Annotated in this window: 56 protein-coding genes and 5 pseudogenes (2 of these 61 running past the window's edge); 12 read left to right on the forward strand and 49 right to left on the reverse strand. The window is 38.9% G+C overall.

Annotation, left to right across the window (positions count from 1 at the left end; all coding sequences use genetic code 11):
• Positions 1-314, reverse strand: the 5' end (the start) of a protein-coding gene (gene istA, locus BV455_RS18910) for an IS21 family transposase (RefSeq protein WP_218687560.1). Its footprint begins 1,216 nt before the window's first position; the window shows 314 of its 1,530 coding nt (coding positions 1-314); the start codon lies at positions 312-314; its stop codon lies beyond the left edge, outside the window.
• Between the two features lie 203 nt (positions 315-517).
• Here istA and BV455_RS18915 point away from each other — a divergent pair, with 203 nt between their 5' ends.
• Positions 518-988 carry a transposase family protein gene (locus tag BV455_RS18915; RefSeq protein ID WP_081162459.1) on the forward strand — a complete coding sequence of 157 codons (471 nt, stop codon included), beginning with the start codon at positions 518-520 and terminating at the stop codon, positions 986-988.
• Between the two features lie 37 nt (positions 989-1,025).
• A complete protein-coding gene (locus BV455_RS18920; protein WP_245005363.1) occupies positions 1,026-2,078 on the forward strand; it encodes a transposase in 1,053 nt (350 codons plus the stop codon).
• 1,480 nt (positions 2,079-3,558) lie between these two features.
• On the opposite strand, the gene BV455_RS18925 is transcribed toward BV455_RS18920, so the two are convergent.
• The 10 genes and pseudogenes from BV455_RS18925 to BV455_RS18970 form a co-directional block, all read right to left on the reverse strand.
• Entirely contained in the window at positions 3,559-4,794 is a 1,236-nt protein-coding gene (locus tag BV455_RS18925; RefSeq protein WP_218687209.1) for an IS256 family transposase, read from the reverse strand.
• Positions 4,795-4,891: 97 nt separating this feature from the next.
• Complete coding sequence (locus BV455_RS18930) at positions 4,892-5,092, reverse strand: hypothetical protein (RefSeq protein ID WP_218687561.1); 201 nt, start codon at positions 5,090-5,092, stop codon at positions 4,892-4,894.
• A 341-nt stretch (positions 5,093-5,433) separates the two neighbouring features.
• Entirely contained in the window at positions 5,434-6,312 is an 879-nt protein-coding gene (locus tag BV455_RS18935; protein WP_183363814.1) for an IS982 family transposase, read from the reverse strand.
• A 255-nt stretch (positions 6,313-6,567) separates the two neighbouring features.
• A complete protein-coding gene (locus BV455_RS20530) occupies positions 6,568-6,777 on the reverse strand; it encodes a hypothetical protein (protein WP_235605643.1) in 210 nt (69 codons plus the stop codon).
• Between the two features lie 259 nt (positions 6,778-7,036).
• Positions 7,037-7,294: a hypothetical protein gene (locus BV455_RS18945; RefSeq protein WP_061580333.1), complete on the reverse strand. Its 258-nt coding sequence runs from the start codon at positions 7,292-7,294 to the stop codon at positions 7,037-7,039.
• Between the two features lie 124 nt (positions 7,295-7,418).
• Entirely contained in the window at positions 7,419-7,856 is a 438-nt protein-coding gene (locus BV455_RS18950; protein WP_235605644.1) for a hypothetical protein, read from the reverse strand.
• A 33-nt stretch (positions 7,857-7,889) separates the two neighbouring features.
• Positions 7,890-8,297 (reverse strand): annotated as a pseudogene (locus tag BV455_RS20840) (transposase); the annotation flags it as partial.
• 167 nt (positions 8,298-8,464) lie between these two features.
• Positions 8,465-8,728: a hypothetical protein gene (locus BV455_RS18960; RefSeq protein ID WP_042412481.1), complete on the reverse strand. Its 264-nt coding sequence runs from the start codon at positions 8,726-8,728 to the stop codon at positions 8,465-8,467.
• A gap of 21 nt (positions 8,729-8,749) precedes the next feature.
• Positions 8,750-9,814 carry an anti-sigma factor gene (locus BV455_RS18965; RefSeq protein ID WP_218687562.1) on the reverse strand — a complete coding sequence of 355 codons (1,065 nt, stop codon included), beginning with the start codon at positions 9,812-9,814 and terminating at the stop codon, positions 8,750-8,752.
• Positions 9,811-10,413 (reverse strand): sigma-70 family RNA polymerase sigma factor, encoded by a 603-nt coding sequence (locus BV455_RS18970; protein ID WP_342393766.1) that lies wholly within the window; start codon positions 10,411-10,413, stop codon positions 9,811-9,813. The genes BV455_RS18965 and BV455_RS18970 overlap by 4 nt, the downstream gene beginning before the upstream one ends.
• Before the next feature lie 211 nt (positions 10,414-10,624).
• Here BV455_RS18970 and BV455_RS18975 point away from each other — a divergent pair, with 211 nt between their 5' ends.
• Complete coding sequence (locus tag BV455_RS18975; protein WP_061580270.1) at positions 10,625-11,113, forward strand: DUF6803 family protein; 489 nt, start codon at positions 10,625-10,627, stop codon at positions 11,111-11,113.
• Between the two features lie 146 nt (positions 11,114-11,259).
• Here BV455_RS18975 and BV455_RS18980 read toward each other — a convergent pair whose 3' ends face one another.
• Positions 11,260-11,529: a hypothetical protein gene (locus tag BV455_RS18980; RefSeq protein ID WP_245005302.1), complete on the reverse strand. Its 270-nt coding sequence runs from the start codon at positions 11,527-11,529 to the stop codon at positions 11,260-11,262.
• Between the two features lie 69 nt (positions 11,530-11,598).
• Complete coding sequence (locus BV455_RS18985; protein ID WP_183363814.1) at positions 11,599-12,477, reverse strand: IS982 family transposase; 879 nt, start codon at positions 12,475-12,477, stop codon at positions 11,599-11,601.
• Between the two features lie 162 nt (positions 12,478-12,639).
• Between BV455_RS18985 and BV455_RS18990 the strand changes: the two genes are divergently transcribed.
• The 3 genes from BV455_RS18990 to BV455_RS19000 all read left to right on the forward strand — a co-directional run bounded on the left by BV455_RS18990 (position 12,640) and on the right by BV455_RS19000 (position 16,134).
• Positions 12,640-12,990, forward strand: coding sequence for a hypothetical protein (locus BV455_RS18990; protein WP_245005303.1), 351 nt, complete (start codon positions 12,640-12,642; stop codon positions 12,988-12,990).
• 449 nt (positions 12,991-13,439) lie between these two features.
• A complete protein-coding gene (locus BV455_RS18995) occupies positions 13,440-14,657 on the forward strand; it encodes an IS110 family RNA-guided transposase (protein ID WP_015373744.1) in 1,218 nt (405 codons plus the stop codon).
• A 382-nt stretch (positions 14,658-15,039) separates the two neighbouring features.
• Positions 15,040-16,134, forward strand: a complete 1,095-nt coding sequence (locus BV455_RS19000; protein WP_015373743.1) for an L-dopachrome tautomerase-related protein — start codon at positions 15,040-15,042, stop codon at positions 16,132-16,134.
• Positions 16,135-16,530: 396 nt separating this feature from the next.
• On the opposite strand, the gene BV455_RS19005 is transcribed toward BV455_RS19000, so the two are convergent.
• Complete coding sequence (locus BV455_RS19005) at positions 16,531-16,773, reverse strand: hypothetical protein (protein ID WP_245005304.1); 243 nt, start codon at positions 16,771-16,773, stop codon at positions 16,531-16,533.
• Between the two features lie 189 nt (positions 16,774-16,962).
• A pseudogene (locus tag BV455_RS20540) lies at positions 16,963-17,185 on the reverse strand (DUF6262 family protein); the annotation flags it as partial.
• Positions 17,186-17,404: 219 nt separating this feature from the next.
• Between BV455_RS20540 and BV455_RS19010 the strand changes: the two are divergent.
• Positions 17,405-18,991 carry a multicopper oxidase family protein gene (locus BV455_RS19010; RefSeq protein WP_061579872.1) on the forward strand — a complete coding sequence of 529 codons (1,587 nt, stop codon included), beginning with the start codon at positions 17,405-17,407 and terminating at the stop codon, positions 18,989-18,991.
• A 127-nt stretch (positions 18,992-19,118) separates the two neighbouring features.
• Here BV455_RS19010 and BV455_RS19015 read toward each other — a convergent pair whose 3' ends face one another.
• The 21 genes and pseudogenes from BV455_RS19015 to BV455_RS19115 form a co-directional block, all read right to left on the reverse strand.
• Entirely contained in the window at positions 19,119-20,687 is a 1,569-nt protein-coding gene (locus BV455_RS19015; RefSeq protein ID WP_218687463.1) for an IS1182 family transposase, read from the reverse strand.
• Between the two features lie 138 nt (positions 20,688-20,825).
• Positions 20,826-21,029, reverse strand: coding sequence for a copper chaperone CopZ (gene copZ, locus BV455_RS19020; RefSeq protein WP_042412033.1), 204 nt, complete (start codon positions 21,027-21,029; stop codon positions 20,826-20,828).
• 20 nt (positions 21,030-21,049) lie between these two features.
• Positions 21,050-23,446: a heavy metal translocating P-type ATPase gene (locus tag BV455_RS19025; RefSeq protein ID WP_218687563.1), complete on the reverse strand. Its 2,397-nt coding sequence runs from the start codon at positions 23,444-23,446 to the stop codon at positions 21,050-21,052.
• Between the two features lie 21 nt (positions 23,447-23,467).
• Positions 23,468-23,743 (reverse strand): metal-sensing transcriptional repressor, encoded by a 276-nt coding sequence (locus tag BV455_RS19030; RefSeq protein ID WP_042412041.1) that lies wholly within the window; start codon positions 23,741-23,743, stop codon positions 23,468-23,470.
• Between the two features lie 408 nt (positions 23,744-24,151).
• Positions 24,152-24,328: an SHOCT domain-containing protein gene (locus BV455_RS19035; protein WP_244380828.1), complete on the reverse strand. Its 177-nt coding sequence runs from the start codon at positions 24,326-24,328 to the stop codon at positions 24,152-24,154.
• Positions 24,329-24,369: 41 nt separating this feature from the next.
• A pseudogene (locus tag BV455_RS20845) lies at positions 24,370-25,188 on the reverse strand (F510_1955 family glycosylhydrolase); the annotation flags it as partial.
• Between the two features lie 143 nt (positions 25,189-25,331).
• On the reverse strand, positions 25,332-25,913 hold the full coding sequence (locus BV455_RS19045) for a TVP38/TMEM64 family protein (protein WP_218687564.1): 582 nt from the start codon (positions 25,911-25,913) through the stop codon (positions 25,332-25,334).
• 12 nt (positions 25,914-25,925) lie between these two features.
• A complete protein-coding gene (locus BV455_RS19050; protein WP_081162796.1) occupies positions 25,926-26,597 on the reverse strand; it encodes a response regulator transcription factor in 672 nt (223 codons plus the stop codon).
• Between the two features lie 2 nt (positions 26,598-26,599).
• Positions 26,600-27,970, reverse strand: a complete 1,371-nt coding sequence (locus BV455_RS19055) for a sensor histidine kinase (RefSeq protein ID WP_061579866.1) — start codon at positions 27,968-27,970, stop codon at positions 26,600-26,602.
• A gap of 515 nt (positions 27,971-28,485) precedes the next feature.
• Positions 28,486-29,517, reverse strand: a complete 1,032-nt coding sequence (locus BV455_RS19060; RefSeq protein ID WP_061579865.1) for a C45 family autoproteolytic acyltransferase/hydrolase — start codon at positions 29,515-29,517, stop codon at positions 28,486-28,488.
• A 1-nt stretch (position 29,518) separates the two neighbouring features.
• Positions 29,519-30,295, reverse strand: coding sequence for a MerR family transcriptional regulator (locus BV455_RS19065; protein ID WP_061579864.1), 777 nt, complete (start codon positions 30,293-30,295; stop codon positions 29,519-29,521).
• Between the two features lie 165 nt (positions 30,296-30,460).
• Positions 30,461-31,390, reverse strand: coding sequence for a hypothetical protein (locus BV455_RS19070; protein ID WP_061579863.1), 930 nt, complete (start codon positions 31,388-31,390; stop codon positions 30,461-30,463).
• 193 nt (positions 31,391-31,583) lie between these two features.
• A complete protein-coding gene (locus tag BV455_RS19075; RefSeq protein WP_218687565.1) occupies positions 31,584-32,060 on the reverse strand; it encodes a GNAT family N-acetyltransferase in 477 nt (158 codons plus the stop codon).
• A gap of 557 nt (positions 32,061-32,617) precedes the next feature.
• Complete coding sequence (locus BV455_RS19080; RefSeq protein WP_245005305.1) at positions 32,618-33,727, reverse strand: pyridoxal phosphate-dependent decarboxylase family protein; 1,110 nt, start codon at positions 33,725-33,727, stop codon at positions 32,618-32,620.
• A gap of 56 nt (positions 33,728-33,783) precedes the next feature.
• Positions 33,784-34,105: pseudogene (locus BV455_RS20850) on the reverse strand (GNAT family N-acetyltransferase); the annotation flags it as partial.
• A 260-nt stretch (positions 34,106-34,365) separates the two neighbouring features.
• Complete coding sequence (locus BV455_RS19090; RefSeq protein ID WP_218687566.1) at positions 34,366-35,070, reverse strand: SAM-dependent methyltransferase; 705 nt, start codon at positions 35,068-35,070, stop codon at positions 34,366-34,368.
• A gap of 408 nt (positions 35,071-35,478) precedes the next feature.
• A complete protein-coding gene (locus BV455_RS19095; protein ID WP_218687567.1) occupies positions 35,479-36,003 on the reverse strand; it encodes a GNAT family N-acetyltransferase in 525 nt (174 codons plus the stop codon).
• A 636-nt stretch (positions 36,004-36,639) separates the two neighbouring features.
• Positions 36,640-38,127: a sodium:solute symporter family protein gene (locus BV455_RS19100; RefSeq protein ID WP_218687568.1), complete on the reverse strand. Its 1,488-nt coding sequence runs from the start codon at positions 38,125-38,127 to the stop codon at positions 36,640-36,642.
• On the reverse strand, positions 38,124-38,324 hold the full coding sequence (locus BV455_RS19105; RefSeq protein WP_218687569.1) for a DUF3311 domain-containing protein: 201 nt from the start codon (positions 38,322-38,324) through the stop codon (positions 38,124-38,126). The genes BV455_RS19100 and BV455_RS19105 overlap by 4 nt, the downstream gene beginning before the upstream one ends.
• A gap of 30 nt (positions 38,325-38,354) precedes the next feature.
• Entirely contained in the window at positions 38,355-39,596 is a 1,242-nt protein-coding gene (locus BV455_RS19110) for a Zn-dependent hydrolase (RefSeq protein ID WP_218688073.1), read from the reverse strand.
• A gap of 194 nt (positions 39,597-39,790) precedes the next feature.
• On the reverse strand, positions 39,791-41,419 hold the full coding sequence (locus BV455_RS19115; RefSeq protein ID WP_218687570.1) for an amidohydrolase: 1,629 nt from the start codon (positions 41,417-41,419) through the stop codon (positions 39,791-39,793).
• A 775-nt stretch (positions 41,420-42,194) separates the two neighbouring features.
• Here BV455_RS19115 and BV455_RS19120 point away from each other — a divergent pair.
• Positions 42,195-42,356 carry a hypothetical protein gene (locus BV455_RS19120; protein WP_218687571.1) on the forward strand — a complete coding sequence of 54 codons (162 nt, stop codon included), beginning with the start codon at positions 42,195-42,197 and terminating at the stop codon, positions 42,354-42,356.
• 410 nt (positions 42,357-42,766) lie between these two features.
• Here the strand turns inward: BV455_RS19120 and BV455_RS19125 are convergent, their stop codons facing one another.
• The gene (locus tag BV455_RS19125; RefSeq protein WP_218687572.1) at positions 42,767-43,708 is read right to left on the reverse strand and encodes a cation diffusion facilitator family transporter; all 942 of its coding nucleotides are present in this window, start codon (positions 43,706-43,708) and stop codon (positions 42,767-42,769) included.
• 64 nt (positions 43,709-43,772) lie between these two features.
• Complete coding sequence (locus tag BV455_RS19130; protein ID WP_081162448.1) at positions 43,773-44,495, reverse strand: ZIP family metal transporter; 723 nt, start codon at positions 44,493-44,495, stop codon at positions 43,773-43,775.
• A 209-nt stretch (positions 44,496-44,704) separates the two neighbouring features.
• Here BV455_RS19130 and BV455_RS19135 point away from each other — a divergent pair, with 209 nt between their 5' ends.
• Entirely contained in the window at positions 44,705-45,865 is a 1,161-nt protein-coding gene (locus BV455_RS19135; protein WP_061580061.1) for an iron-containing alcohol dehydrogenase, read from the forward strand.
• A gap of 288 nt (positions 45,866-46,153) precedes the next feature.
• Here BV455_RS19135 and chrA read toward each other — a convergent pair whose 3' ends face one another.
• From chrA to BV455_RS19155, 4 genes are all read right to left on the reverse strand, one after another.
• Positions 46,154-47,356 (reverse strand): chromate efflux transporter, encoded by a 1,203-nt coding sequence (gene chrA, locus BV455_RS19140; RefSeq protein ID WP_218687573.1) that lies wholly within the window; start codon positions 47,354-47,356, stop codon positions 46,154-46,156.
• 102 nt (positions 47,357-47,458) lie between these two features.
• A complete protein-coding gene (locus BV455_RS19145) occupies positions 47,459-47,767 on the reverse strand; it encodes a PadR family transcriptional regulator (protein WP_175244587.1) in 309 nt (102 codons plus the stop codon).
• Positions 47,768-48,163: 396 nt separating this feature from the next.
• Entirely contained in the window at positions 48,164-48,868 is a 705-nt protein-coding gene (locus tag BV455_RS19150; RefSeq protein ID WP_190977469.1) for a DUF2278 family protein, read from the reverse strand.
• 21 nt (positions 48,869-48,889) lie between these two features.
• Positions 48,890-49,090 carry a hypothetical protein gene (locus tag BV455_RS19155; RefSeq protein ID WP_061580058.1) on the reverse strand — a complete coding sequence of 67 codons (201 nt, stop codon included), beginning with the start codon at positions 49,088-49,090 and terminating at the stop codon, positions 48,890-48,892.
• Positions 49,091-49,362: 272 nt separating this feature from the next.
• Here BV455_RS19155 and BV455_RS19160 point away from each other — a divergent pair, with 272 nt between their 5' ends.
• Entirely contained in the window at positions 49,363-49,986 is a 624-nt protein-coding gene (locus BV455_RS19160; protein ID WP_061580057.1) for a LysE family translocator, read from the forward strand.
• A 450-nt stretch (positions 49,987-50,436) separates the two neighbouring features.
• On the opposite strand, the gene BV455_RS19165 is transcribed toward BV455_RS19160, so the two are convergent.
• The 3 genes and pseudogenes from BV455_RS19165 to BV455_RS20855 form a co-directional block, all read right to left on the reverse strand.
• Entirely contained in the window at positions 50,437-52,149 is a 1,713-nt protein-coding gene (locus BV455_RS19165) for a methyl-accepting chemotaxis protein (RefSeq protein ID WP_190977470.1), read from the reverse strand.
• Positions 52,150-52,152: 3 nt separating this feature from the next.
• On the reverse strand, positions 52,153-53,325 hold the full coding sequence (locus BV455_RS19170) for an ATP-grasp domain-containing protein (RefSeq protein ID WP_061578701.1): 1,173 nt from the start codon (positions 53,323-53,325) through the stop codon (positions 52,153-52,155).
• A 292-nt stretch (positions 53,326-53,617) separates the two neighbouring features.
• Positions 53,618-53,960: pseudogene (locus tag BV455_RS20855) on the reverse strand (IS21 family transposase); the annotation flags it as partial.
• Between the two features lie 326 nt (positions 53,961-54,286).
• Here BV455_RS20855 and BV455_RS19175 point away from each other — a divergent pair.
• Both BV455_RS19175 and BV455_RS19180 read left to right on the forward strand, forming a co-directional pair.
• Positions 54,287-54,475, forward strand: a complete 189-nt coding sequence (locus BV455_RS19175; protein WP_218687574.1) for a hypothetical protein — start codon at positions 54,287-54,289, stop codon at positions 54,473-54,475.
• On the forward strand, positions 54,475-55,299 hold the full coding sequence (locus BV455_RS19180; protein ID WP_026078482.1) for a serine/threonine protein kinase: 825 nt from the start codon (positions 54,475-54,477) through the stop codon (positions 55,297-55,299). The genes BV455_RS19175 and BV455_RS19180 overlap by 1 nt, the downstream gene beginning before the upstream one ends.
• Positions 55,300-55,605: 306 nt before the next feature.
• Here the strand turns inward: BV455_RS19180 and lhgO are convergent, their stop codons facing one another.
• The 4 genes from lhgO to BV455_RS19200 form a co-directional block, all read right to left on the reverse strand.
• Positions 55,606-56,808 (reverse strand): L-2-hydroxyglutarate oxidase, encoded by a 1,203-nt coding sequence (gene lhgO, locus BV455_RS19185; protein ID WP_081162230.1) that lies wholly within the window; start codon positions 56,806-56,808, stop codon positions 55,606-55,608.
• A 96-nt stretch (positions 56,809-56,904) separates the two neighbouring features.
• On the reverse strand, positions 56,905-57,069 hold the full coding sequence (locus tag BV455_RS19190) for a hypothetical protein (RefSeq protein ID WP_017435391.1): 165 nt from the start codon (positions 57,067-57,069) through the stop codon (positions 56,905-56,907).
• Between the two features lie 63 nt (positions 57,070-57,132).
• Entirely contained in the window at positions 57,133-57,306 is a 174-nt protein-coding gene (locus BV455_RS19195) for a hypothetical protein (RefSeq protein ID WP_201028850.1), read from the reverse strand.
• Positions 57,307-57,425: 119 nt separating this feature from the next.
• On the reverse strand, positions 57,426-57,671 hold the 3' end of the coding sequence (locus BV455_RS19200) for an ABC transporter permease (RefSeq protein WP_017435392.1). The gene runs 549 nt beyond the window's last position; 246 of the gene's 795 nt are visible here — the last part of the coding sequence; its start codon lies beyond the right edge, outside the window; it ends in the stop codon at positions 57,426-57,428.

A 57,671-nucleotide genomic window follows, 5' to 3' on the forward strand; every position in this document is an offset into this window, starting at 1 on the left:
GCACATACGGTTCGGTAAGAACCGGGAAAACCATGCTCTTTTTGCAGTTGTTCAAACATGGTTCGATTGGTTCTTCGCTCTTTTCGTGGCAGTTTCGCGTCCTCCTCCAGCCAGTCATCGAGGATCTCCCCATATCCTAGCTCGTACATCATCCCCCGTTTCTTTTTCTTGATTTTTTGTCCACCAATATTTCCATCGGCATATTTCTTGACGGTTCTCCAATTCAGCCCTGTCTTTCTCGCAATTTCCGAGATCGACAGATCTTTGTTTTCCCTTAAATGTTTGATATAATGAATTTCAAGCATTGCTAGCATCCTTTCTTTACCTCCACTGTTTTAGTCTTCGCAACCTTAACAGTAGAGGGAATTTTAGGAGCTGGCAAGCTTTTTTTTTACCCAATCAAGCTCTGCACGTTTTCCTTGCAGAACTCTGTATTTTTATGGTTCTTACGCTAATTTGGGGAAGTGACTTTCTATTAACTACACTGATATAATAAAAAGAAAAGGAGTGTATGACGATGGCTCATCTTTCCTGGTCTCCTCTCAGTCCAACTATCGAACTGCTGGATATATCTGATGTCGGTAATAGTTTGCGTTTAACGGTAAAAAGCATCCGTGAGTCTTCTCCCTGTCCTGCCTGTCATCATATTTCCTCCCGCCCGCATAGTCGGTATACACGTGTGATTCAAGATCTTCCTATCGCCGATCAGCCTGTTTCTCTTCTGCTTATTTCTCGAAAATGGTTTTGTGATTCTCCTGTTTGTCCCGTTAAAGTATTTACAGAGCGTTATGATTGGCTGGCACCGCATGGCCGCCGTACCCTTCGGGCAGAACACATCTTGCGGCAAATTGCTTTTTCTACCAGCTGTCTCTCTGCACAAAAGGTGGCGCAATCCGTCCATCTTCCTGTCAGCCATGATACATTGTTAACCATCATTCGGAAAACCTCTATTCCTGTAGAGGTGTCTCCCTTTCCTCGGAGTCGATGATTTCGCTTTTCGAAAAGGACATACGTATGGAACCATCATTTGCAATTTAGACAATCATCATCCTGTTGCGCTTTTGCCTGATCGGCTGCCACAAACACTAACCGAATGGCTGAAATCATATTCTCATGTACAAGTGATGAGCAGGGATGGGTTTACAGGATTTCGTCAGGGGATTACGAATGCCAACCCTTCCATCCTTCATGTATATGATCGATGGCATTTTACCGGGAATGCGAAGAAGAGACTGGATCTTCTTCTTTTATCGATCGTTCCCTCTGTAATGACATGGAGTGAACCTAACCCCTCTGTTCGTGAAATCGAAATGACAAAGGCAGAAAAAAGGAAAAAGCAGCGTCAGGAACAAAAATGGGCACTCATTCAAGAAATCCAAACCGCTCATTCATCAGGAAAAAGCATTTCCAGGCTCGCAAGGGAATATGAGCTGGATTGGAAAACGGTGAAAAAATATCTCCAGATGACCACCCCGCCACTGGTTCATCGGCGAAAAAGAAAAACACCGATTTCCCCTTTTTTGGACCGTGTCATTGAGTTAGAATCCCAAGGTCAAACCATCTCCTCCATCGATTCCCTTCTTCGCAAAGAAGGATATGCCGGCACGTTTTCGGCAGTGCGAACCGCCGTAGAAACGATTCGACGGAATCGGAAGAGGAATGATCCATCGACATTGGAACATCGTATCACAAGAAAACAGCTGGCTTATTGGATATGGTCGCCGTATCATCGACTTTCAGAAAAAGAGAAAATGGATCTGGAACAATGCCTAAAAACGTATCCAGCTGCTCGTCCCGTCTATGAAGTAGTGCAAGAATATCGGGAAGCTGTGGATCAAAGAGATTATGACCGTTTTCTTGTTTGGCTGCGTGGTCAGCTTTCGGATTCAAAACAGCCATTTTATTCTTATGCGAAGCGCTTGCGCAGCGATTTGCAGGCAGTAAAACACGCTTTTCTTCTCCCATACAGCAATGGGGTACTAGAAGGTCAAATCAATCGGTTAAAAACCATTAAACGAATGATGTATGGCCGTGCTGGATTAGACTTGTTAGAAAAAAGGGTTCTCTATAGACTTTAATTATTATTTTAATAAAACAATAAAAATCTCCAACAGGGATGATAGGAAGGCATTCACCAAATATACGTAAGAGCCATTTTTTGCTTGCAAAAAACACCTGCTATAGAAACATGATTCAGGCTGGTTGGGACTTGTGATCTCGTAAACAAGCGAACCTATGATACTACAAAGAGGAATGAAGGGGTACCGGCCATTTCATTTTTGGAGGAAAAGATGTTAGAATGAATCCAGTTGTTGGTCTGGATGTTTAGTTAAATAAGCAAGCTCTTAATGCTCATTTATTAGTCTCCGAACCCAATGATTCTATACTGCTTACAAGGTGCTCGCAACATGACTACATGAGTGCATACAAAAAGCTTACAGTATGATGCCCATTGTAAGCTTTCACTAATAATATCTTTGTTAATCAAATTGCTATTTATCATTAAGTGCATCATAAACTGAAAAAATAAGAATGCCAAATTTGGCATTCTTAACTACAAGGTTTACTCAGAAAAGATTGAGTAAACCATCTCTATTCACTAATAATTAGGTGTAATTTGATTTTGGATGTTTCTAATAAATAGTTTTCCATAGCAGTAATTGAAACTAAGGGTTAGTTAATTTGAAGATTTTCATCAAAAAAATAAATATTAATTTGTTAAATTTTTTTATGTCTACACAGACGTATATCAGAAGATAAAAAACGTCTCTAGGACAAATTGTCCTAGAGATTGGTACACTGCTTTACAAGGTCACTCTGATAACATGAATTTTTATAACCAGTCTGCTGATAATAATATTTGAGTTACACGCTTAAATCACGAGCTATATAAATTCAGTTTGAATTTCCGACATGTTTAACCAATATTTCCTTGTCTATAGCGTTCCTAAACGAGTTATATATGTCGGAAAATGAATCTGAACCTATATAGTAAAGTATAATATTATTAATGAATAAGGTAGCAAGCATCCATCGATTCATCAATATTTCTAGTAAATAGCACTGCTTATTCGAATAAAAAAAGATGACCCTAAAGGCGCACTTTCCCTAGTTTGGAGAGTATGCCTTTTATTATCAAAACTGAAAGAAAGAGCAAACTTATGGATCTAGTCGTTGTTCGTGTTTTCGACGCTCTCGTGAGTCGTTGCCAATAGAAGAAAGACACCGCCCTTTGTCTACTTTTGTTGGGGTTCTCGTTATAGAAAATTTTAACGAACATTTATTATTGTATTTCTTCATTAAGTAGAGTTATAAAAAAGTTTTTAAATTCATCCAACATATGGGGGGTCAAGTCCAAATTATTGTGTAAATTCCCCTTTGATAGACAACATGGACCTGATGACTTGACGTATGGTAGGTAAGACCGGCAAGTCTCCCTGCCGGTCGCCTTCCCGGACAAATGATCATGTTGTCAAGGAACAGGCGTGTCAAGGAACTTTCGCGGCATATCCTCGCTTCGCTCCGGTATTCCACGTTCTCCTTGACACGGCGTAGAGGTTATCCCACTTTCTTGATCGCCGAAGCCTCCTGATTCACCGATCGGACTCCTTGCTCTTTCGTTTTCCGCCACTGCCAATATTCAGCCATATCCAAGTATTTGCGCCCTGACATCCATTTTTCATCGATTTCGATCAACACGGCACCAACGAGGCGATACACCGATTCCCGGTTCGGAAAGATGCGGATGACCCGTTCTCTGCGGCGAATTTCTTCGTTCAGCCGTTCCACTCCGTTGGTCGTGCGCAGACGCCGACGATAACGGTCCGGATAGTCCAATACGGCGGTGGCTTCTTCGAATCCCTCTTCGAGGATTTGCATGGCTTTTGGGGCTTTTTCTTCCCATTTGGCCAGCACTTGTTCCAATAACAGCCGGGCCGTTTGCTTATTTGGAGCATGAAGAATCCCACGAATCTCCTCGAGCAAGGCATCCTGCATATACTTTGGTGCGGCATCGAGGATATTGCGAATAAAATGTGTCTGGCATCGTTGCCATGTAGCGCCTTGGAAATGCTTTTCAATGGCTTGCACCAGCCCACCGTGCTGATCCGAGATGATCAAGTCCACTCCCCGGAGTCCCCGGTCTTTCAGCCATCCGAAGAACTCGCTCCAGCTGGACTCCGATTCACTGTTTCCGATTTGCAGGCCAAGAATTTCCCGATATCCTTCCTCATTCACTCCTGTAGCGATCAACACGGCTCTAGAGCGTACTCGTCCATCCTCCCGGACTTTCGTATAAATAGCATCTACTAGCACAAACGGATACACGTGTTCATGAAGGGAACGGTAATTCCAGTCTTGGATAATCGGATCCAGTCCCTTGCACAGTGAGGAGACCGTGGACTTGGAAAACGAAGTGCCGCATAATTCCTCCGTGATTTGAGTGATTTTTCGGGTAGACACCCCGTTTACCACCATTTCCATTAGTGCCAGTACCAGTGCTTGTTCGCTCCGTTGATACCGTTGGAACAGTTCCGTAGAGAACTCCCCATCTCTTGTCCGTGGAACGCGCAAGGTCAACCGTCCCACCCGGGTCGTCAGCTGGCGTGGATACGAACCGTTTCGATAGCCTTTTCGTTCTTCCGTTCGTTCATAACGGCGAGCTCCCAGCTGTTCTTCTACTTGTGCCTCGAGGATTTGATTGAGGACTTGTTCCAATAGCTTAGCTAATCCCTCATCTCTGGTGAATAACCCGTGCAAAAGTTCATCATTTAGGGTAATATGATATTGAGCCATGGTTGCATTCCTCCTTATGTTTGGTGTTTTTGGTCCACTGTTTATTCTACCAAAGGGGAAGCAACATGGCTCTTTTTCTATTTCCCTTTTTACACAATTATATGGACTTAACTTTTCCACTACCTGTCGGTAATTCCATGGCAATATTATCTTCATTCATAAATTCTTTTTGATAAATTTCTAACATTTTAGATTGATGGTCAAGCAATCCTTTTACTTTTCTATTCCTTAAATCTCTAAATAAAGCTATAGGACTTTCAATAGACACGTTTGATCTTATCCTTTTTTTGAAAGCCATTTATTAACCCCCTTCCCAATACTTATCACCATTATCATTATATTACAAAAAAACTGTTAAAGCGCCAATTTAAAAAGTGTCTTTTTCATAATTTATAGAAAAAGAAGAACCACTTATATCTAATATACCGCTAATCACTGAATCAAATGGTGCCTATTAGCTCTCTCCTTATGTACTTTGTTGTTTATATCTGGACAAATAAGTACACACGTGCTAATATGTACATAAATTAACTCAATTTATTTTTTGGCTACAATTATCATTTTTTTATACGAATTATCAAAGTTTATACTTGATTATTAAGTAAACTTACTGACTTAACCCGTGGTGCTAGTTGAGTCTTAACGCTCAACTAGCCTAAGAACAACAAGCGAGTAAGCCAGTAAAATACCATCCAGTGCCGTTTCAAATCCAGAAATTGAGTTCGCTCGAATCTCGGTGATCCGATATGAATCGACTAAAATCGAAAACACGGTTTCAATCACTTTGCGTTTTCGTTTCATCCACTGTTTCCATGCGTCTGATTGGCGAATTCGCTGATTTTTTCGAACAGGCGTCCAAAAAGCAACTCGATGCTCTTCGTACAGCTTCTTTTGCAGTTTTTGGCTGATGTACCCTTTGTCACCTAGGTTATACGAATGTGGAATTTGTGTCATGACGGTTTCAGCGGCCACCCGGTCGTGACAAGACGCTTCGGTGACGACATATCCCATCGGAAGCCCTTGATCGGTGACCTGCAGATGAAGTTTTAACCCATAGAAAGCAATCCTTTTGGAAGCACAATAGCCAATATCGGCGATTCCACGAAACCGTTTGACGCGATACATTCGGGATGAATGACACAACTCGATCGGCAAGCTGTCCACAACCGCATACGCATGGTGCTGCCCGCGCTTGGCCAGCTGGTGCCGCATCCACTTGATCGCAAAGCCAAGCGCCCGGCAGCGACGGTTGTACCGAGAACGCTCAGGGAACAAGGCCTTGGGAAACAAATTCCCAATCACAAACCGGTGCCAAGCCCGTTCGGAAGTGAAGCCCAACAACTTTCCAAGGACATGGATGGCGATGATGACTTCGTCTTTCTGTTTCAACAAATGACGATTTCGACGTTGAAGAGGAATCTGGATACTCGATAGTTGAGCCGATACAAAGAACAAAATCGCTTCATATTGTTTTTGAAGTTTGGCTCGATCTGTTGTAAAATGAAAGTGCTCTTGCATGTGAATTCTCCTTTTAAATGTTTGGTCGCACTTTCATTTTAAGGAGATCCTCATGCAAGGGCTATTTTTATGCTTGTCTGATTTTATCTAGCACCACGGGTTGACTTATCATTTTTTTATCCTTCACTTTATATTATGTTAACTGAAATTTAAAAAATATATAAGTGACTTTTGATTGCCACTACTCTTTCTTTATTTGATAAAATTCTTCGCTAAATTGTTTGACTTGTTTCAACCTCTATCTATAAAAAATTCCTAATGTAATTCCAACTGTTTCACATGCTTGATGAACGCAATAACTTTTTCGATATTCATCGATAAAAGCTTTTTTTCTTGCTGCAACGGCTTATTTTGTCTTTTTAAATTTCGCATTTTGCAATTTTCTGCATCCGTATTTTTATCTGGAAACGCTTCAAATTTGCGTTTTAAATATAATCCTTTATCAATCGTTTTTCCGCCGCTCATATAATAGGACGAACATGTTTTTCGTTTTTGGTTAAGTACACGTCAAATCCTCGCGCTTTTAAATAATGTTCTAATACCGTCATGAAATCGAAAGAGCCGCCAACAAAACTGACTAAATAGCCACGAGAATAAATACGTCAAAAGGCCTCTTATAAAATGATTTAAATACACTTCTGGAACGTACGGAAATTTATCCAACATAAAGTTTTCTCTTATTATATTATCTCATAGTTTGTACTACAAATGACCTCATTTACTACTAAAACCCTTCCCGCAAACCGAAGAAAAAAGCAATAATCAGAAATGCATATACCCCTATTACTATACTTACAATACTTATTGTAATTGTCTTCCATTGTCCTTTTTCACTTATTAAGGCTGTTATTAGCGAAAGTCCTACACCGATTATTAAAATGCCAGTACCAATATCTCCTCTAATCTTACCATATCCGAAGGTTAATACAGTAAAAGTCAAGATTAGTAAAGCAAAAGATACTTTCCCTAAATGTTTTCTCAATTAAAAATCCCCCTATGAATTTGGTTTAAATATTATTAACCATTTCTTCCCTTTACTATATATTTCAATTTCACCTCTTTTCAGAATTTTATTCAAAATTTAGTTGTCGTTTAGTTCAGGCGGATTATTTTACTTCTTCAATCCCTTTATCTTCATTTACAAATATAACAGATATCCCAGTTCTTTCTTTTGCAAGGCGGGGTAAACGTTCCCATAGATTACGATATTGTTGCATATCAGGTAGAGCTATGCTATATTTTGCATTCGGATCACTCATCCTTTGAAGCGTCTCCCCTAAAATAGCTAAAAAGTAGTTTACTCTCATAGCACTCCGTGTGCCACAACCCTTAACTTCAATTATCCATCTTTCTTTACCTTTAAATGCATCAATATCAATACCTTGACTCTTTCCCCATGCAACCTGTGTATTCCAACCATTAGAAATAAGGTAATTATTTAATAGTAGTCTAAAATTGGATACATAATGCTTAACAAGATAAAAATAGTTGTCATTATTAACATTATTTCTCCTCGGCAACCCAAAAAGAAATAGATATTTCATATTAACATTAGTTCAAATTCATTAAGAATGATTAGATTTCTCGAGTTTTGCATTCACCATTGTTATCCCCTTTTGCTTCATTTTGGGATACCGTATTTCTAAATTTTTGAGCAGCTGTGCATGAAAGACGGGAAATCCTTGTTCCCAGAACCACTTTGCCGTGCGGGAGAACGTAGAAAGATGAGGAACTTCACTAAGCCCACAAGCCCGCTGAAAACAGCGAAAACACTGCACGATGCGCACTAATTTTCACAAGTAATCAATAGCAAAATAGGTTTTCAAAAAGAAACATTTTAACAATGATTTTTTCGACACTGGCAGCCTTCCTGTCACATACGGTGTTTCTGGCAACGATAGAGAGTCAATATATCGAAATAACGATACTAAAAGTGGATCAATTTCATAAGACCATGTATGTTCATTGTTTAAATTGGAAATCATGATAGTGTCCACCCCTTGGTAGTTGGTTTTGGTCACTGTATATGATTTCCAAGGTGGTGGATTTTTTATGTGCATCTATGCATCCATTATGTCTTTTGCAACACGTTCCTATATTGAAAAAGGACAGCCTTATTTGGACTGTCCTTTTCGCTTTTGCCGCAGTAAAGTCACGGCTTGTAGTTAATACCTATGCCAAACCAAATCATTCCCATACAAGAAACGATTAGGATGAAATGAAGGATGCCGCCTAAATATGAGTAGAACCGATCTTCTTTGATGAGGCCAAGCAAGCATATGAGCATTCCGAACAATGAAATCCAAATGTAACTGATATCAAAAACAGGGATCTCCGCTATAATTTGTACATTTAACAAAATAAGCAAAAATACAGCCACCAATGTATTTAGCATATTGATTCTTGCTATTTTCATTTTCGACAATTCCCCCCTTTGCTATGGCAAATTAATCTGACCTAATCGAATTACGTTGACTTCCTTCATCTTTTCTAGAGACAAAACATCTTTGGCGGTTCCCGTTATAGCGATTCCATAAATCTTCAATTCTTTATGCTTTTTCACCCATTTTAGTCGCTCGGCCATCTTTAAGTCTTTGTATTCCGTTAGTTGTGTTGCCCATTTTTCGTTTTTGCTCAATAGCTCGAGCCCTTTGATTACTTCTTCGTAATCAGTAAGCGAACGATTGAATATAGAGTCTACATGCACTTTTTTATATGGAAAGCCAATTGCTGGTGTTTGGATGAAATCTAAATCATTCCTCATCTGTTCCTCTACACCTGTGTCCAACGCAAGCCATGTCATATGATATCCCTTAAATTTTTCATTTATTTCTTTTAAGGAATAGGACCGATTCAGGGAAATATAGATTTCAACCGGCCAATCGCTTGGGAGAGACTCAATTTTTGTTCGTTCGTCAGGTAAAAAGTATTTGGCTTTCGGGTGAATAAAGTTGATTCCAATGTGATCAATCGAATACCCAATCGCTCGATAATTCGATTCTTTAGCAAACACATCATTTAAGAATAGTTTGTAAGTATCCTTGCCTAGATAATTTTTTTTATCATCCATCCATTTATATTTGTCGGTCGTGACAGTCATGGTAAAGGGCTTGATCTCAACATCGACCGTATCGTAATCTACATACACATTTGGCGCTGTCATTTCACTCACCGTTCGAATGGTTTCAATAAATTCGTTCCCTCTGTTATGCTCTCGCCCCCAGCCGTAATAAACAAAAGTAAACATAGTCAATAAGGGAACAATCGTGAGTATAAATGATACAACAAGCAGCGTATTTCTAAAAAAGAATTTTTGTTGGGCCTTTTTCATCATTTTTGCGAGATCGTCTTCCTTCATCCTTTCATCATGAAGGGTTTCATGGAGAAATTCATTGTATACGTCAAAACTTTCTAGAAGTTCCTCTATTTTCTGTTCTTCCTCTTTGCTTAGTGTGCCATTTTGATATTTCTGCAATAATGGTTTTAACTCGTCTTTTCTCATCCCTTCACCTCATTGCGTAATCGTTTTTCTAATTCCCGTCTGCCCCGAAACACAAGGCTTTTTAAATAAGGGAGTTTTACGTTTAACAGCTCCGCCGCTTCTTTATAGCTAAATCCTTTTAAATCGACGAGCATAATGGCTTTTTGTTGCAGTTCTTTCATGTTGGACAAATGTTTATAAATCAACTCCAGCTCATATTTTTGCAAAAACGCGTTTTCCGTTTCTAATAATGGATCTAGCTTTAACGACGCAAAGAAATCATCCACTTGTACAAGCTGCATCTTTTTTGCTTTTCTGCAGTGGTCGATGAAGGTATGATAAGCGATCCGGTAAAGCCATGACTTTATTTGTGCTATGTCGCTTATGCCGCTTACATGTAAATAAACCTTATAAAATGTTTCCTGCAGGAGATCCTCTGCCAAATGATAATCATTGGTTAGTCTGTACAGATAGCGAAAAAGGGATTTGGAATACAAGCGCATAAGTATATCGAACTCGAAATTATTGGCAATGGTTTCCACCCTCCTTCCGCTATAAAAGACGCATAAAAAAATAAAAATGTTTCTGTTTTTCCAAAATTTTTTATGAAACATATGCATTAATTAGAAAAATCATCGGACATCATTTTGAAACAGCATCCATACATACTTTAATTACTTCTATATAAAGCGGTTATCATATCTTTGCTATCCATATATGTAAAGGATTCGGTGAATCTTGTCACAAATTATTCTTAAATTTTCCAAAGAAAATGCACAAATTGTGATTAAGGTTAATAGATGTGGATGTATAAATGCAGGAGGTGATTAGATGAATATGACGCATTACATGGAACTGTTAGCGGTGAATCAACCTTGGAATTTGATTTTATTTATGGCTATTCCCGTTGCTCTTGCTGAGACCATTGCAATAACGGAGCTGGCAATTCTTTTTACTCGCCGTTTCGATGGAATGATCCGTAAAATCAACAAAATATGCAGCATCATTGTTGGTGTCTACTTTTTAGGAATTTTTATTTACTTATTGGTGAGTGCCGTCATTCCATTCACATTGAATGGGGAATGGCGCGGATGGATTGATATTATTGCGGTAGGATTTTATTTAATGGGCGTCATTCCGTTATTGGGATTAAGTCTAATCGATTTAGGCATAATCGGGCGTAGATGGAGCGAGGAACAAAAGTTGAAATATCATTCCACTTTCGTTGGTATATTTCTAGTAGTAGCTCATATTGCCATGATTTTTGGAATGCTCGACCCATCGATCGGCGGCGACCATTCTCATCATATGCATATGTGAAAATAAAGGGGGGGCCAAAAGCAACCACTTTTAGGACACCCTCCTCACATTTCTTTATTTAACTTATTGCAGAAACGATCCCGATCGTGTAAGAAATAAAACGTCAATCAAGGTACATTAAATTCACATTGTGTTTAATTGGCTTCTTATTTCTTAGAAAAGCCTGTGATTGTAAAACAAGTAATAAACGCAACTGTTGTAACTATTATGCTGAATACTAAACCAATAATCCCCCCCATACAAGCATCTTCATTTGGATAAGAAGATTTCAGCGTTACTAACTGATAAGCTAACACAAAAGTCAAAAAAACATAAAAACTACTCCCTAAAAACCCCATCTTCAAACGATTGCTTTTAGCACCCTGCCATGCATGATTAATTAATACCCATGAAAAGATACTTCCGACTACAGCCAAAAACATGACAATCAAATGAACGAACGGAATTGAAAAATATAACAATAAACCCGTGGTGCTAGTTGAGTCTTAACGCTCAACTAGCCTAAGAACAACAAGCGAGTAAGCCAGTAAAATACCATCCAGTGCCGTTTCAAATCCAGAAATTGAGTTCGCTCGAATCTCGGTGATCCGATATGAATCGACTAAAATCGAAAACACGGTTTCAATCACTTTGCGTTTTCGTTTCATCCACTGTTTCCATGCGTCTGATTGGCGAATTCGCTGATTTTTTCGAACAGGCGTCCAAAAAGCAACTCGATGCTCTTCGTACAGCTTCTTTTGCAGTTTTTGGCTGATGTACCCTTTGTCACCTAGGTTATACGAATGTGGAATTTGTGTCATGACGGTTTCAGCGGCCACCCGGTCGTGACAAGACGCTTCGGTGACGACATATCCCATCGGAAGCCCTTGATCGGTGACCTGCAGATGAAGTTTTAACCCATAGAAAGCAATCCTTTTGGAAGCACAATAGCCAATATCGGCGATTCCACGAAACCGTTTGACGCGATACATTCGGGATGAATGACACAACTCGATCGGCAAGCTGTCCACAACCGCATACGCATGGTGCTGCCCGCGCTTGGCCAGCTGGTGCCGCATCCACTTGATCGCAAAGCCAAGCGCCCGGCAGCGACGGTTGTACCGAGAACGCTCAGGGAACAAGGCCTTGGGAAACAAATTCCCAATCACAAACCGGTGCCAAGCCCGTTCGGAAGTGAAGCCCAACAACTTTCCAAGGACATGGATGGCGATGATGACTTCGTCTTTCTGTTTCAACAAATGACGATTTCGACGTTGAAGAGGAATCTGGATACTCGATAGTTGAGCCGATACAAAGAACAAAATCGCTTCATATTGTTTTTGAAGTTTGGCTCGATCTGTTGTAAAATGAAAGTGCTCTTGCATGTGAATTCTCCTTTTAAATGTTTGGTCGCACTTTCATTTTAAGGAGATCCTCATGCAAGGGCTATTTTTATGCTTGTCTGATTTTATCTAGCACCACGGGTTTATTATGCAAAATTCATGGGTTTTTTCAAAGAAGTCACACTGGCCGAGAAAATGCAGTTTATGCGAGATGATCGTGGGAATCATCAATACGAGTTTGTGAGAAACGAAGAATTTAGAGTGAAGGCGATTCAATTGTTGGAAAAGAGGAATCATTTACATATTCTATCCGTACAGTTAGAAGGAGATAAAGGCACTTTCACGCACACTTTTGCCACAAAGAAATCGTTGCAAGAAATTCGAGAAGACTGGAAAGAACCGAAGAAAGCCAAGGAATGGATTCGGGAGGATGTGAAATTTTATGCTTTATGGAAGAATCCGTTCTTGCAATTAAAACCTGACCCACAACCCCATCCCGATAAATATCAATCATTAGAGAAATTCCGAGAAAGATCAAGCGTACTAGAACGATAAGAGAGGTTCTTTCGCTATAAAAGCAATATTCTTTAGTCTTGTCCTGGCGCATTTTTAGGCCGTTGCATTTAAAAAAATGGAACAGGCTAAAAATGCGTTTTATTTTTTACCTCCTTCCCGAGGACGCTTCTTCCTTTGCCTCACCCCATTGTAATTTTTGCTTGTTAGGCGCATAAAGGACCTGTGCTCTTCGGACGGCTTGCGGGAAGCTTCATATATAACGAAAACGGTTTTTCTTTCTACTTGTCTATGTTAAATTTTTCCTAAATTTTTTGTGCTTTTGTCTCTCATCATTCATTGAATCGCATCATACATTAAAGAATGTGATGGATAGTTGCCAAAAATTTTGTCCACAAATGATTAACGTTTTATGAAGATCAGTAGTAAACTTATGAAGATCGATGATGTATAAAATTTTGTGTAACACATTTTAAACGCTGGTTGTTGGGATGGATATTGCAAAGAAAAAACATTATGCCTGCTTTGTGGATGAGCGAGGGAGGGTGTTAAAAAAGCCGTTTCCCGTTCTGCAATCGAGAGAAGGATTGGAATGGTTGTACCAGTGCATCGTGGAAGCCATGAAGGAATTTGGAAAAACCGAGGTGATCGTTGGCATCGAGCCAACGGGACATTATTGGCTGAATCTCGCCTATTTTCTTGATGAGAAAGGCATTCCTCTCGTCATGACAAACCCGATGCACGTGAAGCGATCCAAAGAGCTGGACGATAACCTTCCAACCAAGCATGATGCGAAAGACGCGCTCGTCATTGCCCGGTTAGTGAAAGACGGCCGATTCAGCTATCCGCGTATTCTGAAAGGGATGGAGGCGGATCTGCGCGTGGGAGCGACATTTCGCTCCAAATTGGTGGAAGAACAGGGAGCGATTCGAAATCAAATGATTCGCTGGCTTGATCGATATTTTCCGGAGTTTTCCCAAGTCTTCCCGTCATTTGGGAAAATGGCGCTCGCGGTGCTGGAATATACGCCATTTCCGAGTGATCTGGCAGGAAAAGAACTAGAAGAGGTGCTGGCCCTTTACCGGCAAAGTGAGGGATTACAATCGCCACAAAAGCCGAAAGCGAAGAAGTTGATGGAATTGGCCCAACACTCCATTGGCGTAACGGAAGGACAACAGATGGCCCGTATCGAAATTGCCACGCTTGTCCGCCGGTACCGCCAACTGGAAGAAGAAATCGAGGCACTGACAGAGCAGCTGATTGAACTCGTACAGACATCGGTCGAATACGAATGGCTGAAGACCGTTCCGGGCTTAGGCGATGCGACCATCGTAGAACTGTTATCAGAGATCGGGAGTTTCTCCCATTATCAGGATCCGCGGCAGCTTATCAAATTAGCGGGCCTGACGCTGCGGGAACATTCCTCCGGCCAACACAAAGGGCAAAAACGGATCTCCAAGCGTGGAAGAAGGCGGTTGCGCGCCCTTCTGTTCCGGGTGATGATGCCGATGATCCGTCACAACGAAGCGTTTCGGCAGCTGCACGAATATTACACGACACGTCCTGATAATCCGTTGCGGAAGAAGCAATCCATTGTAGTGTTATGCGGAAAATTACTGAAGGTACTGCATGCGGTGTGTACGAAACGACAGGCGTTTGACGTGAAGCGAATGATGTGGGACATCTTTGGCCTCGAAACGGCTGCTTGATGCCTATAGTCTCGATTCTCTAGACAACAAGGATGACACGGAGAAGCTGGCGCGATATCATCCATTCGACCTTGAGTCCCTAAAGGAGCTTAGCCGGCCTCTGCCTGATGACTAGACCGAACGAAGGAATGTAGGCACAAGGATGCCAAGAGACATGGGAGGGTTCGTCATCATCAGCGATGCAGAGATCCATGGTGCATCCCATACGCTTCCCCCACTACAACCAAATTTAACCAGTAGTGGCCGCGAAGCGTACCCAGTCAATGTAAGATATACACATATTTAAGAAATAATGTTAGAAACTTTGTCGAAAAATATTTTTTTGACACCCCTGAAACGGCTACAACCGTTGATATATCAACATTTATAGAGGGAGGATATGATGATACCTATGTTACCTAGTGAAAAATATTTTGGTAATTTTGAACTGGTTTATCCATTTTATGGGGCTATGCCTACAGGTGTTACTGTTTCAGAAACCGGTCGTATTTTCGTTTGCTTCCCGAGATGGGGAGACGATGTTAAATTTACGGTGGCGGAAATTGTTGAGGATAAATTGCTGCCTTATCCTAATTTACAAACCAATTTGGTTAACCCCGAGAATATCACAAGGACTTTTATCAGTGTCCAAAGTGTAGTTGCTGATGGAAGGGGAACACTTTGGGTATTAGATACAGCTGCACCCAATTTTTCTGAACCTATTAAAGGGGGGGCAAAATTAGTCGCTGTTGATCTAGAAACGAATACAATAAGAAAAGTATATACCTTTACAGAAGATGTTGTCTTGCCTACAACTTATTTGAATGATGTCCGTTTTGATTTTCGTGTTGGAAAAGCAGGGTATGCTTATATAACGGATTCTTCTTCAACAGGACCAGGAGCTATAATCGTCGTAGATTTAGCAGATGGAAACGCCTTCAGACGGTTAAATGGGGCAAATTCAACTTCACCCGATCCCTATTTTATACCGAAAGTAGAAGGAAAAGTATTAATGAATCGAAATAAAGATGGCAGTACTTCTCCATTTAGACTGGCTTCTGACGGTATTGCGATTTCGCCTGATGGAAGGGTATTATTTTTTTGTCCACTAACCAGTCGTCATCTGTTCTCGATCACAACAGAAGCCCTGAGAGACAGAAGCATACCGGACATGGAATTACCTTATTATGTGGAGTATTGGGGAGAAAAAGGTGCATCTGATGGAATGATCACTGATGCAAAGGGAAATGTTTATGCTGGAGATTATGAACACAACTGTATCCGCAAGATATTGCCAAATGGCACAATGGAAACGATCATACATGACCCGAGAATGTTGTGGCCGGATACTTTGTCAATTGGTCCGGATCAATATTTGTATGTCATTGTGAACCAATTACATCGACAGCCTAGATTTCATTATGGAAAAGACTTACGACAGAAACCTTATAGTTTACTTCGTATCAAAATTGATGAATTTCCTGCTCCGACCTTTTGATAATAAATAAACTTAAAATTAGGAACAGTTTATTTGGTAAATGTTAAACTGTTCCTTGAAATTTTTATAATGTTGGTAAGTTCAATTCTGTATTTATATTTCGGACTTACGATATATCTGGTTGAACATTTTTTTTGTTTATGGTTTAAAAAATACTATCGCTTTATTATGGAGAGCTTAGTGACTCCTCCCTCAATGTCGTAAACAGTAGAAGACCTCGACCACACAAGGTACATTGTGATCGAGGTCTTCTACTACTAGTTTTTGGTCGGAGTCACTATGAAAGTCTGGATAGTGATCTATTGATGACTTATTGGTTAAATGCTATTATTAATAACCAAGAAGTAAAGAAACCAAGAAATAAAAAAGTAAAGAACCCGTGGTGCTAGTTGAGCGTTAAGACTCAACTAGCACCACGGGTAACAATAAGTAAAGTACAAGACCGGTAGAAAAAAACAGAACAGCATTAATTGCAAACAAGAATATTCCACCTAACCAATGATTTTGAAACCACTTAGCACTTTTCAGCTTATGAACCACTTTATAATCGCCACCAATCATTCCTGTTATCGGTTTTTTTAGGAATATAACAACTAATACCCCAAGAATACCGATAAATAAGATTAAGGTAAAGGACATGATATTCCCGCCCCCAATACAAAATTCTCTTTATCATCTTTATACATTGTACAACAAATTTATGGATTTCTGGTATTAATTTCTATAGAATACTAGCAAACGCTTTTCCTCGAACGCTTCTACCGCTTATTCAATCTTCCTGTTCTTTAGTTAAACAATGAAGAGAACATTGTTCCCCTGCCAAACAGTTTATATATTTTTATAAACCTCTGGGTAAGCTACTTTCAACTGTCTCCGTAATTGCTTATTTTCATCTTCTAACTTTTTGATTTTTCGTTTCGACGATTCAATAAGTGCGTCTCTGTTGTCCTCATTCATTTTACAATTTTATTTGTTTCGCTGTAGGGGCTTAACGTAAGGTTTCAATACGCTTACGCAGTTCGGGATGGTTATACAGTGTTGCTTTCGCTACACATAAAGCTTATATACAAATGGGCAAACAAGCTATTACCTATATCCGCAATTAACCGATTGGTAATAGCTTGTCTTTTTTATTTCGTATCTCCCATTAATATCAAATAATACTTTGTGCAAAATTGCTCAATAACTCTTTTCTCCATAAATTTTGCACATTTATTTTCTATGATGATATTAGCATTTAAATCACATGTTTGTTTATGGAGGGAAATACATGAAGAAATTATTGGTTGGAACTATTTTAGCGGGAGTTGTTGCTATTGGTGCAGCTTGCTCAAATAGTACTTCACACAGTTCCATGCAGGGGCACGATATGTCAAACATGAATATGAAGGAGGAAAACACCGCCAAGGACTCCAGTAAGCAACTGCCTTTGGCAACGAATACAAAAGTTTTATCCGGCAAAGAGTTTTATTTAACCGCTAAAGAAGCATTATTACAAATAAATGATAAAGTAAAACTTCCGGTCTACACGTACAATGGATCTGTGCCCGGGCCGCAAATTCGTGTGAAACAAGGCGATCGAGTAATAATTCATTTTAAAAATGATTTGCCAGAACCGACGACGATCCATTGGCACGGCTACCCTGTTCCGAATAGCCAAGATGGAGTTCCGGGTGTCACGATGAACGCGATTAAACCGGGTGAAACCTTTACGTATGAATTTACTGCAACCGTACCGGGAACATATTGGTATCACTCCCATCAAGAAAGTGCGAAACAAATGGACAAGGGGCTATACGGTACATTAATCGTAGAACCTAAGAATGAGGAAAAAGTAGATCGAGATTATACACTTGTGTTAGATGAATGGATGAGCAATCCAAATGCAGAAAGCAATATGGATATGAGTAACATGGATCACAGCAATATGGGACATGGAAATAGCCCCGATGACCAACATATGGATATGAGCAGCATGGACCATGATATGAATATGTATGATATTTTCACGATTAACGGGAAAAACGGTTCCGCTATAGAACCTTTAAAAGTGAAGAAGGGCGAAAAAGTGCGGCTTCGCCTTGTAAACGCAGGATACATGTCCCACAAACTCCACCTGCATGGTCATGAGTTCAAAATTGTCGCAACAGACGGGCAGCCGTTAAAAGATCCGCAGCCAATCAAAGATGAACTTTTAAATATTGCTCCGGGTGAACGGTACGATATTGAATTTACAGCAGATAATCCGGGTGAATGGTTATTAGAATGCCACGGTGATATGAAAGGCACCGATGGCATGAAAGTGAAAATTCAATATGAAGGTGCAACAAACAATACGGACAAATCAAATGCAAAAGAGGACCTCCCTATCGTTGATATGACGAAATACGGAAAACATGAATTAGGTCCATTTACGTTAGACCAAAAATATGATGTAGAGTACACAATGGATTTAGGAACAGCCATGGGCAAAGATGGCATGATCTACACGATTAACGGGAAAACGTATCCTGAAACAACACCTATAAATGTTAAGACAGGAGATCTAGCAAAAGTAACATTAGTGAACCATTCACCGAAAGATGTACACCCAATGCATTTACACGGACATTTCTTCCAAGTATTAAGCAAAAATGGCAAACCAATTGCAGGCTCTCCATTGATGAAGGATACCTTGAATGTAAAACCGGGTGAAGAATATGTAGTCGCGTTTAAAGCGGATAATCCGGGAAATTGGATGTTCCATTGCCATGACTTACACCATGCTTCAGCTGGAATGGTCACAGAAGTAAAATATAAAGATTACAAATCTAACTATACACCGGATCCTAACGACACAACCAATAAAGGTGAATAACGGCTTATCGTAGTAAGTGAAATGAGGCTGTCTCAAAAGGTCGTTAAACCGACCTTTTGGGGACAGCCTCTGTTTCTTTTCTTTACTATTTGGTTATTTATTCCTTTTTTGAAGCAGGAATTTCTCCTTATTTCTGAATTTTATCCTGTTTTTTCTTTGTTGGATCGGTTGTGGCCGCCCACTTTCTCAAATTGTGAGCAGCACAAATAAGCCCCCATTCCAAGGTAATTTTTGGGAGCCCTCTTAACAAAAAGCGCTGAAATTGCTGGTTGTGCTTGATTTGCCCAAACACCGGCTCGTTTTCGATTTGTCGTTTTCGGTACGTCGCCGCCCCTTCTTCCGTGGACAGCCGTTTACGGATCTCTTGCCGTTGTTGTTGATTTTTCAAGGAAACGCGGATGGTTTTCGTGTCTTTGCCTTTGGCGCATGTCGCCTGAAACGGACATCCGGCACAAGCCGTACAACGATACGTCCGTTTGACGGTAACGTACCCGTTGTCGGTCGTTTCCTTCCGTTCATACACAAACACCAACCGTTCCCCTTTAGCGCAAATCCACTCATCCAGCTCCTCATCATACGTCATGTTCTCGATTCGGCCGATCTCCTTCGCCCACGCTTTCGTTTGTTCCCGATCTAACGTGTTGTACTTGATCAGGGCGACTATCTTCTTTTTCTCACAGTACGTGTAGTTCTCCTCACTCCCATAGGCGGAATCCGCAATGGCTTGTTTAGGCATTGGACGCCCATAGGCGGCCAATTGCTCCAAATGCGGAATGAAACATCCGGCATCCCCTGCCCGTTGATGCACGCTAAATCCAGTGATGAATTGGTTCTCTGTCCCAATCTGCACATTGTACCCCGGTTTGAGCTGGCCATTTTTCATATGGTCGTCCTTCATCCGCATAAACGTGGCATCCGGATCCGTTTTCGAAAAACTGTTCCGTTCGCCTAATCTTTCTTTGTATTCTTCATATTTTTTCTTACGGGGGAGAAGATCTTGTTCCAATTGCCGTTTGGCTTTCTTTAACGTACGATTCTTCGGCTCTTTCTTTAGGCGCTCTTCCACTTGTTCGATGACGGCTTCGATCCTTTCGGACGTGATCGGTGAAGCTTCCAGCTTTTCTTGAAAATCCCCCTCTTGTTCCGCCTCTTCATCTTCTTTCGTCACCTGTTCGATCGAGGCAACGATTTTCCGGAATTTCTCCTCCAGTTTCTGATCGTACTTTTCCGTTGATTTGCGCCAAACGAATGTATATCGGTTGGCATTGGCCTCGATTTTCGTTCCATCCAGAAAATAATCCTCTAACTTGACCAACCCTTCTTGACGCAGAAGATCGACAATGGAGAAAAACGTTTCGTAAATGATGTCCTTCATCCGTTCCGACCGAAATCGGTTGATCGTGCGAAAATCCGGTGTTTGATGGCCGGATAGCCACATAAAGTAAATGTTTTCTTTCAACTGCTTGGCGATTTGGCGAGAGGAGTAGATCCGATTGGCGTAGGCATACAGGATGACTTTCAACATCATTTTCGGATGATAGGCTGGACGCCCTCCGCCAGGATAGAGGGAAACGAACAGAGCCGGATCCATTTTTTCCACTGCCAGATCCACAATCCGGCAAAGATGATGTTTGGGAATGAAAATTTCAAGATCCATTGGCAAAATGAGTTGATCTCGGTTATAATAAATGTACATAAGAAAACCGTCCTTTCTTTGGTAGGGTTGTGGTGACTCTATTATACCAAAAGAGGAACGGTTTTCTTCTTTTTTATCCAAAAAAGTGTCCCAAAAGCGAACGCTATGCGAACACTTTTGGGACATCCTCATTTTATGTTATTTCACATCGTAACCTTGCTCTTCAATCGCTTCTTTGAGTTTTTCTACACTTACCTTTGTTCCATCATAATCTACATCCACAGTACCTTCTTGCAGATGTACTTCTACATTTTGTACTCCGTCTAGCTCTTTAAGAGCATTCGTCACTGCCATTTTGCAATGGCCGCAAGTCATTCCTTTTACATGTAATGTAATGGTCATCATCGATTCCTCCTTATTCTTTATATTTTCACGCGTTTCAAACGAAGCGCGTTTGTCACCACAGATACGGAACTGAACGCCATTGCCGCTCCGGCAACCCAAGGCTCCAATAATCCAGCGGCAGCTACAGGAATGCCAATGGTATTATAGAACAAAGCCCAGAACAGGTTTTGCCGAATGTTTTTCATTGTTTTGCGGCTTAACTCAATCGCTTTCGGGATATGGGCTAAATCTCCGCCGACCAAGGTAACATCGGCCGTTTCGATGGCGACATCCGCTCCTGTGCCGATGGCCATGCCAATATCCGCTTTTGCAAGAGCTGGAGCGTCATTGATTCCATCACCGACCATCGCAACTCGTTTTCCTTGTTTTTGCAGCTCTTGGACGATATTCGCTTTTTCTTCAGGAAGCACCTCTGCATAGACACGATCCACATTCACTTGCTTAGCAATAGCTTCCGCTGTACGTTTGTTGTCTCCTGTTACCATGTACACTTCGATACCCATTTGTTTCAATGTTTGAATGGCTTCTTTGGAGCTTTCTTTTACCGTATCAGCGACAGCAATGATGCCAGCAAGCTGCCCGTCAATAGCAACTAACATGGCAGTTTTTCCTCGTTTTTCAAGCTCTATCATTTTATCTTCATGCATAGAAATCTCTACAGAGCGTTCCTTCATCAGCTTTCGCGTTCCAACAAGGACGTTTTTTCCATCAATGGTCGCTTCAATTCCGTGACCGGTAATCGCGGAGAAATGCTCCAGTGGCTTAACAGAAATCGCTCGTTTCTTCCCATATTCCACAATCGCATGAGCCAGCGGATGTTCCGAAGCGCTCTCGGCGGAAACGGCATAATCGAGCATGTCTTCTCGGAATTCCAGCACATCTGTTACTTCTGGTTTTCCTTTTGTCACTGTTCCTGTTTTATCCAGTAACACGGCATTGATTTTATGCGTTCCCTCTAGGTACTCACCTCCTTTAAAGAGGATCCCCTTTTCTGCGCCTTTGCCTGTACCGACCATAATGGATGTCGGTGTGGCAAGGCCAAGCGCACAAGGACACGCAATAACAAGAACCGCGATGGCCACCTCAAGCGCCTTTGGCAAGTCGCCCGGCGCCACAAAGAAGTACCATATAATGAATGCAACGACAGCAATTCCTACAACAATTGGTACGAAAATACCCGAAATGACATCAGCCATACGCTGAATAGGCGCTTTCGATCCTTGCGCCTCTTCTACGATTTTAATGATATTGGCAAGTGCTGTATCTTTCCCAACCTTTTCTGCCCGAATGGTTAGTACACCATTTTTATTAATGGTTGCTCCGATGACAGAGTCGCCTTCCTTCTTATCAACAGGAATGGATTCACCAGTAATCATCGATTCGTCTACGGAAGATACTCCGGCGATGACGGTACCGTCTACCGGGATTTTTTCTCCCGGCTTGACGAGAATGGTATCACCGATCACCACTTTTTCAAGTGGAACTCTTATTTCTTCCCCATTACGGATGACAGTAGCTTCTTTTGCCTGCAGGCTCAACAGTTTAGAGATGGCTTCCGTTGTTCGCCCTTTCGCCAACGATTCAAAGTATTTTCCGACAAGGACAAGCGTAATCAGCACGGCACTTGTTTCAAAATACAATCTTGGCATATATTCGGGATTTCCTAATGTTTTGAAAGCCTCATACAAGCTGTAAAAGTAAGCTGCCGATGTTCCAAGCGACACTAGTACGTCCATGTTAGCACTCTTGTTTCGTAATGCCCGATACGCTCCTACATAGAAGGGACCGCCGATGTAGAACTGAACGGGTGTAGCCAAAAGAAGCTGGAACCACGGATTCATCAAAATGTTCGGCATCGGTAAGCCTATATCAAATGGCATATGAGCAATCATCGTATAAAGCAAAGGCAGCGATAAGATGATGGAAATGGCAAGTTGTCGTTGTTTTTGTTTAAGCAACTTTTCTCTCCGGCCTGCATGATCTTGTTCTTCGTTTCGGATCTGCCCTTTGTACCCAAGCTTTTTGATTTTCTCTAAAATGTCTTCTACAGATACAATGCCTTCATTGTATTCTACAACAGCGCTGTTTGTCGCCAAGTTTACAGCAGCATTTGTAACACCTTCCATACGATTTAACCCTTTTTCAATCCGTGCCGCACACGCTGCACATGTCATCCCTTCAATATCTAGCGTCACCTTTTCAGTTGCAACTCCATACCCCAAGTTCTCAATTTTCATTTGGATATCGGCTATGCTTTGTTTCGATGGATCGTATTTAATCGTTGCTTTTTCCATCGCCAAATTGACATTGGCTTCTACCCCATCCATTTTGTTCAACACTTTCTCAATACGATTGGAACAAGCGGCACATGTCATACCGGTTACTTTCAGTGTCACGGTTCTTTGTTCACTCATCCAGCTTTCCCTCCTTTACTTTTACTTTGAGAATTGCTTAATGACATCCATTAATTCCCGAATGGATTCTTCTCCGCTTCCTTCGCGGATCGCCTTGGCAACACAATGATTTACATGTCGTTCCAGCAAGTTCAACCCGACTTTGTTTAATGCGGCTTGAATCGCGGAAATTTGCACCAAAATATCAATGCAGTAACGATTGTCCTCCACCATTTTTTGCACCCCGCGCACTTGCCCTTCAATGCGCTTCAGGCGCTTGACGATGCTTTCGATCTCTTCTTCGGTTCGCGGAACCATTTTGGCATTTATGGTATTTATATCGTTGTTTTCATATTGATTTTGATTCACTGGTATCACCTCAATGATCATCTTTTAAATACATTATACCGGTAACGGGTATAAAATACAATTGATATGATTGGCGGTGAAAAATATATTTCTTTAAAGGATATCGTTAAAATACCCTTCTTTTTCCATAGTTTAATAACGATTTTTAACTAAAGAAAAGAAAAATACATGAATATAAGAAACCAAGTTGAATGAGGATAAGAGGTTATTATGTTCAAAAAAGCTACAAAAAAACGAAAGAAGCTGTTGACAATACTCTTATCAACAACTTCCTTCATCTATATAAAATTGAAATAGGGGGAGACAATTGTAAATCACATTTCTGATGCTTGATATAATGAAAGAGGCTAGATTTTACTATAGCTTTTTGGATAGCTGTTCAAATTCGTCTAAAGTGATCTCTCCTTTGGCTAATCGTATTTTTAATATTTCCATCGGAGATAACTCTTCTTTACGATCATTGATAAAACGATGTAAGAGATAAAAACCAATGGCAATTAATACAACCCAGAATAACATCATCCCGATCATCATAGCCGAACCTCCAAACATCGTATGAAAAATTCCCATTTCACTTTTTCATCGAGCGTAGGAACAGAAAGAACTTCCTCTTTGTTTTGAGTCTAATGATTGTTTTATAAGTATAGGCTTATTATTCTCTACAGCAGCAAATAAAATGGATTTTTCTTGGAAGATAAACGTCGTCGTATTGATCTTTCAAGTAAACCGTTCAAACGTATTTCCATTATCTTTTGAAACGAAAATTCCTTCAAGCGACTAATTCCGACCATATTTTCGTCCGTTGGATGAGCAGCAATCGTTCCTGCAGCAGTTTGCGGCAGGCCGTTTAATTGACTTTGTAACCACTTTTTGCCATCATCTTTACTGTAAAATAATCCTTGTCCGAGCGTTTTGTTTTCTTCATGGTTCACGACATAAATCGTATGGCTTTTATAGCCAACTGTCATATAATGAAAATCAGATTCTTTATAAAATCCTAGATTCATCAACGTTTGTCCATTATCAAAACTTTTCACAAGGCCAAGAGGATTTCCTAAAGATGAACCTTCTTCTGGATGCCCTGATGAATAAAATCCATCGTCTGTGGCAGGAAAAGCCCATATAATCATGTTTATACGAAGTCGTTTCATACCACTTATTATTTTGGTAAACGAGTAACCCCTCATGTGTAGCAAAGTAAATCGCATTTTGGTTGCCTGCATAACCGATTCCATGTAAATGTTCGAACTTTCCTTCTTTCTTTTCTTTAAAAAAAGGATTATTTGTAACAGATATGTTGGATTTTGCTTGTTCTTTGCTCGTAATAAAGGATTGTTTTTTTTTTCATTGGATGATGAACAAGCGCTTAGAAGAAGAATGGCGGATGTAATCATAATAGCTAATCATAATAGCTTTCGTCATTTTTTCATTGCTGATACTCCTTTTTGTGTATTGAGTAAACATAGTATATTTTATAGCAGAAATATTTGCAGAATTTATGGAGTTTGTTTCTTTGAATATGATATTTCGTTGCTCTTCATAAATCCCTTTCAATTTTATTAGTTTGAGCCTTTTTTCGATTGATTTTCTTCCAAGTAAATATGAATAAAAAAATAGATAGAAATGCTGATATCACTTTCCCTTGCCATGTCCAATACATCAATTGATAAACCGAATAGGCTTCTAAAAGTAAGGCAGGTATTTTCCCTATTGAGCTAGCAATCATAAAGATAAGTAAGGGAGTTTTTCCTATCGCTGCAACAAAGGTCACTACTCCTGAAGGAACAAAAGGAAGAAGTCGCAATGATAGAACAAGAAAAAAGGCTTCTAAGCCTTTTGCTTCAAGCAAACGTCTGACTTTTGGGTGGGAAAATAACTTGGATTCAGAAAACTTCTTGAATCCTTTACGATATAAAATAAAGGAGATAATTGCTCCGATTGCTTCCCCTGCAAAAGATAAAAAGGTGCCTTTCCAAAACCCGAACACGGCCAAATTGGCAGCCGTTAGAAAAACGCTTGGTACAAGTCCTAAAATACTGATCATAATATTGATAGCGATACTAATGAGGTAAGCAACATTTTCATATGTGTTGAGTAGTGTAATAATTTGTTCTTTCATCCTCTTCTTTCCTTATGCCTCCCATTTATATCCTACGCCCCAAACGGTTTGCAGAAATTGATCGATCGGAAAACCAACTTGTCTCAGCTTTTCTCTAATATTTTTTACATGAGAGTCTATTGTACGCTCTTCTGTATTTGCGTTATAGCCCCATAATGACACGATGATTTGTTCTCTGCTAAACACTCTGTTTGGATTTTTCAGAAAAAGTCCTAATACAGCAAACTCTTTAGGTGTTAGACAAATAGGGTGGTTTTTATATTGAACTTTATGCTGGTCTTCATCCCACACTAAACCTTGAAACTCAATTTTCGAATGTTTTCCTACTGAACGGCGTAGTACAGCCTCGATGCGCGCCAGCAGTTCGGATTCGTCAAACGGCTTCGTAATATAGTCATCCGCTCCAATTTTCAGTCCTTGGACGATATCCGTTGTTTGATCACGTGCCGTTACCATGATGATCGGGACGTTAGAAAATTCCCGAATTCGCTTGCACGTTTCCCAACCATCCATCTCTGGCATCATAATATCCAGCAAGACTAAATCCACTTGGTTATTCTCTAAGTACTGTATCGCTGATAAGCCGGACTCACACTTAACACAATGATATCCTTTAGGCGACAGATAAAGATCAAGTAAATCCAACATTCGTTTTTCATCGTCAACCAGTAAAATCGTGTACATGCTCATCCCTCCGGCAATGTAATGATCATGTTTGTTCCTTTTCCATATTCACTTGCGGCGTAAATCGAGCCTCCGTGCGCTTCCACAATTTCCTTGACGATAGCCAGTCCCAGTCCTGTTCCGCCGCTGTTTCTTGATCTTGATTTATCCACTCGGTAAAACCGTTCAAAAATATGCGGCAAATCCTCTTCAGGAATCCCTCTGCCTTCGTCTGAAACAATAATCACAATGTTGTTTTTTTTCTTTCTTACATCAATAGACACGGTAGAACCTTGATCGGAATATTTTAAAGCATTGTCCAACAAATTCATCATCACTTGCTCAAAACGTTTCTGGTCTATATGGACGGTAATGTTTCCATCGCAGTAATATACAAGAGACATTTTTTTAGCCTGAAACGCAGGATGCATTTTGTCATGCAATTTTTTTAAGAAAGAACATAAGTTTGTAGGTTTCTTATGGATTTGAAAGGAATGTTGATCCATCTTCGCTAATTCAAAAAGATCCTTCACCAGCTTTTGCATATGCTCTGCTTCTTCGTAGATAATGGACAAATATCGATTTCTCTCCTCTTCCCCCATGTTGGGTCTCCTAGCTATATCTGCATACCCTTTTACATAAGTGAGAGGGGTGCGAAGCTCATGAGAAATACTGGCGAGAAATTCGTTTCTTTCTTTTTTTAAGTATTCTAAATCCCTCGCCAATGTTTGAATGGCTTTCCCTAATTCTGCCAATTCATCCCCCCCTTTTACTTGCAAACGAACAGAAAAGTCACCTTTACTCAATTTTTCGGTCGCCTCTTTCATGCGAATGAGAGGGATGGTAATAACTCTTGATAAGAAAGCAATCGTAATAATGGTTAAAAATACAGAAAGAATCCCAACCATAATGAAATGATGCTTTAACTTATAAATCATGTTTTGAATGGAATCCGTATTTTGAAACATATAGACATACCCTTTTATCTTGCCGTCAATCCGAATCGGGCTTACCGTTGAAATATGCGACTCTTTCTGCCAATTTTTTTGCACAATCATTCCACTATGGGGAATGTTTTTATTTGTGTTTTTTATTATCCTTTTAGCAAAGGGTAAAATATGATCTGAAAAATACAAGATCTTCCCTTTGTCATTTGTAATAACGACGTCTGTCTCGGCCTCAGACTCCATCATGGTAACATGTTCTAACGTAGAAGGGTTATAACTTTTTTCTAACACATCGCGATGATTATTCCCTCTTGCTAACAGTTGCTCAAATTCCTCATTAATTCTAGAATTAACCAGAGTAACATATAAAGACACAAATAAAATCGTCTCTATTCCTAATACGAATACAAAAAATAATAGTCCTAATTTAAACGAAATTTTTCTCATTTTTGTTCCTTCCTTATCAACTCATTAACTTCTATTATATAGTTTAAGAAAAGCTGTTTTTTGATCTCTTTTTCGTTTATTCGGATCGATTAAATCAAACTTCTCTGAATTGACATATTGGTATTTAAAACTAAATCGTTGAGACTTAAAAATTTGGAATAAATATCTGTATGTTCTCTTTGTTTATGGCTTTGGGCGATTTATAAAGGAGAAGTAATTTTTATTTTATCAACTAAATTTGCAGAATTTATGGATTTAAGTAAATTGTAAAAGTCAGGAACGATTTCCATTTTTATTGTAAAATTTATTACAATCAATCTGTATTCTTACTACTATGCATCATAAACTGAAAAAATAAGAATGCCAATTTTGGCATACTTAACTACAAGGTTTACTCAAAAAAGATTAAGTAAACTCATCCGCTAAATGAAGAAGAATTGTTTGTTAATAAGTGGTTTCCTCCTCAAACAGTACAGAAGATAATCCTCTAGTTTCAATTGCGGAATATTCCAAGGTTATTCTTCTTGCATGATTGTCCCACTTATCATTTTAGGGAGCCTCAGTGATCCTTGTAACCATTCTTTAAAGGAAAAGATAAAAGGACCACTATTTTTTCCTACACCAATGATGACGTTCAACTCCTTTGGCGAATATAAAACCGTATGCAACGTACCAAAAAAATTTTTGTAATCATCGAAAAATAAAGGTGATTTTTCGCTATTAAAGTGATGAAAAGCAGACAAAGGATCTAATTTCTCTTTCAATAATGCTTGAAGATATTGTTTACGTTCAATAGAACCATGTATCTCTACTCTATTTTTCTGTTTCAATTCTTCTGTTTCAAAATGATTGGTACATATAAGTGGATGGGCATATTTTATTATTTGTTGTTGTGGGGATGCTTCGACAATGACACTATTTCCGTTAAAATCTGTAATGGAATAATTGTAACAAAATCCATGTGGAACTCTAGTAATCAGTTCTATAGCCTCTTCCGTATTAGCACATTGATCGAGAATCATTCTAACAATAGTCGTAGCAATAAATCCTTCTCGACTGTGCATATGATTAACAAAGTGCAGCCCTATCACAAGCCCTTTTTCGTTCATTCCATCTAGTCTACCTATAATTTGTTGGCTAAAACCTACGCTCGCATAACCATCTATAGGACGAACAAATACAAGTCTTGCATCATATATTGTTGGACTAAAATCATAGTTCCGCACATAATATGAGTCTTGTACTAATGTAGTGCATCCCATTTTTGGAAACGATACATCGTAACCGCTATACCGTTCTATTGCTGCATTTAATGACATATTTAAACCTTTTGCTAATCCTCTTAATTCTTTTAACAAATTAGGTGAGAACTTTTCTAATAATTTCTTTGCTTTAAGAAATTGGAATTTTTTGTTACTAACACGATCAAGATCATTTATATCTGCAAATATTTTAGATTTTAATTGACTGCCTTGCTCAAACCCTATTTGATAATAACTGCCTTTCAACTCAATTACTTTGATCACTAACTCCTCGCTTCTGCCCACTTTAACTTCTCCCTTCCATCTTTGAAATGCGAGCAACAGGCATTAACAAATCCAAATCTTCAAAGTGTTCCCCACGATACCATTCAATAATTGGACCTGCGGGAATCAAGCCATGTTCAATTGCATAATTCATTAATTGTGCATATCCTTTTTGTATTTCTGTCATGGGAGAAGTGTACGGTAATGCTATACATAGACATGGAGACATTATTTCAATAGAATCTATATCGGATAGCCCCTCTATCTCTACATCGTCAGATACACCAAATCCAATTTGCGCCTTAATGGACTCCTTGCCTGATAAATACCTTAAATAACCATTATTAATGGAAATGTTCAAGCGCTCAAGCTCTCTTTTTCTTTGTCTAAAATGATTCCCAAATTTACCGGGATTCGATTCGGCAACAAACCATACAATTTTCTCTGCATTTTTTTCTAGCAGGTAAACTTGGTCATTTTTTTGGTAACTTTCTAAATAACGCAAACTTACACTTAGAAGATGATGTTTTTGCTTTAAAGTCTTAATCCAATTTTTTATCATTTGTTGACGGACCGTTTCGTTTTCTTTTAAGTACATTTGAATATCTTTTATTGGTATACCGGCTAGGCGTAAGCTTGAAATCAATTTTGCAGTTGTTATCTGGTCTTCGGAATAAAGACGATAACCATTTTTGCTTCTGATTGGATGCAGTAAGTTCTCTGACTCATAATATCTCAAAGCGCTTTTTGAAATACCAGTCCTTTTGGAAAAAGTTTGTATCGTCATGAACTCGCTCATCTTATTCACATCCTTTATAATCAAAGTTACACCTTAAAGTAACTTTAAAGTCAAGAAAAATTTTAAAATTAAAAAAAGACTTGTCCTCAAGGCAAGCCTTAAAATTTAAGCTGATCGTACAGTAATGAAATCTATATCACTTTATTACCTATTTTCATTAAAGATTTATTGTATTCTTAACGGTATTTTTAAATTACTCAACAGTAATTTAAAACGACTGTAATCAAACTCTTCTCTTCTTTTAGCGGCTCGTACAATGTCTTGGATTATATCCCAATCCTTCCTTAGCCCTGCTGGGATCAGTTCCTCTTTTGCGCGTATTTGTTTTAATTCGTTTAAATGCCGTTCAATTAATTCCTCATAGGAGATACAAAGATGCGAATGAGTTTTAGGTGAGGAATGATACGAATAATATGAGACGGAATACGACTTAGATGTTCTACGTTGACGACTTTGGTAAAGGATTTCCCTTAGCCGTTCTCTTTCCTCTTGGCATTGTTTTTGTAACCTTTCTCTTCTCTTAGCATGAAGTTGATCATAAAGTTTTTGCAGTTGTTTATCCAAGAGAGGTATGTCGTGTTCTAGTTGTTCAAGATAAGATTGGGGAATTTCAATTTCTGCAAACTCCTTTATATCCGTTTTCTCGCCACGATAAATTTTAAGGAGCAGTTCATCTCGTTCTAAATGTATCGTATGGAATCCTTTTTTAATATCCCGAATAACTTCTGGTGTTAAACGGGTATAGTTTCCTAAACACGTTTCCCCTAGTTTGTATGTTTTGTTTTGCTTTTTATGAGTTACAATGTACTGATATCGAAGAGGCATGCCGCATTCACAGCGAAACGGCCGATTTCCGTATCCCCCATCTAATATTTCAACTAAAATCCAATCGTTGACTGCTTCTGCCAATTGTTCGGTATCCATATCTTCAGTCACAATGATTCCTTTTTTTAATGCTAAAACTTCTAGCCACTTGCTTTTTTTGCTTCGTTTCGTAAAAGCGTCCATATATTTGTGCTGCTTCGGTGTCAATAACTGATAAATCTCATCTACTTCTGCTTCAGTCAAAGGTGTATGGAAATTCCTCAAACTCATATTTACACCTTCCTTAAAACAAGATAAATTAGACATCCATTAACCAAAATTCGACATTTACATCTAAAAACCTTTAGCAAATTCCAAAAACAGACAATGTTGATTTTAGGCCACAGAAAAAGACCGAAATCAATCGGTCTTTTTTGTATATCCTGTTCAACTATCGCCAACCGTTAGTTGAACAAGCTCATAATTAAATTAACCTCTTCACAAATAAAACTCTATCTTGATTTGGTCCATCATAATCAGTATGTACAGAAACTCCATCTATTTCTTTATCTCCGTTTTTTTCAATTTCAAATCCCATTTTCGTATGAAATGCAATGGAAACTTTGTTCACCGGGGAAGTTACACAACGGACGATATTCCGACCATTCTTTTTAACAATATTAAAAAATTCATTGTACAGTCGTTTTCCAATACCGTGGTTCCTATAATCCGGATGAACTCCAACAAAGTGTATATATGCTTCTTCTGGATATGTTTGGGATAGAAAACCTATCAAAAAACCAACGATTTTTCCATCTTTTTCGGCAATGAAACTTGTGTTTTTAAAATGATCGAAGAATAATTTTTGCAACTTATCAGACATTTGTCTTCCGCCCCACCACTCATTGATTAGTGGAGAGATGACATAGTAGTCTGACCCTTTCACTGAACGAATTTCCATCTTAATCCCCCTTCATTTGTAAAAGTATGACTATCGTAAAGGCAAATTTAGTGCTATTCTTCAACTAATTCGTAACTCGCCCGTTAGCCAACCATGAAGCGATCTTCACCACAGATGATGGAAGTATGGAAGTTCATTCGTTCTTCCATAAGAAACAACCATGCCGCATCTATGCGGCACCACCGGAAGAATGAAAATATTAATTTTCAGGATAGTTGAATTAGGAATTGTAACTGTGATGATTTATATAAAATTCATCTATCGTTTTAAATATTTTTTGGATAGTTGAGATTGGAGTAAAAGGATTTAATAAAACAGCTCTTAACCAACGTTTCCCCCTATAAGTTGGCAAGGAGAAAAACACCCGTTCTTTATGTAGTAGAAATTGTTGCAACTCCAAGTTCCATTGGTCGCATTGCTTCTCATCGAGATTCTTTGGTCTGCCCCTAAAACAACATATATTTGTATCAGGCTCACTGGCTAGTTCCAAGTAGGGGCGTTGTTTAACTTGTTTTACAAATTCTTCTACTCTTAAATAACCTTCATTTATTAGCTGGTCATAACCCTTTAATCCAAATATGTTGAAGAGATAAATATAACTTTAAAATATCAGCATGACGGGTGCCTTGAACACTTATTTCACCCAGATTTGTAAAATCTGTATCATTCATATATGGTGCTGAAATACGGAATTCTGTTTCCAACAAGTCACGGTTCTTAAATAAGACCATAGCACATGTCTTTGCAACATACATCCATTTTTGAGGGTTAAAAGTTATAGAATCTGCTTTTTCAATACCAGATAGACGTTCGCGGTGTTTATCAGAAAAAACCAATGCCCCACCGTAGGCAGCATCTACATGTAACCATAGTCCATACTTCTTTGTTATTTCTGCAATGGATAAGATAGGGTCAATATTACCCGTCACCGTGGTTCCAGCCGTTGCCACAACTGCAAAAGGTTGTTTTCCTTCTTCAATCGTTTTATTAATCTTTTTCTCTAAGTCTGAGGTATCCATCTGAGAATTTTGATTAGTTTTAACCGCGACTACACTAGATGTTCCTAAACCAAGTAACATTGCAGCTTTATGCAGAGAAGTGTGGCTAGCTTCTGAAGCCAAGATAACTGGTTGTTCTATTAACCCAGTTAATCCGTCCTCTTTAACTGAAAAGTAGTGATTACGCGCCACTGCAAGAGCTTGTAAGTTTGCGAGACTTCCGCCACTTACCATTACTCCCCCACTCTGCTCATCGTAACCAAACATTCGAGCAATTTTCCGCAGCACTTGTACTTCCATTTGGGAAAATACAGGAGACATTTCAAGACTCAACATATTGTTATTAAGCGTTGTTGTTACAAACTCACCTAAGCAGGAAATTAGAGTAGGTATAGAGTCCATATGCCCGATATAGTTAGGAGTTAGAGGATTCATTGAATTTCTTAAAATCTCCTTTAATTGTAAAAGAATACCTTCAGTCGGAATCCCTTGTACGGGAAACTCGCCAAAAGTATAATTTTCTATTTGAGATAAAGGTGGACGTTGCTCTGAACTAGCAGAATTCTCTATAACTAAATCCATAAATTTCTTAATTAGGCTAGCAACTTCGTTTATATTCTGACCACTTGGTTCAATAAAAGCGTCATTAGGGAGAAAATCAAGATTCATAATTATCACCCTTATTTCAAGATCATTCAAAAGAGATAGTCAATCCATAAAGATCATGCTTCCGTTCCAAGTCCACCGTTCCAATGTTCAGGAGAATATATGACAATTCCCATTTCAAGCCATCGTGTACATTTATCCTCCCAATAATAGCTAACCATACCTATAATTTGTCCTTGATATTCCATAATCATTTGGCTTGGTACATCCGTAACACTCATTCTTTCTTCCATTCTCTTAGCAAACTTTTCAAAGGTACAAAATTCAAGCGGATAATAAGGAGCATCGTACTTTTTCCACACCATATATCAGGTTATATAGAATTGGCAAATCATCCTGCGTTGGTGTCCGCAGAGATATTCTTTTTCCTGTCAGCAACAACTTTCGCAATAGATATCCACCCCCTACCTTATGAAATTCAACAATTTATGCTATTATCCTTTTTCTAAATATGGGGTCTTATAGTGAAATAAGCTTTTGCTCAAAATTATAAATAACTACATAATCCAAAGAGCTTTCGTTTTTAAGGCACTTTGGGAAATGAATAAAATATGCGTTCCATATTCAAGTAAAGCCGACTGTTAGTTTCAACAAAGGTTTATTTAATAGAAAAAGGACGACGCTGAACGCCGTCCTTTCTGTTACCCTTTTTTTATTTTTAACATCGAATTAGCATTTTTCTGAAATTCATATGGAACTTTCACCTCTTCGACCGTACATCCATTTTCTGTGAGGTAATTTACTAAATTATCTAAATGCTCATATCGTTTTCCTTCTAAATCCACTAAAGGAAAAATCCGAATTTCCTCTTTAGAAACCCTTAATAACTCATTTAGCGTCATTATATGAAATGGATAATCTAATCGGACAGCATACATAAATAGAAAATGTGCCGAAAGAATAACATCAAATTCCTCATCTTTAAATGGTAAAGAAGGTAAAGCAACTGGAATGTATCGTTCGTTAGACTCCCTCATATCGTTAACACAATCTTTTAAAGCACTCAAACGATGTTTTTTGAGACCTTCTACATCTTTAAAATAATCCCAAATATAATTATTTTTCGCTTTTTCCATTTGTTCCATCGCATGTTCAATGTCTTGCAAACCTTTAAGTTCAAGGTCTTCCACCGAATGATAATAGGCGATATCACATGCGGTTACATCTAATCCTAACTTGTTACCTAATGCCGTAAACGAACATGCTCCTGCTGGACAATCCAGTATTTTCTTTCCCTTTAGCTCCTCCATTGAAAGAGAAAACATGTCCATATACTCTTCAAACGTTCTGCCAATAAAAATGATTCGTTCTAAATCTAATTTTGTACTCTGCTCTACTTTACTCAACTAAACTCACCTCTCCTAACTAAATTAAAATCATTTTAACATAAAAATTAGTAATTTTAACCTCCTTGTTTCATCTTTTTTAGGAAGAACTTGAATAATGTTATTTGTTGTTCTTCTCAAGATGGCAAGTGAAACATTAGTCAAAAGCCACTTATAGAAATTAGAATAATCAAACCCTCAACAAAAAAGCATTACTTCCTGCTTGTTGAAGTAATGCCTCCGTTTGTGGAACCCCCTTGGTTACACTTTTCTATTTTCTTTCTGATAATATTTTTTGCTCAATACAATTTACCTTTTGTTTAGGCTCTGTTATCGTTAATTGTTAATCTTCGACCAAATGAAAAAGCCACCTTATGATGTAAGGTAGCATTTTTATACATATTTTATTTTTATTTAACTATTGCACCCTTAGTTCAATAACCCTTCGTTACTTTCTTTAACCCCCGAGTATATATAATGGTTCTTACCGAAAATAAATACTTCTTTTTCCTTAGTGAAACCAATCTTCTCTGCCACACGAATGGATGGAACATTTTTTGGGTCAATAATACTTATCAGCTTATTTAAACCCAATTTATCAAACGCATATTCCTTGCACGCTTTGGCAGCTTCTGTTGCGAATCCCTTGGACCAATATTTTTTATTCATGTGGTATCCAATCTCCACTTCTATACTGTCATTTATTTTTTGTTTCACAAGACCACAGTCACCTATCAATTCATTCGTTTCCTTCAAACAAACCGCCCATAATCCATAACCATCATTCCGATATCTATCTTGATTTCGTTTTATCCAGTCTTGAGTTTGCTGAATGCTAAAAGGGGCTGGATAAAACTTCATGGTTTCTGGGTCAGAAAAAATATGATGTAGAGGAGTAATATCCTCATCTTTATACTGTCTTAATATCAACCTTTGTGTTTCAAGAACAACCATTCCCCCATACCCTTCCTCTTTTGTTTAATATCACGTTTAATATTATTTGATTTAAGATTGAATTCCTTGCTCCTTCAATCTTTTCTGCCCCCTTAGCCAGCGGCTTCACCACAGATGATGAAAGGTAACTCGTTCTTCCATGGGAGACAACCATGCCGCATAATTGCGGCACCACCAGAAGGATGAAAATATTCATTTTCAGGATAGCTTAATAAAAAACTACTGACTAGAACTACAGAAGCTGTTTCATTTTTTAGAAAAAGACAATAACACAGAAAAGCATTGTATAATCATCTATTTAAATTGCTGGCCACTACGGATATGCGCAGATTTGAAATCGTTGAACTAAACTTTGGAACAAAAGGAAAAAAGGAGCGGTTACTCCCCTCCCTCCCATGGTCATTCCTTTACTTTTATGATTTGCATTAATGAATGGGTATTTTGAGAAAATCAAAAGTGGAAAAGTTATTTTGATCAATTAAAAATAGCTGTTCATTTTCATGATCAATGCTAATAGAAGAATGTTTGTAAAATTTTTATGGGAAGAATGAGTTTCATAGTTAGTTATTGGGTCTCAGAGGGATTCGACCACCACCTAACCACCTAAAAAATTACATAATTTTCACAAATTATAAATTAATAATTACTTGCTTCAATATCACTCATTTGTTTCTTGTTAATATCCATATTTTTAGTAAAAATGCTAACAACTAAAGTTACTACAGTATTTATTAATAATGCGATTGCTCCTGTGCTGATATCATTAATTACATGGGGCACATTTGGAAAGAAAGTTGCGATCTTTACATGAAAAATCGTCGCATATAAAACTATAAACACCCCCGCAACAATTCCTGTAATGGCGCCGTACTTATTGATAAGATTATTTTTTGGAAAGCTAAAAAACAATGCTGGTGCTAATTGAGAAATAAGACTGTATGACATGATGTTTAGTATGGCTAGTGCTTCTCCACCTGTTATGGTAAAGATTAAAGCGACAGAAGAAATTCCAATTAAAAATAATTTCGATGCAATTAATTGCTGTTTTTCCGTAGCTTTTGGAACAATGGCATTGTAAAAACTTTTTGTTAAACCAACAGATGCAGACATTAGCATAACAGAAGCCGGCACCAAAGCAGTCAGTAAACCAGCGGCTCCGACTATACCAATTACCCATGGATCAAAAGTTTCAATCGCTAATCTTAAAAGAGAGAGATCTCCTTCGGCTCCTTGCAAACCTGGAATCTGTACAACAGCCGTAAAGCCTATGAAAAAGACAAAAAGCAATAATAAAGTGTATAAAGGTAAAGTAATAGCATTTTTACGGAGTGTTTTTTCTCCATTTGCGGATAAAACGACGGAGAAAGAATGAGGTAATAAATAAAAACCTACAGCATTTAAAAGAACCGTTGAGATAAACCAAGATATACTTAGCCCTTGATTTGACAATGTCAGCATCTCAGGTTTAACAGACTGAACTGACTCAAACATTGGCTGAATTCCGCCAAAGTAGTGGATAGGAATATATATTCCCAAAAATACAACAACTACTAAAATCATAATATCTTTAATTACAGCAGTCCACGCTGAACCATGGATACCAGAGATTATTACATAAGTAGTTACAGCTATTGCGCCTATAAAACTTGCGACAACTGGTGAAATGGCTCCATAAGAAGCTTCTGAAACAATTATTCCTAATCCTTTAATTTGTATAACTATATAAGGTACAAGGGCCATACTTCCCAAAATAGCCACTATAATCCCCATTGAACGGCTGTTGTATTTAGATGCAAAATAGTCAGGTTGCGAGATAACACTGTGTTCCTTAGCATATTTCCAAATTTTAGGGACAATCCAATAAGATAGCACATATGCCAAACATATATATGTGGGAACATAATAAACTGCAGCTCCTTTTGAGTAGGCCCACCCACTTCCACCTAGAAACGTAAACGTTGTATAAACCTCACCTGCGACTAACAAAAAAACGAACAAGGTTCCAAAGCCTCTGCCACCAACAGCAAATTGCTGCATATTCATATCTTTTCCTTTTCTTGCGTTTATTCCTAAATAAAGAGCTAGGATTAAGAACATAAAAATAATAATTAAGGATATATTCATTCTGGATCCCTCCCTTTATTATCGGGATCCAATCTATACACAATCGTTAAAATAACCGAAGAAAGTACCATCCAAAATACAATCCAAAACAAAAGAAAAGGCATTCCTAACACATATGGCTCTATTTTATTCGCAAAGGACAAGAAACCTAACAATCCTATAAAAGGTACCCAGAGCAAAATTTTAATATATTTCAAAATATCCCTCCCCTCTAGCCAAGATGTTTTTTATGATTTAAAATTTTTTTGCATTGCAAGAACGGTTTCTAATATTACATTTACTCCCTTTTCACAATCTTCCCAAGTGGTAAGTTCATCTTCACTATGGCTCTTTCCATTGATGCTTGGAACAAAAACCATGGCAGTTGGTATATAGCTAGCTATGAATTGAGCGTCATGACCCGCGCCACTAACCATTCTTTTATAGGAATAGCCTAATTTTTTTGTAGATTGTTCTAACAGATCGCAGATTTGCTTATTAAACCAAACCGTATCCCGATCCCATAATTTTTTTGTTTTGATTTCACATCCTTCTTTGAAAGATGATTGTGCAAGTCCTTGGATAATTTCCTCCACTTGCTTGATAACCGCTGGATTTTTATGTCTAGCTTCCAATGAAAAGACAACTTTATTTGGAATAACCGTGTGTATATTAGGGAATACGTTCATTCTTCCAATGGTATACACCAATTCATTATCAAGCGCACTCATTTTTTGCCTTACTTCAGTTATTAAGTTGTTTGCTGCAAAAAGAGCATCTTTTCTCATGTCCATAGGAGTAGTTCCTGCATGGTCAGATTCCCCATTTACTTCAATCTCATAGCACACCATACCAACTACACATTCAACGATACCAATAGAGCATGATTCTCGTTCAAGAATTGGACCTTGTTCAATGTGTAATTCTAAAAAAGCAGTAGCTTCTTTCAAACGTGCCTCTTCTTTACCTGCATAACCAGTGGAATTTAATGCTTCTTCAAAAGTGATACCATCAGCATCTGTTTTTTGTAGCATGATAGATTTTTCGAATTTACCTGAAAGAACCCCAGATCCCATCAATGAAGGTTCAAATCTAGCACCTTCTTCATTTGTAAAATTAACAATCATGATTGGGATTAGTGGTTTGATATTATTTTCTAATAATGTTCTTACCACTTCTAAACCAGCAACCACTCCTAAGACTCCATCAAACCGTCCGCCATTTTTTACAGTATCTAAATGTGAACCGATCACTATTGGCGGCTTGTTTTCAAGCCCTTCTAAAGTAGCATAAATATTACCCATATCATCGATCTTTATGGACATACCTAATTCTTCGCAACAAGAACAAAAATAATCTCGAGCTAATCTATCCTCTTCAGACAATGATAAACGAGTTACTCCATTGTTTTCTGTACGTCCAAAATTTGCAAATTGTTCAAGCGTATTTTTTAGCCTTTCCCCATTAATTAACAATTTTTGTTGTTCCATCATTTACACTCCTTCTTCAAATAATTTAGTAATCCTATAATATATTTGTGACTTTCGTATCATTTAACTAACCGGGTAATCTGTTTACCGAATTTTCAGAACAAACTTTTTGCAAAATTTACCGTGGAGAACCAGTTGATAAGAAATTTTACTTGAACTTTACCTTGAAATAACCATACACAAGTTACATCATTTCAACTCCATTTCCCTCTTTTCAAATTTCCTCTTTGATAGAGAATCTCACCATCAATCATTGTTGCTTCTACTTTAAAATCCTTAATTTTATCTGGATTAACATGCAGAATACTATCACTCAAAACAACTAAATCCGCTAACTTTCCGACTTCTATACTTCCTTTTATCTCTTCTTCAAAACTTGCATAAGCACCATTCCATGTATAAAGTTTAATCGCTTCCATTACACTAATGGATTGATTAGTTCCAATCTCCATTCCAGATTGGCTTTTTCTATTAACTGCGGTATGAATTCCTAATAAAGGATTATAATCAGTAATCGGTGAGTCTGAACCACCTGCTACCATGATACCCTTATCCATAAAGTCCCGAATAGCGTACATATAATTGACACGATCACCATAATTGTGAATATATATCTCACCAAATTCATATGGAAACGGAGGATTTGGAATAGGGATAAGTTCAAGTTTTTTTATTCTTTCTTGTAAATCAGGTGTTGAAATGCCTGCATGCTCGATCCGATGTCGATGGTTTTTCCTTGGAAATTCCTCCAACGCTTTTTCCACACAATTTAAATACATTTCAATGGCTCTATCTCCTTGGGCGTGCACAGTGATTTGATATCCTTTTTTATGTGCCTCGCCTAGGACTCGATAGATTTCTTCCTCACTATAATAAAGAATGCCTGAATTGTTAGGATCACTTGAATAAGGGTCGCGAGTTGCAATGGTTGGACCTGTGCTACTTCCATCTATAAACAATTTAGCCGGTCCGATTTTGAACTTTTCATCCCCAGTACCGGTTATTACTCCAGCTTTGATCATTTTGTCAACAAATTCATGGGAATTATTTAACGAAGAAATCATAGCATATATACGAACACGGATATCCTTGTTTTTTACAGCTTTTTGTAGCAAACGGTAACTATCAGGGCCAAATGCACCTGCTTCATGAATACTTGTAATGCCTGCTGCAATGAAGTGATCTGATGCTATTTTCACTGCCTTCATAAGTTCGCTCTCTGTATAACTCGCTATTTCGTTCATTTTCATATTTGCTGCTTCAATTAATCTTCCTGTCAACCTTCCTGCCTGATCTTTTTCAATCACCCCTCCCTTAGGGTCTGATGTATTCTCGTCAATTTTCGCCATCTCCAGCGCCTTGCTGTTTACCACACTGATATGTCCACAAGTACGAGATACGATAATTGGATGATCTGTTGAAATTGCGTCTAGCTCAGCAATCGTTGGATAACGTTTTTCCTTTACCGCGGTTTCGTTAAATCCCCAAGCTCGTATCCATTCACCTTTGGGAGTTTCCAGTGCTTTTTTCTTCAGAGCATCTAACACAGCTGCAACAGAGTCGATATGAGGAGCTTTACAGCTTACCCCTAACTGAAAAACACCATATAAAATCAGGTGAATATGAGAATCAATAAATCCAGGAAGAAGTGTTTTTCCTTCCAAATCAATAACTTCTGTTTCTTCCCCAATAAAACATTTAATTTCCTGGTTTGAACCAACACCTACGATACGGTTACCTTTTACAGCTACAGATTCGACTATTGAATTCTTTTTGTCTACTGTAATAACTTCTCCGTTTATAAATACAATGTCTGCTTTCATAAACACATCCCTTTCAAAAATTAATCTTTAAAAACGCCGATATTTAGAGGTATATCCGAACAGTAGGTAACGGAAAAAGTGCTAAAAAATAAATAACTTGAAAACTATTTATTTTATGCAACATGTGTCAGCTGATGATCTCTACCAAAAAGATGTCAATAAAGCCGCATCAGCTGCTAAAGAAACGTTTAAAACATGGAAGAAAGTACTGTTACCACAATGCATTTAGTATCGCTAATTCTGTGGATTATTCTAATACTACATTGTATCAATGATGTAAATCGCTTTCATTAAACAAAAAGTAAAATATTTCTAAATTATCATCTTACATTAAGTATAAAATAGCGTTGCAAAACTAAAGTAAAAATTCGAATTTATGCATAAAGATGCAATATAACACATGCAGTAAGAAGGGCTTTCCTGCAGACGATAAAAATCGTCTTCCTTTGATGTTAAAAGTAATGGTGCGATCTAAGAAATCAGCAAGCTTTTAATGCTCATTTATTAGTCTCCGAACCCAATGATTCTATACTGCTTACAAGGTGTTCGTAACATGACCGCGAGTGCATACAAAAAGCTTGCAGTGTAATGCCCATTGCAAGCTCTTACTAATTTTCTTTCTGCTTCATTTCACGGATAAGATTTTGGAATTTGGAATTGTTGCTAAAGGGATATTTTGTTCATATAACCTAAGAGGCTCTAATACCTATAACGTATTATGTGCAAGAAAAGTTATTTAGCTACATAATATTTTAATTAAAAAAGGAGGTGAATTATGAAGCAGCAAAAATGGGCCGTTGGAGGATTAGTGTTTGTTGGCTGTATGTTTCTCGGTGGAGGATTGGGAGCTTGGTTAGGAAGTCCCCAAATCGGATGGCTCATAGGAATGAGTTTTGGATTTTTTGGGATGGCTTTAACGAGACTGATGGGCAAATGATAAAATAAAACACGGTTCTTCTCCTCTTAGATAAAGCAATATGCATGAAGCAATTCATTCACTTACATACCAGGCCCTGTAACATGTAATAATTGTACTCATACAAAGCCACTCTCTAACAAGAAGTGGTATTCTCCCCTACAAGTAGACAGCGAAAAAAGAGGACATTTGATATGATGTTCTTAAGAGTCTACTTGGGAGGAGATTTTTTATGGCGAAGAAAGGACAAACTTTTAACACTTATTCCGAAGAGCCGAAACAAGAAGTCGTTCGTTTGAAATTCTCTTCTGTAACCGATTTTCCTTGCCAACAATGGCAAACAAGATAATATCCATCGCTAATTCTGCCTGACCCGCACCGATAACAAGAACATCAACGTTTTGTTGCATTTCCATCCGTTCCGAAAAGGGTTAGACTTTCATTTCCCCGTGATGGATTTGACAGGTTTCAATTTGAATGGTTGTATGCAGAATCTTAAATTTTTCTTCAATCATGTGAATGGCATCTTGTAAAACCTTTTGGCTGTCTTGATGATCTTCAATCAAAATATGGCAACTTAATGAATCCAACCCTGATGTAATCGTCCAAATATGAAGGTCGTGAACGTCAATCACTCCTTCGATACTTTCTAAGGCTTTTTTCACTTCATTTTGGTCAATGGTAATGGGCGTTCCTTCCATCAAAATGTGAACCGTATGTTTAATCACTCCCCAAGCACCTTTCAAAATTAATAAAGCAACCAAAATGGAAATAGTGGGATCTGCCACATACCAATCAAAGAGCCACATAGCAAGCCCAGCGATGATAGCACCTACAGAACCTAAAGCGTCACCGATAACGTGAAGATAGGCACTACGAAGATTGACATTATTTTTCACATCCCCTTTTCTCATTAACGCCCATGCACTTAAAAGATTGGCAAAAAGACCGATGGACGCAATCAGCATCATAGAGCCGCTAGCTACGGTTGGTGGGTTGTAAAAACGCTGAATAGCTTCCCATACGATAAACCCGGCGATAACAAACAAGGTAACTCCATTAAACAAAGCGGCCAAGATTTCAAAACGATAAAAGCCATACGTTTTATTAGGCGAAGCTGGTTTGGTAGCAAACCAAATAGCAACTAAGCTAAGAACAAGGGAACTGGCATCACTAAGCATATGTCCAGAGTCAGAAAGAAGGGCTAGGCTGTTTGTGATTAAACCTCCGAAAAACTCTAATAACATAATTCCAGCGGTAATGAGAAGTGCAATCGTAACCCCTTTTTTATTACCTTCCCTTCCGTGATCGTGATGGTGTCCGTGGTGATAGTGGTGACCATGGTGGTCGTGAGAATGATGGTGATGATGCATGATAAAACGCCTCCTTAATGATGTTCAGCATGGTCAATGACTTGCACTTTTTTAGTAAAGTCTTTTATAGAAAAAACAAGTAAAATGAAACCAATACAAAACCGATTATAGCCATGATAACGCAGTATATTTTGGTAGATGTACGTAAAGCTGTCCCGAAAATCTCTTTTCCCGTCACGAAAAGCATTACTCCCATTGCCAATGCGATAATCATTGCTACTAACCAAGGAACCCCCATTCCATAATTGTTTCCTATAAAGGCTCCAACTCCTACGGGGGCGGAGGCTATGGCTGCCCCAAGTATGATGCTGAAAATTCCAAACCCAGCCATCAGCAAGGGAGTAAAAACAGCAATCCCTTCTGGAATATTGTGAAGCATGATCGTAGTCAGCATTGGTTTAGTCAATGAATCGTGAGTATTGGCTCCAAGTGCGATGCCTGTTGGAAAATTGTGTAGGGCAATACTGAATGTTAAAATTAGACCAGAATGTACAAATAAGTCTTTTTTAGCGTCATTGGTAATAATGACCACATGATGAGAAACCTTTTCTAGATACTTGTATATAAAATAACCAAAAATCAATCCGACAATAGCAATAAACCACCCTCCAATTTCTATGCTTTCAGGCAAAATTTCCATTGTGACCAGCCCGAATATCATTCCACTACATATGGAAAAAATGGTTGGCGTTCCTCTTTGCCAGCCTTGAAACAACCAAGCAATCGCTCCACCAGATAACATTCCGATAGCAGAAGCAGAAAATCCTAAAAGCCAAATGGAGTTCATCCATCATCCCTCTTGTACTAAATTGTCTTTACTTTGTTATATCTACCAAACCCATAAATTATGCCTTAAGAAAACAAAAAACCTCCGCCATGGGAGGATTTTAAAGTGGTTTCCCCGATAACGCGATTTATTTGATTTGTATGACAGATCAATCAGAGTTAAAATTAAAATATTCATAATTTTATTCCAGTTGCTTAAGGGGGAGACATATGAACAGTTTTCATTATTTTTGCCCGACACGCATTGAAATGGGAATGGGGAAAGCAAAGCAGCTGCCGGAATTGTTGGAATCACTGCAAGTTGGAAAATCGATTTTACTTGTTAGTGACCCGGGAGTCGTTCAGACCGGCTTAGTTGAACCGATTCAAGCAAAATTGCAGTCAGCCGGCTATCGCGTAACGTTGTTTGATGACGTATCGCAAAATCCGCGCGACACGGAATGCCTGAAAGGTGCGGAGTATTTTAATGAACAGAACGCTGATGCCGTTATCGCCATCGGCGGTGGAAGTGTGATGGATACGGGAAAAGCGATTGCACTCATTGGACGAAATGGCGGGACACCAATTGAATATGCAGAAGGAAAACGGCGGTATGAGAACGTAGCTCCCATTATTTGTGTCCCGACAACAGCGGGGACAGGCTCCGAAGTCACCCGTTCGTCCGTTATTACGGAAGCTTCCACCCACCGGAAGCTGACATTGAAAGATGCTGCGCTTCGTCCGGTATTGGCTGTTCTTGATCCGGAGCTTACATTCACCGTACCTAAATCCGTTACGGCTGCGACTGGGGTTGATGCATTAGTTCATGCAATCGAAGGCTATACGTGCAAAGTGACGAATCCAATATCGCAAGCAATGGGAGCAAGAGCAATGGAAATCATTGTGTCAGCACTTCCTGAAGCATATCGGGATGGCCGAAACGAAAAAGCCCGATACGACATGCTGTTGGCTAGTTTGCTTGCGGGATTATGTTTCGGATCCGCAGACGTAGCGGCTGTCCATTGTTTAGCGGAGGCTCTAGGCGGGCTCTATGATACGCCGCATGGTGTTGCAAATGCTGTATTTTTGCCGTTTGTGTTGAAATTTAATGCGCAAGAGAATAAAGCAATGCATGCAAAATTGGCGCGGTATATGAAATTTGCGGCAGAATCTGATTCGGATGAACAAGCTGTCGAACAATTGATCCAGGGCATCGAGGCGTTCACCCGCAGTTTGGACATTCCAAAACTAAAAGACTTACCTGGTTTGCGTAAAGAAGACTTCGGAAAAATTGTGGAACTGGCGGTGCAAAACGGATCCACTCCAAGCAACATCCGGACTGTGACGGCCAAGGATTATCTTCACATTCTTGAAGATGCGTACAACGCTTGAATCGTGTAAAGACCGTAAATAAAAAAGGTTCAACATCTTATTCTACATAAATTCCCATATGATAAATACACGATATATAAACTCCGTATTTATACACGGCTGGAACTTGAGCGGCCCTCCCTATGTCCATGACGATGATAAAATGGTTCTTACGTTCTTTTGGTGAAAATTCGAGATAATGAGAATGAGAAACTAAAAACCTCTAATTTGCACACTGATTTTCTCGATTAGCCACTTCCTATCACCAAAATGGCGTAAGAACCAAAAAACTCTTTGCCGGTGGATATTTTACGAAATAAAGAAAAGAAGAGCTCCTGCGGCGGCGGAAAATACAACGACAATCCAAGGCGGACACTTCCAGACCGTTAATAGGCCAAAGTCGGCTAAAGCAAGGCAAAAATCTAACGGGCTTTTCATTGCTTTCGTCCATACAGGATGATATAGTGCTGCAAGTAAGATTCCTACAACAGCTGCATTGATACCATATAGTGCTGCTTGAAAACGGGGGCGATGACGAAGCCAATTCCAAAAAGGAAGGGCTCCAAGGATTAACAGAAAAGAAGGTAGAAAGATAGCAAGAGTTGCCACTACAGCTCCTTTCCATCCGAAACTAGCCATTCCTAAGTACGATGCGAAGGTAAACAATGGCCCTGGTACTGCTTGTGCTGCTCCGTACCCAGCTAAGAATTGATTGGCTGTTAGCCATCCTGTAGGAACCACTTCTGCTTGCAGCAAGGGAAGCACAACATGTCCTCCGCCGAATACCAAAGCGCCAGATCGATAGAAGCTATCAAAGAGTGCAACCAGATTAGAACCAGTGAACTGACGGACTACAGGAAGTAACCCTAACAAAGCAAAAAATAAAATGAGTAAGATACCGGCTGCCTTTTTATGAAACGAGATAGAAATCGGAACTGGTTTTGAATCTGGCGTGTTTCGGGACAAAAAACATCCTACGATACCAGCACCTACGATGATTCCCACTTGACTAAAAACGCTCGGAATCATTAAAGCCAACATAGCTGCTGCGATCGCAATGGTGGCACGCGGCCGATCGGACGCAAAGTTTTTGGCCATGCCCCACACCGCTTGAGCCACTACAGCGACCGCCACAACCAGCAATCCATGGAGCCAGCCTGTCTCACGGAAGGAAGTTCCTTTCAAAAAGTAGGCAAACAAGATAAGCGCAATGGCGGAAGGGAGAGTAAATCCAAGCCAAGCGGCGATAGCGCCCCAAAAACCAGCTCGTATAAACCCAATCCCCATTCCAACCTGACTACTCGCCGGACCCGGTAAAAATTGACACAGTGCTACCAAATCGGCATATGTTTTTTCATCTAACCATTTTCGCCGGTTCACATATTCCTCTCGAAAATATCCTAAATGAGCAATAGGCCCTCCAAAAGACGTCAATCCTAGTCGAGTAGCTGTTTTCAATACTTCCCAAACAGAACCTCTTTGTTCCCGTTGCATCTCATTTTCTTGGTCCATCTCTTCTTATTCCCCCCTAGTGATAAATGGTCATGATATATGTTACAAATATCGTACAACCCAAAGTGTGTACGATTAATTCATCAAAATAATTGAAGCTCGTTAATCCTTTATTTCTTTAAATAGCTCGTAGGCTTTTTCTCTCGCTTTTATAAGTACCTCATTTCCTTTTTCCGTTGTTCTGTAGTATTTTCTAATCTTCCCTTCAACATTTTTTTCTTCTTTTTCTAATAGACCGTTTAACTCCATGTCATGCAGTAAAGGATACAATGTTCCAGCACTCATCTGATAACCATGTTTTTTTAGTTCTTCTAACATCCATGAACCAAATATGGGCTCTTTTTTCGCATGATGTAAAATGTGTATTTGAATAAAACCAAGAAACAATTTACGTAACACTTTATTTTCCATCATGATCCCCTTCATTATCGATTTTCGATATCGAAAATCGATAGCATTGTATCACGTCTATGTGGTGTTTTTCAAGAAAGGCCATATTAAGGTAATGTTAATTTTGTATACCTCTTATAACAAGCATCAAAAATGTTCCTTTTGCGTAAATGCAAGAAATGCTGTTCATATCATTGACGATCTACTTCATCGTGAGTCGGATACACGACAAAAAGAGGCTGTCCCAAACGGTCGGTAAAACGACCTTTTAAGGACAGCCTCCTGCTTTTGTTTTTACATCATTTGTATATTTTTTACTTTCTCAAAGGATCCGCTTTATTTTTATTGGGTAGACGGTGGCCACCCACTTTTTGTCGCTAACTAGATAGTATTGTCCAGTCGAAAATATTTTTTTAATTATAAAGACATTGTTTGCTGATGATTAACATTTTTATGGTTACATTCTTCTACTGGTTTGATTGCATTCCCCTTTTCATCTGTACACCAGGATTGAGATTGGAAAGCGAGAAAAATGGCTACCCACCTTTTTTCTTGTTCAAAATGTATTAGAATCCCCCCATCTTGCCATATCCCGTTATCTTTTTTCCATCTTCCCACATTTCCTTGGTTCATATGAATATCATGTATGCCATTACCAGGCAAAAAACCAAAATACTTATCAGGCTTATTTTGCTCTGGGCCCCATCTCTCTCCAAAAGCGTATATGATTGCCTTCTTATCAATAGCTTGCTTAATATAATGTTGAATCTTTTCGTTCAAATCGTTATCTGGACCCTCTACATCAGCTGGGAGGGGAATCATTTTTCTAGGATCTAATAAATTTCCCCGTATATAATCAAGTCCAATGTCTGGATGATTATTTTTTATAGGAGTAAAGCCAAAATCTAAGTCAGGTAACTTTGTAATGTCTTCCGAGTGGAAATCCTCACCGACGAAATATAATACTTCTGAAGGATAAGATTGAGATTTAATATTAATGGCGATTCGATACTTAGTCCCTTCCTCATCCTCGACAAGAACTTGATAATGTGGATTTTCCCCTCTTCCCATCATAGAGTCGACGGGTTTTCCCTTTAGAACTCCATAATTTTTTAAAGGCAAATTCCACCATCTCCTATTCATTTATAATACATACGCAAATTGCGTATCCATATCTTCTGCTACTGTAATTCCTTTTTTAATGCGAAAACTTCCAACCACTCGCTTTTTTTGCTCCGCTTTGTAAAAGCATCCATCCGTCGACGCTGATTTGGTGTTAATAATTGATATATCTCTTTCTACTTCTGCTTCAGTCAAAGGTGTATGAAATTTCTTCAAACTCATACTGGCACCTTTCTTGAAACATGTAACTCCATTTCTATTAATTAACATTCGACGTCTACATCTAAAAACCCTTCAACAAATTCCAAAAAAAGAAAAACCTTCACTCATTCACCAAAAAAAACGTAAGAATTATTTTTTCTTTGCCGAAAACACCGATAAAACACTAATTTATTATCCTATGAAGAAGGAATGAAGCTGTTTCTCCACGAAATAAAGCGAAGGAAAAGAAAGCGAAGAATGGCCTTTTATTCTATCCAAGAGAGGTGTTGTAAATGGATTTCACATTAACCATGTCCTTCTTAGGAGTGGCGATATTGCTGACAGTAATGCCCGGGCCAGATATTTTGTTTGTGATTGCTCAAAGTATTTCACAGGACAAAAAAGCAGGAATCGCCACGGCGCTGGGACTTTGTTCAGGCCTTATTGTGCATATCACGGCTGCAACGCTTGGGATTTCCACCATCATTTATCAATCCGCTTTGGCTTTTACCGTCGTCAAATATACGGGTGCGGCGTATTTGCTGTATTTAGCATGGCAATCATTTAAGGAAAAAGAAACAGGCTTTGCTATTAACCATCACAAGCCTTTCAAGTATCCATCATTGTATAAAAAAGGAATTCTCATGAATCTGCTTAATCCAAAAGTATCCTTGTTCTTTTTGGCATTGTTGCCTCAATTTGTGAATAAATCGATGGGGCACATTACGTTGCAGATGTTGATTTTAGGGATGATTTTTCTGGTTCAGGCTTTAGTGATTTTTGTCGCTGTCAGCGTGTTTTCAGAGAAACTGCGCCATGTCCTGCTTACCAACTCGTTCATCGCAAAACGAATGAACATTGTAAAAGGTTTGTTATTAGGGCTGATTGGTATACAGATTGCGTTTAGTGAAAAATGAAATCGTTAGAGTGTTATCTTTTAATTTGACTATGACAGGTTCTTACGTTCTTTTGGTGATCAGTTGAAAAATGTAAAGAAACAAAGTAATCATATATGCACTTTTCTACATTTATAAAGATAGTTCATCATAAAAAATCGAACAAAGATCTTGTAATTTTAGCTACCGTTCGATAGTTCACCAAATTTGCGTAAGAACCTTAAAATTCCCTAATTTCAGCATCATTTTCTCACTCCATCTAAAACGCTGTTTCAGCAAGAGATTTTCTCTCTGTTTAACGTGTCCAATTTTCTTGACATAACACCAATAAAACAGTTATTCTTCCGAAGAACTAAAAACAAAAATGCTCTGCCTATTGTTAAAGACAGAGCATTCATTATTTTGTTGCTCTACTTGACCAATACTATCAGCTGGAGATGAAGAAATTTCTCTACCAATTGAAGTTTCGTTTTATTTTGTTGTAATTTCCCTTGTCTTGAATCGCTTAATCATATCTTGGAGGTTGTCAGCCAAGAGTTTTAACTCTGAATTTTGTTGTTTTAAATAATCAATTGTATTGTTTTGCTGAACAGCAGAAGCAGAAATTTCTTGAGTTGCAGCCACTCCCTGCTCTGAAATTGCAGCAATTTCTTGAATGGATGTTAAAATTTCGTCAGATGCTTGATGCAGATCTTCTGTACTTTTAGCAATCGTATCAATTCCTTTTGCCAATTGCTCTACTGATGCAAAAATAGAATTAAATAATCGTCCATTATCCTCAACAATCTCAACACCTTTTACAATATCTTCAAAATCTTGTTGGTTCAGATTTAGCACGATATTAGCCTGTTCGTGGATTTCACCTATCGCTTCAGATATTGTTTTAATGGATTCATCAGTTTGATTTGCAAGCTTCTGAACTTCTTGGGCAACAACCGAAAATCCTTTACCGGCTTCTCCGGCACGAGCTGCTTCAATCGATGCATTTAAAGAAAGAAGATGGATTTGGGACGAAATGTCTTGGATAATCTTAATGATTTCATTAATATGTTCTAATTTTTTACTCAGATTAAATAAGTTTTCTTTACTCACCATGCCATTTTGTTTTATTTTGTTCATTTGTTCGGTAATCATTTGAACTTGAACATTTCCTTTTTCAGCTTGCTGACTTGTTTGATCGGTAAGGTTTTTAATCAACTTAGTTTGTTCATCCACATTGGATATCGCTATTGACATTTCAGACATCATATTTGAAATTCGGTCAATATGATTAGCTCTTTCTTCGGACCCTTTTGCCTCTTCATCTGTACTCATTGCAATCTGTTTAGAAGCTTGAGCTAATTCCTCAAAGGATTCTAAAAGAGTTTGACCAGTATGATGAATTGCTTCGGATTTCTCTCTTACATTATCGATGATGCGACTTAAATTTTTTCTCATTTCTTCAAAGCTATCTGCTAAGACCCCTATCTCATCTTCTCGCTTAATATTTACCGATTGGCTAAGATCTCCAGTAGAAAAGGTTTTCGTATATTGCACTAAACGATGAAGAGGTTTAGACATTCTATTTCCAATGAATAAAGCTAATACGATTCCGATAACAATCATCACAGCTGTTAAAATAAGAGAAACGGTCATTATCCACTTTTGTAGATGGTCGATAAATTTAGCGCTCATATCTATTCCGACGATGGCATCCACACCATCTACAGGAATGAAAAATGATTTATGGACGCCCCACTTATCTCTATAAATGGAACTTAAAACACTCTCTTTTTTTTCATATGATAATTTTTGATCATTCGTAAACGGAGACTCAACCATAAATTTGTCACTGCCATTTAAAGCAACAATGACATCCCTTCCATTTTTTCTAGACAGTACATATACATATTCGATTCCTTTTTTTCTTTCAATAAATGAATCTAATTTCTGCTTCAGCTCCATCCCATATTTCTCTGGGAAAGCCATTGTATTCTTAATTAAATCCGGATCAATCGTCTCTGCTAATAATCGTCCATTTTCTGTTAACCGTTCATCAAACTGCGGGATAACATGTTCTTGAATAATGTAATCTGATACATATCGAACAAATCCAAAAAGAATCAGTGAAAATACAAGAAAGGGGAATAAAAAACTAATCACTAATTGCGCTTTAATCGATTTTTTCCAAATTGCATTTCTCATTCCTTATCTCTCCCTTGAATGTTCCATTTCCTTTAATGTGATAAATGGGCGTAAATCCATTTGCAGTAATCGATAAAGCTCTTCTATTGTTTCGCTTTTGAAAAATACAATGGCAAATGTTCTATCATTTGTTGCTTGTATTTCTCTGTATTCTAAAATTTGTTGAAACTGCTTTTTAAACGACTGATGGTTAATAGATTTTATAAGATTTTGTGAAATGTTCATCGGAATTTCCGCGCAGAAGAAACTGTAGATACTTTGATCCATATTGTGAAGTGCTTCTTCCCAATTCGGACTTGTGCCTTGAAAATAATGCTTATATACATTGCATCCATAAGCATAATACCCAAGATCTGTTGTTCCTGCCCCAGCAAATCTGAGCGGATTCATTTCAATCGGAATGATGGTATAATTACTTTTTCTCACTTCAAAGTGAATGGGGAAATTTTTTACCGGGACGATTTCTCTAAACTTATGCATAAAAGTCAATATGTCATCGTAAATTTCATTGATGACTTGTTTGGACGTATAGTAGATTCGATCCGACGTATCATATTCGTCCTTAAACAAACGTTTAAAAATATTTAAAATCACAGGATCACCATTATAATCGTAATAACTGTCAACGGCATATTCTTCTCCGAATATCCATTTTTCGATTAAAATGCTTTCTCCGTTAATCACTTCTTTATCATAAATGTTTTTTATAAAAAGTAGATCTGTATTTAATTTATGTAAAGTATCTTCCCATTGATCTGCACTTTTCACTTTATACACTCCGACACTGGAATATCCTTTGCTTGGCTTAATTACAACAGGAAAAGGAATATCCTTTACCGGAATTTTATAAAGCTCATCCATGTTTACTACCTTATAAAAATAATCAGGGTACATATTCGAAAGAATTTGACGGAACGTTCCTTTATCTTTTAATTGTTTTGCCCAATGATTTTGAACACTATTAGGAGCATAAGATTCAAGCAATGCTAAGCAACTTTCTGAGTTTGTCAACAACTTTTGGTGTTCGTCGATAAGAGAGAAAAACTCCTTAGCTTCCATTCCTTGTAAGGATTTTAACATTTCGGAATGGTTGCCTTGTTTGAAAACGGGCACATTAAGCTCTTGTAACGATTCGGCTAGAATAGGGGAAATGATTTGATCATTGATGAGAAGCATCTTGCTGCACCTTCCTCAAGTAAAAAGATTGTGTTTCTTTAATATAAAGTTTCATCAATGGGAAACTTTGAATAAAAGAAAAAAGCAGTGTTCTCATAATAAACATCAAGGTCACTATCGGTTAGTAACCTTGATTTCTTTGCTGAGATCATTCATTAAATTGCCCTCTTTAATTGCTCCTTCAACAAAACTTCTTTTATTCACATACTTAATGTCGGACTAAAGAATTATATTTTTATAGGAAAAATATCCTATTTTAAAACAACAGATTGTCCCCTACACCTGTTCATATTTCTTTTTCTGCCTTCAATTGTGGTTTCCGTTCTTGAATATAGGCACATACGGCACAATAAGAACCTGGAAACCCATACTCTTTTTGCAAGCTCTCAATCCCGTTTTGTTCTTCGATCTTTTTGAGGCAGTTTCGCGTTTTCTACTAGCCAATCATCGACGACCTCTCCATATCCTTCCTCGTACATCATCTCCCATTTCTTTTTGAAAATTTTTTGTCCGCTAATATCTCCATCCGCATATTTTTTGACTGTTCTCCAGTTATGGCCAATCTTTCTGGAAACTTCGGAAATGGATAAACTTTCGCTTTCCCTTAAATGGACGAATCCAAATAAAAAAAGCAGAAGATTGTCTTAAAACATACAGCTCCTTTTTCACCAATTTATGTGATGAGTAAACTGTGCTATTATTATCCGTAATACCTGTTGCGTCTTTGTCACGAACGCTTCCTATACCTCTAAGTCCCATCATCTTATCGGTGGTCATTTATAATGTTTTTAAATGAAAAGAACGCTACGGCGATATAAAAAAAGAAAGGTACAACGATTAAACCGGATGACATCGTTCCATGTCATGGTGCCATCCCTCTAAACGGACGTTAATCATGAAACTTCCTTATTCCTATTTCGTATATAAATATAGAGTAATCTTATCGTAAAGGAGAGATCATATGTTAAAGAAAATCATCAAAGCACTGTTGAAAGAACACATGCTTCATCAGCACCATAAAATGCATTACAGCAGCAGTGACCATTATCCGAAGCATTATGCGAATATCCATCCTTCCCACTTCGGTCATAAGTATTATAAAAAGAAACATCATAGCGGCAATTTCTTTTCAAGCTTTTTCGGAAGCTAATGATGCGTTTTTTGTATCGTCACCCGGCGCTTGCTCGCCTATTCGAACGTCCGTATCGAAAAGGGAAGGTTATTCGGCGCCGCTATCAAATTGTAGCAGAGCTTGGGATGGGAAGCTATGGCATTGCTTACATGGCCAACGACTTACAGACAGGCAGGAAAGTCGTTGTCAAACAATGTCGAAAAACAAGAGGGAAAGAAAGCGAACTGTCCTTCCAGCGGGAAGCGGATATATTAATGCGGCTTAAGCATCCGCAAATTCCCGCGTTATATGACATGTTCCTGGAAAATGGAACGCCCCATCTCGTAATGGACTATGTCGAAGGAGAGACAGTTGAAGCGCTTATTTTCGAAAAGGGAAAAACGTATACAGAACGAGAAGCATTTCAATTATTGCGGGATGTGCTCGCCGTAGTCGAATATATTCATGCCAACCACATTGTCCATCGCGATTTGCGCATCCCGAATATTTTGTTGCGCGACGGTACCGTATTTGTGATCGATTTCGGATTGGCGCGTTTTTTTGGTGAGTCCGTTCCTCATATCGAAACGTATGTGCCCGAAAAAAAGCTGCGGCGCGATATTCATCCAAAAAGCGATTTTTACGCGTTAGGGCACTTTACCTTATTTTTGTTATATTCCTCGTACGAGCCGAAAACAGAGGAAGAAAAAAGTTGGGAAGAGGAGCTATCCATTTCCGAAGACGCGCGTTTCATACTGCGGAAAATGCTGCAAATTGATCAACCGTACGATGATATTTACACGCTAATAAACGATGTAGATCAGCTGATTAAAAATGGGCCGAAACGCATTATCGTTTCATAGTGCTACAATGAACGGTATAAATGCAGGCGCGTAGGTATAACCATCCATTCTTCGGAACTTGCTACCCCAAGTTCCGAAGAATTTTTTGTGCTTTATCATCATTTTTACTGATTATCATCATCGGTCGTTGATTATCCAATGAATTTATGTTGTATTTACAGATTGAAAAAACTATTGATCCAATGATGGGGAAACCTAGATTATTAATAACGGGAATAAGATTCCTTTGCTCCATAGGTGTCCCATCATATGAATAAATTTAGTTATTTATCTCTTCAGCATATGCTCGATAATATCCTAGACATTTTAACCAGCGATCAACGCCAAATCAGCTACCCGGCGGGCGATCTCTTCGCCAATCGGGAGACAAGCCGTCGCGGCGGGCGAAGGAGCGTTCAACACATGAACCGTACGTTTCGTATTAATGATGTAAAAGTCATCAACAAGCGTGCCATCAGCGCGTAGCGCTTGGGCGCGCACGCCCGCAGTTGTCGGAATCAAATCATCCATTTCAACTTCTGGAAGCAAACGTTGCAGGTTCTTTAGAAAAGCTTTTTTACTGTACGAACGAACCATCTCTTCCATTCCTTCGCGCCAATACTTAAAGGCAAGCTTCCAAAAGCCTTTAAAAGAGAAAATATCCAGCACATCTTTTGCGTCAATATCTGTCTTCTTATACCCTTCACGTTTGAAACCAAGTACGGCGTTCGGTCCAACTTCGACTTCGCCGTTAATCATCCGCGTAAGATGGACGCCGAGAAACGGGAATTGCGGATTTGGAACGGGATAAACTAGATTTTTCACCAGATAGCGTTTTTCGGGACGTAACTTGTAGTACTCTCCCCGGAACGGAACAATTTTCAAATCGGTGATAATTCCAGAAGCCCGTGCGATGCGATCGCTATGGAGCCCCGCACAGTTGACTGCGAAATCAAAGGATCGGGCACCGCGATTGGTGATAACGTCGACTTTTAGGCTGCTTTCTACGATTCGTTCTACTTCTGTATTTAATAGCAACTCGGCGCCGGCATCTTTCAACAATGACGCTATCATCTCGCAAACTTTGGTATAATCGACGATGCCCGTTTCTTTCACACGGATGGCTTCGATACCGCTGATATGAGGCTCAAAATCCCGCAAGCGATCTTGATCGATTAGTTCCAGATCCAGCCCGTTTTTCAATCCGCGGTGATACAAGTTTTTCAAAAGCGGAAGCTCCTGTTCGTCCGTCGCCACAATCACCTTTCCGCATCGTTCAAAGGGAATGTCATATTGGCGACAAAAATTGATGAGCATTTCTCCACCCAATCTCGCGAATCGTGCTTTGTAACTGCCGGGCTTATAGTAAATGCCCGAATGGATGACGCCGCTGTTATGCCCGGTTTGGTGCGCTCCCCATCGACTTTCTTTTTCCATGATGGTTATTTCGGCGCTTGAATCGGCTTGTTTGAGGGCATATGCGGCAGCCAACCCGACGATGCCTCCACCGATGACGGCTATGCGGCTCATACAGTTCCCCCTCTTTTCTTTAATCTATTTAAATGTAAAGAATGCAAATTGCTGATGGAGGAAGATGGTCGTTTTCAAACAGATTAGAGACATCCATCACGCCTGTTTGAGCAGTTTCACTTCTTTCGGCAGGATTTCCGCAGGTTCAATTCCTGTAATGTCCGACGTCTGGTCAAACTCATTTTCCAGTATGCCGAGCCCGTATAACACCGGACATGTTTCCATTACCATCCGGGCCAATGGTACAAGCAGTTCGCGCAATCCTCTCATGCCAAAACGGTAGGGCTTGGCAGTCCCGATCAGATTGCCAAGCCCTTACCACCATCATTTTGCACAAACCGCTTTCCACACGACTCTTGAAGGACATATGTGTGTATTGATCCGATCGATGACCACGCCGTCGCTCTCATACGCTTTTCGGTTCTGGAACACCGGCGTTCCGTTCGGAAATTGCCCTAGTTCCATCACTTCTGTCATTGCTCGAATTGGATCTCTCACCGCCACCTCCATGATGCCCAGTACCCGTAGCAACTTCACGATCTGTCCGGCTGTGTCTCCCTGTGACTTCCTATGCTCGAACGAGAAACGGGACAGCATTGTCGATTACATGCTGTCGATTAGTGGGCGCTTCCCAACAGGCGTCCGACGCCGTGAATTTTCTCGAGAATCAGGATCAGGATCACCGAAATCAGAATCACAACACTTGATACAGAAGCGACGATTGGACTGTACGCATCCTGCATGTTTGAAAAAATCTCAAGCGGCAGTGTTCGCATATCGGGAGATACCATAAACAGCGAGACAGTTACGTTATCGAACGAAGTCAAAAAGGAAAACAGAGCCCCAGACAGGATCGCTGGCCG

The sequence above is a fragment of the Parageobacillus caldoxylosilyticus genome (genome assembly GCF_019272935.1).
Taxonomy (GTDB): Bacteria; Bacillota; Bacilli; order Bacillales; family Anoxybacillaceae; genus Saccharococcus; species Saccharococcus caldoxylosilyticus.

What these genes read in the sequence shown, in the direction of transcription:
- BV455_RS19165 (WP_190977470.1), bottom strand. Translation starts at nt 52,149, where the DNA reads ATGAGAAATGCAATTTGGAAAAAATCGATTAAAGCGCAATTAGTGATT.
- BV455_RS19025 (WP_218687563.1), bottom strand. Translation starts at nt 23,446, where the DNA reads ATGAGTGAACAAAGAACCGTGACACTGAAAGTAACCGGTATGACATGT.
- BV455_RS18935 (WP_183363814.1), bottom strand. Translation starts at nt 6,312, where the DNA reads ATGCAAGAGCACTTTCATTTTACAACAGATCGAGCCAAACTTCAAAAA.
- BV455_RS19075 (WP_218687565.1), bottom strand. Translation starts at nt 32,060, where the DNA reads ATGGAAATTCGTTCAGTGAAAGGGTCAGACTACTATGTCATCTCTCCA.
- BV455_RS19070 (WP_061579863.1), bottom strand. Translation starts at nt 31,390, where the DNA reads ATGAGTTTGAGGAATTTCCATACACCTTTGACTGAAGCAGAAGTAGAT.
- BV455_RS19010 (WP_061579872.1), top strand. Translation starts at nt 17,405, where the DNA reads ATGAAGAAATTATTGGTTGGAACTATTTTAGCGGGAGTTGTTGCTATT.
- BV455_RS18950 (WP_235605644.1), bottom strand. Translation starts at nt 7,856, where the DNA reads ATGAAATATCTATTTCTTTTTGGGTTGCCGAGGAGAAATAATGTTAAT.
- BV455_RS18995 (WP_015373744.1), top strand. Translation starts at nt 13,440, where the DNA reads ATGGATATTGCAAAGAAAAAACATTATGCCTGCTTTGTGGATGAGCGA.
- BV455_RS19030 (WP_042412041.1), bottom strand. Translation starts at nt 23,743, where the DNA reads ATGGTTCCGCGAACCGAAGAAGAGATCGAAAGCATCGTCAAGCGCCTG.
- BV455_RS18960 (WP_042412481.1), bottom strand. Translation starts at nt 8,728, where the DNA reads ATGAAAATAGCAAGAATCAATATGCTAAATACATTGGTGGCTGTATTT.
- BV455_RS18915 (WP_081162459.1), top strand. Translation starts at nt 518, where the DNA reads ATGGCTCATCTTTCCTGGTCTCCTCTCAGTCCAACTATCGAACTGCTG.
- BV455_RS19115 (WP_218687570.1), bottom strand. Translation starts at nt 41,419, where the DNA reads ATGAAAGCAGACATTGTATTTATAAACGGAGAAGTTATTACAGTAGAC.
- BV455_RS19125 (WP_218687572.1), bottom strand. Translation starts at nt 43,708, where the DNA reads ATGCATCATCACCATCATTCTCACGACCACCATGGTCACCACTATCAC.
- BV455_RS19080 (WP_245005305.1), bottom strand. Translation starts at nt 33,727, where the DNA reads ATGAATCTTGATTTTCTCCCTAATGACGCTTTTATTGAACCAAGTGGT.
- BV455_RS19130 (WP_081162448.1), bottom strand. Translation starts at nt 44,495, where the DNA reads ATGAACTCCATTTGGCTTTTAGGATTTTCTGCTTCTGCTATCGGAATG.
- BV455_RS18975 (WP_061580270.1), top strand. Translation starts at nt 10,625, where the DNA reads ATGAATATGACGCATTACATGGAACTGTTAGCGGTGAATCAACCTTGG.
- BV455_RS18985 (WP_183363814.1), bottom strand. Translation starts at nt 12,477, where the DNA reads ATGCAAGAGCACTTTCATTTTACAACAGATCGAGCCAAACTTCAAAAA.
- BV455_RS19015 (WP_218687463.1), bottom strand. Translation starts at nt 20,687, where the DNA reads ATGTACATTTATTATAACCGAGATCAACTCATTTTGCCAATGGATCTT.
- BV455_RS19110 (WP_218688073.1), bottom strand. Translation starts at nt 39,596, where the DNA reads ATGGAACAACAAAAATTGTTAATTAATGGGGAAAGGCTAAAAAATACG.
- BV455_RS19175 (WP_218687574.1), top strand. Translation starts at nt 54,287, where the DNA reads ATGTTAAAGAAAATCATCAAAGCACTGTTGAAAGAACACATGCTTCAT.
- copZ (WP_042412033.1), bottom strand. Translation starts at nt 21,029, where the DNA reads ATGACCATTACATTACATGTAAAAGGAATGACTTGCGGCCATTGCAAA.
- BV455_RS18965 (WP_218687562.1), bottom strand. Translation starts at nt 9,814, where the DNA reads ATGAGAAAAGACGAGTTAAAACCATTATTGCAGAAATATCAAAATGGC.
- BV455_RS19180 (WP_026078482.1), top strand. Translation starts at nt 54,475, where the DNA reads ATGATGCGTTTTTTGTATCGTCACCCGGCGCTTGCTCGCCTATTCGAA.
- BV455_RS20530 (WP_235605643.1), bottom strand. Translation starts at nt 6,777, where the DNA reads ATGAGCGGCGGAAAAACGATTGATAAAGGATTATATTTAAAACGCAAA.
- BV455_RS18970 (WP_342393766.1), bottom strand. Translation starts at nt 10,413, where the DNA reads ATGCATATGTTTCATAAAAAATTTTGGAAAAACAGAAACATTTTTATT.
- BV455_RS18930 (WP_218687561.1), bottom strand. Translation starts at nt 5,092, where the DNA reads ATGGCTTTCAAAAAAAGGATAAGATCAAACGTGTCTATTGAAAGTCCT.
- BV455_RS19005 (WP_245005304.1), bottom strand. Translation starts at nt 16,773, where the DNA reads ATGTCCTTTACCTTAATCTTATTTATCGGTATTCTTGGGGTATTAGTT.
- BV455_RS19170 (WP_061578701.1), bottom strand. Translation starts at nt 53,325, where the DNA reads ATGCTTCTCATCAATGATCAAATCATTTCCCCTATTCTAGCCGAATCG.
- BV455_RS19100 (WP_218687568.1), bottom strand. Translation starts at nt 38,127, where the DNA reads ATGAATATATCCTTAATTATTATTTTTATGTTCTTAATCCTAGCTCTT.
- BV455_RS19055 (WP_061579866.1), bottom strand. Translation starts at nt 27,970, where the DNA reads ATGAGAAAAATTTCGTTTAAATTAGGACTATTATTTTTTGTATTCGTA.
- BV455_RS19095 (WP_218687567.1), bottom strand. Translation starts at nt 36,003, where the DNA reads ATGGTTGTTCTTGAAACACAAAGGTTGATATTAAGACAGTATAAAGAT.
- BV455_RS19065 (WP_061579864.1), bottom strand. Translation starts at nt 30,295, where the DNA reads ATGAGCGAGTTCATGACGATACAAACTTTTTCCAAAAGGACTGGTATT.
- BV455_RS18925 (WP_218687209.1), bottom strand. Translation starts at nt 4,794, where the DNA reads ATGGCTCAATATCATATTACCCTAAATGATGAACTTTTGCACGGGTTA.
- BV455_RS19160 (WP_061580057.1), top strand. Translation starts at nt 49,363, where the DNA reads ATGGATTTCACATTAACCATGTCCTTCTTAGGAGTGGCGATATTGCTG.
- lhgO (WP_081162230.1), bottom strand. Translation starts at nt 56,808, where the DNA reads ATGAGCCGCATAGCCGTCATCGGTGGAGGCATCGTCGGGTTGGCTGCC.
- chrA (WP_218687573.1), bottom strand. Translation starts at nt 47,356, where the DNA reads ATGGACCAAGAAAATGAGATGCAACGGGAACAAAGAGGTTCTGTTTGG.
- BV455_RS19000 (WP_015373743.1), top strand. Translation starts at nt 15,040, where the DNA reads ATGATACCTATGTTACCTAGTGAAAAATATTTTGGTAATTTTGAACTG.
- BV455_RS19050 (WP_081162796.1), bottom strand. Translation starts at nt 26,597, where the DNA reads ATGTACACGATTTTACTGGTTGACGATGAAAAACGAATGTTGGATTTA.
- BV455_RS19145 (WP_175244587.1), bottom strand. Translation starts at nt 47,767, where the DNA reads ATGGAAAATAAAGTGTTACGTAAATTGTTTCTTGGTTTTATTCAAATA.
- BV455_RS19135 (WP_061580061.1), top strand. Translation starts at nt 44,705, where the DNA reads ATGAACAGTTTTCATTATTTTTGCCCGACACGCATTGAAATGGGAATG.
- BV455_RS18990 (WP_245005303.1), top strand. Translation starts at nt 12,640, where the DNA reads ATGCGAGATGATCGTGGGAATCATCAATACGAGTTTGTGAGAAACGAA.
- BV455_RS19045 (WP_218687564.1), bottom strand. Translation starts at nt 25,913, where the DNA reads ATGAAAGAACAAATTATTACACTACTCAACACATATGAAAATGTTGCT.
- BV455_RS19035 (WP_244380828.1), bottom strand. Translation starts at nt 24,328, where the DNA reads ATGATGATCGGGATGATGTTATTCTGGGTTGTATTAATTGCCATTGGT.
- BV455_RS19120 (WP_218687571.1), top strand. Translation starts at nt 42,195, where the DNA reads ATGAAGCAGCAAAAATGGGCCGTTGGAGGATTAGTGTTTGTTGGCTGT.
- BV455_RS19155 (WP_061580058.1), bottom strand. Translation starts at nt 49,090, where the DNA reads ATGAGTTTGAAGAAATTTCATACACCTTTGACTGAAGCAGAAGTAGAA.